This is a genomic window from Bacillota bacterium, assembly GCA_040754315.1.
GTDB lineage: Bacteria > Bacillota > Sulfobacillia > DUSP01 > JBFMCS01 > JBFMCS01.
This window is the reverse complement of record JBFMCS010000018.1, coordinates 1-41184: the sequence shown is the minus strand read 5'-3', so window position 1 is coordinate 41184 and position 41184 is coordinate 1. Positions and strand designations below refer to the sequence as shown.

The window sequence follows — 41184 nt, the reverse complement described above, 5'->3', positions numbered from 1 at the left end:
AGCAGATCAAGGCCCAGGAAGGGGTGGCGCCTTTGGCCTAACACACTCTCTTAATCTCTCGGAACCGGAACAAGAAGGTGGGGATTCTTCTTGGCCGAAAATGGGGAATTTCTAATGGCCATTGACAACGTGGGTTGGAGGTTCGAACGCCAAGTTAAGGACATGACCGGGAACACGTTAACCCAGGGCAGCGAGAGGGCGCCCTGGGCTACGTCTCCCGTCCACGCCTACTGGCAGTGGAAGTGGGTAACTATCAGCGTCGGCGAGCGTGGAAAACGGTATCTCTAAAGCACTCCTGCCCTTTGCAGTATTGCCCTGAGCTCCAACCTGGCTTCCTGGGCCAAGGGCAAGAGGGGCTTCCTGGGGTTACCGCCGTAGAGTCCCAACAGATCCATGGCGGCCTTGAGCCCTGCCACGCCCCACCTGGTCGTGACCGCAGCGTTGGCCTCAAGGATGCGCATCTGCGCCTTGCGGGCCTCCTCATGCTGGCCCTGGGCACAGAGTGCCAGTATGTCATCACACTGGGTAGGAAGCACGTTGGCTACGGCCAGCGTGCCTCCGGTGGCCCCCAGGCAAAGCGATGCGTACAGGAAGCTGCCCGAGCCAGCGAACACAGAGAAACCCGGGGCGGACCCTGATATGAGCTCCGCAATCTGCGAGATATTCCCGGATGAGTCCTTTATTCCTATGATGTTGGGGTGGCTGGAGAGCTCCTTGACCAGCGAGGCAGAAAGGTTTATGCCGGTGTTCCTGGGCATGTTGTAGAGTATGACGGGTACCGGCGAGGCCTCGGCCACATCCGTGTAGAATGCTCTCAGTGCCGAGTCTGTCATGCTCCCCTTGTAGTAGCACGGGTTGACTACCAGGGCTGCGTCGGCTCCAACGTCGGCGCAGCGACGGGTGAGCCGGATGGTGGCTTGGGTTGACTCGCACCCAGTTCCCGCCGCCACCGGTCTCGGGTAGTGCCTGCGTACGAAGCCCACCAGCTCCACCTTCTCGTCCTCCTCCAAGAGGACGAACTCTCCGTTTGAACCCAAGACCACGAGACCAGCTAGCCTGCTGTCTCCCCACGCCGCAAGGTTCTCCTCGAGCGCTGGGTAGTGTATTTTCTCCTCCTTGAAGGGGGTGGGGATGGGTGCGTAGATTCCTTCAAGCCTCACCAGGAACACCTCCCGTCGTTTTTCCCACACTCTCCACTTCGCGCCCCCCTGCCCAGCATCCTTCAGGTGGTGCCTCCCTGATTACGAGAAGCCCCCGGCCAGGCGGGCGGGGGGCCGGTCGACCGGGGGCTTCTGTCAGCGATATATCAATCAACGGTCAGGGGGATTAGCACGCTGCTTAGATCCCTTCCATCCTGCGGGCTCTCCCAGAACACCCTAACCTTGGGTTTCGATGGGGCTTGGCCCTCCGGCCAAGGCGCCAGGGCGGCGAAAACCCCCCACCCCATGCCCTCTGTGGCCGTGACAAAGGTGGTATCCAGCTGCGTTTCCCCATCCAGAAGCTGGATGAGTACGTTCCCCTCGAAGGTGCGGGCTGTCCCCATCACCAGAAGGGGTTCTGAGGGATTGAACGAGTTCCCGCTTCTAGGGAAGGCCACGAATATGTCGGGCCCTCCCATCCCTGTGAGGCGAACCATGACGGTGCTGGCCTCAGCCCTGGTAAGATAGCCGTTGGGCCGGAAGGTACCGTCCTCATAGCCCTCCAGCAGCCCAGCCTCAGTGCAGGCAAGCACATAGTCTGTCTCAAGGTCGGTGAGCCCGCCAAGGTCCGGGTACCAGCCGGTACTGCCTTCCGGCGGCTCATCCAGTCCAGCTGCCCTGGCCAGTATCACTGCCATCTCCTTCCGGGGAATGGGATTGCCAGGTTCCAGTGTGGCTCCGTAGTCGGCGGGTCTGATGAGTCCCTGTTGAACACCACGTTCCACGTGGGGGGATGACCAGCGGCTTACGGGCACATCAGTGAAGGAAGGGGTTTTCCTCTGGAGGTCCTCCAGTTCCAGGGAGGCCACCACCAGCTTGATGAATTCCTCGCGAGTAACCTGCCACTGGGGTTTGAAGGTGCCATCGGGGTACCCCTCAATAATCCCCCGCAGCACAAATGCGTTCACCTGGCCCTCAGCCCAGTGGCTCGCCACGTCGGGGAAGCCCTGGTACATCTGGCTCATCGAGCGCTCAAAGGGTCCTTCAGCAGATATGTGGCCACCCAGGCTCTCGACGACTTCACCCTCCACCGTGAACTGCACCCGCTGGATATCGGGGGTTGCTGTAATGGTGTTCACCATGGCGCCTATCATGATGGCCTCTGTTGCGGCGCCTACGGGAGCCTGCAGGATCTCACTACTAAGGTCAACGGTGGCAAGGCGGTCCTTGACAGTGACCCCCAGGACCCTGACATTGGAGGGTACGGGAGAGCCCAAGGGGCCCTGGGGAATCCCCTTAATGAGAGTCTGCAGCGCTGCTTGGGGGTCATTCTTTTCCAGCCAGGCGTGAACGGGCAAGAGGTAGAAGTCCGTGGGAGTCATGAGACTGTACCATAGCATGTGGTTCGAAGGACCAAGCCCGGCGCTGGCCGGGAACGCCACGAAAACGCTAAAGATGGCCAGTAGGATTGATCTTCGCCAGTATCTCATTTCCCTCTCTCCTTACTCTCATGGGTTGGGGGAGCGGGCAAGGGTTTCTGACCCCAGCATCTCTTATGTGTAATGTCTAAGGATACACTTCTCAGGTTGGGCACACTCTAGTCCCCCTTTTCTGATGGACGAGCCACTGGTAGAATGGTTCCTGGGGGGAGGCCCTCCAAGCCCTGCCAGATTCTTACAGGCATCGACGAACCTGAGGGTACCACATAGAATCGCCCTGGAAATGGGGGGAGACGCATGGATGCTGGAAAACTCACTGAGAAGTCCAGGGAGGCCCTGAGCAACGCGGGCGACCTGGCCATTCGCTACAGCCACCAGGCCGTTGAGGTGGAACACCTCCTCGCGGCGCTTGTAGAACAGGAGAAGGGTGTAGTGCCGCGGATCCTGGAGCGCTGCGGCGTATCCCTTGGGGCATTCAAGGCCGCATTGCGGCAGGAACTCGGGGCAATGCCCCGAGTATCTGGGCCTGGGGCTGCCCAGGGAGGCACATACATAACCCAGAGGCTCAGCAGCCTGCTGGTTAGGGCTCAGGACGAGGCCAGCGCCCTCAAGGACCAGTACGTTAGCGTGGAGCATCTCCTCCTGGCAATGCTGGGCGAGCGCCGCGACACGCCGGTGGGCAGGCTCCTGGCCAGCCATAATGTGGATCGATCCCGGGTGCTGGAGTGCCTGGCTGAGGTGAGGGGCCACCAGCGGGTGACCAGCCCGTCCCCAGAGGCCACCTACGAGGCCCTGGAAACCTACGGCATAGACCTGACCAAGCTGGCGGAACAGAACAGGCTGGACCCTGTCATAGGCCGGGACCAGGAGATCCGCAGGACCATCCAGGTCCTGTCCCGGCGAACCAAGAACAACCCGGTTCTCATCGGTGAGCCTGGTGTGGGCAAGACGGCCATTGTAGAGGGGTTGGCCCGGCGCATAGCCGCGGGCGACGTGCCCGACAGCCTGAAGAACAAGCGCATCATATCCCTGGACATGGGGTCTCTGGTAGCCGGGGCCAAGTACAGGGGGGAGTTCGAGGAAAGGCTGAAGGCGGTTCTCAAGGAGGTCACCGCCGCCCAGGGCCAGATCATCCTGTTCCTTGACGAGATCCACACGGTAGTGGGCGCCGGGAAGGCAGAAGGCTCCATGGACGCTGCCAACATGCTCAAGCCCATGCTGGCCCGGGGAGAACTCCACTGCATCGGCGCCACAACCCTGAACGAGTATCGCAAGCATATAGAGAAGGATGCGGCCTTGGAGCGCCGCTTCCAGCCGGTCATGGTGGGGGAACCAAGCGTTGAGGATACCATTTCGATTCTCAGGGGTTTGAGGGAGAGGTACGAGCTCCACCATGGGGTCAAGATCCAGGATGCTGCCCTGGTACAGGCGGCCGTCCTCAGCCACCGCTACATATCCGACCGTTTCCTGCCTGACAAGGCTATAGACCTGGTGGACGAGGCAGCCGCCAAGCTCAAGACCGAGATGGAGAGCATGCCTGAGGAGCTGGAAACCCTGGAGCGCCGGATAGTGCAGTTGGAGGTGGAGGCTGCGGCATTAAGGAGGGAGAGGGACAAGGCCTCCTCGGAACGCCTGGCAGATCTGGAGAGGGAGCTGGCAGGCCTCAGGTCAGAGAGGGACTTGCTGAAGGCAAGCTGGGAGTCGGAGAAAGGAGACCTCAAAGAGATATCCTCTTTGAAGGAACGGATGGACTCCCTGAGGCATGAGATGGAGCAGGCACAGAAGAGGTACGACTATGAAAGGTCAGCAGAGATCCAGTATGGCGCCATGCCTGAGCTGGAGTCCAGGCTCAGGGAGACCGAGGCTCGCCTGGCTGGCAACGGGCAGGGTCGCCTTCTCAGGGAAGAGGTGACCCCCGACGAGATCGCCGAGGTGGTCTCCCGCTGGACCGGGGTGCCCGTTACTAGGCTTGTGGAGGGGGAGAGGGAGAAGCTCTTGAGGCTTGGGGAGACCCTTCAACGCCGGGTGGTAGGGCAGGACGAAGCGGTCAAGAAGGTGGTGGACGCGGTCCTGAGGGCGAGGTCAGGGCTGAAGGATCCCAGGCGCCCTGCAGGGGTCTTCCTTTTCCTGGGCCCCACGGGCGTGGGCAAGACTGAGCTGGCCCGGGCACTGGCGGAGGCCCTTTTTGACACTGAGGATAACATGATACGGGTGGACATGAGCGAGTACATGGAGAAGCATGCCGTGGCCAGGCTCATAGGTGCCCCCCCGGGATATGTGGGCTACGATGAGGGCGGGCAGCTTACGGAGGCGGTCAGGCGCAGGCCCTATTCAGTCATACTCCTGGACGAGGTTGAAAAGGCTCACCCTGAGGTCTTCAACGTGCTCCTCCAGGTGTTCGATGACGGCAGGCTCACCGATGGCCACGGGCGCACCGTGGACTTCCGCAATACCATCCTGATACAGACATCAAACATCGGCAGCCAGCACTTGACAGAGAGCCTCAGCCTCACTGGAGGGGTTCCCGCGTCCGCCTCGGAAGCGGTCATGAGGGAACTCAGGACCCACTTCAGGCCGGAGTTCCTAAACCGCCTGGATGAGGTGGTGCTCTTCAAGCCCCTAACCCTGGAGGAAATAGGCAGGATCGTGGACATCCAGGTAGACCTGGTGCGGCAGCGGTTGAAGGACCGGAGGGTAACCCTGGAAATCACCGGCGATGCCCGGGACTACCTGGCCCGGTCAGGGTTCGACCCTGTATATGGGGCCAGGCCGCTGAAGCGCTTGATACAGAGGGAGATCGAGACTGCCCTGGCGCGAAAACTGGTGGCCGGGGAGCTGGAGGAGAACTCCCGTGTTACTGTGGATTTCGATGGAGAAGACTTGAGCTTTAGGATATCTCCCGTCCCCGGCTAGCCATTGAGGCTATCGGCGGGGGAATCCGCATAATCATTTGGGACAAGTCCCCGTGAGGATAGCGGCCAGGCCACCAGGATACTACAAAACTAGTGGGCTTGCCTTCCCCTCCCATGCACTGTCGAAACCTGGGTGCAAAGGAGCCCCGGCCTTTCTGGGATGCGCTTGAGATCAGCAGGGCCCAGGGTCCCCAAGTAACCCCGGACCTGTGAACGTCTAGTGACCTCACCTGATCAATGAGGGATTACCAAGATATGATGAATATGCGGATATGGGAGCGGGACTTAGTTCGCCTCCCTCTACGGATCTGCTAGAGGGGGCCTGTGCCGGTTCTAGACGCTGTGGGCGCAAGCCCCCTGCTTGACTTTACCGGAAAACCGGCTACAATAAAGCTAACCGTATATATCCGGAGGTCTTGACCGTGTTAAACAAAAGGCTGGAGATCTTAATAAGCAATGATGAGTTTCTGCTTTTAAGGGATAAGGCCCGGGAAGCAAACTGCTCGATTGGGGAGCTGGTCAGGGAATCATTGAGAGAAAAATACTTCGTCAACCGTGAGGAGGAAGTCAAGGAGGCTCTTAGGAGAATAGCCTCCGGAGAGTTTGCCCTTGCGGAAGTGATTGAATGGCAAGACGTGGAAAGATCAATCGAAAAGGTGCTCAATGATGAAGTTGATTGATACGAACATCTTCATTTACGCTTCCGGAAAACCTCATCCCTTTCGAGAAAAATCCCAGCATGTCTTGAAGCAAGTTATGTTGAATCCGATGGGTTTTAATATTAGCTCAGAAATACTCCAGGAAATCCTCCATGTTTATTCCAATAAGAACAGCATGAAGAAGGGAATCAAGTTGGTGGAAACGGTTTTGAAGATATTTCCACAGGTGTTCCCCATTACGACCAAAGAAATTCTAACAACAGGTGAGGTCCTAGAAGCGCATCCTAGATTGAATGCACGGGATGCTCTTCATGTCGCTGTAGTGATAAACTATGAGCTTGAAGGCATCGTGAGTTTTGACAGGCACTTTGACTCTGTCAAAGAGATTCTACGATTCGAACCTTAACGGATCAGAGGAAGCCGGGGCTCAGCCCCGGCTTCTTTATGCCTGGTTCGCTTGTCCTGTCAGCTCCGGTCCTCGATATAGATGTGCAAGCCGTACTCGGGCAGGCGCTCGACGAAAGACCCGGGATCGATCGCCTCCGCCGGGAAGGCCCCACGCAGGGCAATCAACCCGTCGGCGAATAGATCGGCCGTCAGCGCGGCAGGGACCCCGGTCTGGAACGAGGTGCCCTGGGCCTTAGCCACCCTGTACGCTTCCTCGTGTGACTCGAGCGAGTACATGAACCTGGCCACCTTCCTGCCGTCCTTGACCCCGCGGACCAGCGTGCCGACGCAGAGCCAGCCCTTCAATTTGCCGCTTAGCTCAAGCGGTTTGGGGAGCAGGGCGGTGACCACGTCACGTGGCGCTACCTTCACTCCCCTTACTTCGACCGGCTCGGTGCCATCAAGCCCGAGCAGCCTCAACACCTTCAGCACGTTGACCAGCTCACTGTTGAGCGCGTACTTGAAGTTGCAGGTTTTGATCGGCTTGTTCAGGTAACGGGGGATAGTGCCGACCTCTTCGTGCGAGACTGAGTAAACCTTTTGCCGGCCGATCGGGGCGGGGAAGTCAAATTCGTCTTCATCGGAAAGGGCCACCCCCTGGACGAACTCCCCGTTCTCGTAATTGAGGTAAGGCTGCAGGCACTCTTCGATCACCACATCGGGAGAAAAGCTACCCATAGCGAAATCGTAACCCTCTATTTCGCTCAGGTCCGCGTCGCGGACCAGCACCTCTTCCACCTCATCCATCTGGTCGGCCAGGTAGCGGGCGAAGATATTCGAACTGCCCGGGTCGATGCCGCTGCAGAGGAAAGCGGCCCGGTCGTTCGCCTTAAACTTGGCGTCATACTTCTCGATCTGCTCCAGGATGGTAATCCGTCCCGGCAGCCGGATCGGGCCGTGCGAAGCCAGGTCCAGGTAGTGAAGCTTATTGGCCACCGCCGCGTCCATCACGTTGTAATTGAACTGGGGGATGGTGGCATTGATCACCAGGTCGACGCCTCGCGTCGCCTCGGTCAGGTCGGCCATACTGCTCGCGTCAGTCCGGCGGGCGCTAAAGCCAGCGCCCAATTCCGCTGCCAAAGCGTTGATATGCTTTTCGTTAAGATCGGCCAGGACGATCTGTTCAAACCTTTTTGTCTTGGCCAGGGTCCTGGCGATCACCGTGCCCACGCCGCCCAGTCCCAACAGCAGAGCTTTCACAAAGGCCACTCCTTTCCGCAACATTTAACTCTGTCAAAGATTATAAGCGCTGAGTCCTAGATGAAGAGGTATCCCTCCCAACATCCTTTTCTGCCCAGTCGTCACAAGCTGGGAGCGGGGGAGAGCGGTTCCACGCTCCCAGCCTCGAGCTTTTTGAAAGGGCGGGGTGTGTGTGTCTCCCCCGCCCCTTGGTATTTAAACTCTATGCCTGTTTTGACCAGAAAAACTTGGGCATTTTGCTCATATCCTCTCCATCGTAGCTGCGCATCGGCCTGGGGACGTTGGTTTTCTGGGTGGCCAGTGAAACCACGATCAGGGTGAGGATGCTGATTGCCGCCGCCGGGACCAGGGAGATAAAGATGGCGTCGTCCATAGCCCACTGCATATAGACTTGCCCTTCTACCAGGACGTCCATGTTGTTCTCCATGGTATGGGGCAGCACGGACCGGTAGACGATGATCCAGGAGATCAGCCCGGTGAAGAAGGAGCTGATCGCGCCGGCTACGTTGGCCTTCTTCCAGAAGTAGCCCAGGGCGTAGGCGGCAAAAATCGTGGCCAGCTGGATCCCCCCGGAAAGCACTATCAGCTTGTAAACCGTCTCCGCGTAGAGGGCGATGCCCATGGCCAGTAATGTGACGATAGGGATGCAGATGCGGACAATTTTCAGCACTTCGGTATTGGTTGCCTGCGGCTTGATGTGGCGGTAAATGTTATGGCCGATCAGCGTGGAGATAATGAGAGCGTTATCACCGGCGGTGCTGACTATGGCGGCCGCCAGGGAGACGACGAAGAGCACACCTGCCCAGGGCGGCAGGAATGTGTAGGCCGCCCAAGGCAGCACATTCTCCGCTTCGGTGACGGGAATCCCGTCCAACATGCCCGTGGTATAGATGGCTATGCCGATCATCACCGGCATAATCCCGACTACAAGGTAAATCACCCCGCTGGTGATAAAACCCGCCACGGCGGTCTTCTCATTCTTGGCTGCCAGCGCCCGTTGCATCAGCACCTGGCTGGGGACATCCCCCAGGGAGAGTGCCGTCCAGGCGGAGATATAAAGCAGGATCCCCAACAGGCCGGTGTACCACAGGTACCCTTCCTCTCCGGCTACCGGGACCATGGCCCAGGTAGGCAATTCAGCCCAGTTCCCGCCGGTTCTAAGCAGCTCTCCCAGGCCGCCCACTTCACCCATAACTGCGGGGAACATAATCGCTAAGCCGGCCACTATTAGGATAAAACCGATCATATCGACTCGGGAGAGAGCCCAGAGGCCTCCAAAGGTGGTGACGATGATAATAGCCACAGTGGCGATTATTACCGCGACCTCCATGCTGAAGCCTGTAGTCAGATAGACGACAATCCCGAGGGCCACCAGCTGCCCGCCTAACCAGGCCATGGCGGAAAGAATCTGGATAATCGTGTACAGAAAGCCGGTAAACTTGCTGTAGCGATGGTTGAAAAAGTCGGTCAAGGTGGTGTACTTTGCCTTGCGCATGCGGTAGGCGAAGAAGATGCCGTTAATAACCATGCACAGGGCCGGCGCCCAGGGATCGAAGATAACACCCTGCATGCCGAAAAGGAAGGCGTAACCGGCCGCCCCCATCATGGCCCCGGCACAGATCCAGGTGGCGACAATCGACGGCACCATGAAGACAAAGCTCAACTGCCTGCCGGCTACGGTCAGGTCTTCGGAATCATGTACCTTGCGGCTATAAAAAATGCCAAGAAAAATGATAACTAGCATGTAAGCCACTAGAAAGCCGAGGATCCAATCAGCCGTGGAAAACACTTTAAGGATGCTGTCTTCCATAGTAGAACCTCCTCGTGATTTAGCTCCACCAAACCTTACCCCCCGGCAACCTGGGGATATGTGGTATTCTTGCCTCCTCTCACGACGTGATCAAGCAAGTGCTTGCCGCGTCAACGGAGATAAATGATAAGGGGTGCATGACACCCAGCCGGACGGGCTTTTGGCCGCAGATTGCCATTCAATTATCCCCGGTGACTTCCCGTATTCTCCAGCGGTTCCTGCAGATTCTCCCGCACTTTTCCCCTTTTAGGGCTCCGGGTCCTCCCCCCCCCCCCTCACCCAACGTGCTCCCTCCGTAAGCGGGGGTGATGGTGAGACTATCCCGGTAGGATGGCCTTGAAGGCTCTTTCAGCTCACCGGCGTTGAACTGCCGCCCCAGCACCGAGATCAAAATCTCGTCCTTATGCAGGCATTTTATCGCAAGGCCTTTTCGCATGGGGCAATCCCTGACCCACGCTTCATTGAGCGGCTTGCCTTACGCCCTGCAGTGGTAGAGATTACGCGTAAAACTCTCCCAGTGTAGGACACCAGTTCTCACTTCCCCAAAGATAATCCTGACACAGTGGGCGCAATCGGTACAGGCCTCCGCGTCGCAGCAGAGGTGGCCGTTTTTTCTCGGTGATTGCGCCGCAGGGCAAGCTTCAACACAGGCTAGGTCAAGGTTGCATGTCTCTTTGGTGATCTTCAGCCCCTGCCGCGCATAGCGATGGGCTACTTCCAGGCGGGTCAGGTGCGGGTCGAATACCCCTTCATTCTGGCCGTTTTAGGCCAGGCGCCGCAGGTGCAGCCGAGACACTCATCGTTCGGAGAAAGGGTTCTTGTCCAAGCCTCACTCCTTTCGTTGAAAACTGGCAATAGCCATTTTCGCCATAATGGCGGCAATTACCTTCTCAGGACTACGACCAGTCCGGTCCAGCATTGCCCTGGCCGGCAAGATGCCCCAGGTTCTGGTCTTGTACGCCATGTCGCTGAACAGATGCTTGTGATATAGGGCGACGGTGCACCGTGCCTCCCAAATGTCCCTCTCATACCGGTTTCCGTGAGTCTTTGAGCACACAACTCTTCCTATGGAACCACTGAACCTGCATGTACTGTACACCCGTCCCACTATCTGGCACATGCGCTTGGTGCAACACTGTGAGAGGCCTCGGCCCAATGGGTGTGGAGAACTGGCCAACTGGCGACGGGGAAGTCCATTGGGGACTGGAGGCCAAGAGGCCGAGGTCAGTGCTCCTTTGCTTCGTTACGAGGAGATGATAGTTGCTTTGATTGGGGGATTCTCCTGGGGTTGGCTGGCCGGTCCCCGGTACCTAGATTACTCAGACAGCAGTTGCCGTGAGAGGGTCTGGGGGTCGGCGGTCGGCTCAAGGCAGCGCTGGCCCAGGCAGACGTAGGCCATGGCTTTCCCGCCAGTTCCGAGGCCCGGGCGGTCGGGCCGGGTGACCCGCTGTTCTCCCGGGGCAGAGAGGGCCGCGTTAAGCAGTTCCCTGGAGGCGCCGGGGGTAAGGTCGATCACGGTCCACGGTCGGACCAAGTCTGTGCAGAGAAGGGCGAAGGCCGCCGCGTGCGGTCCCAGGCGTTCGTAGAGCTTTATCCCCGGCCCTACCACGGAGAACGCGGCCTCACTATAGTGTGTCTCCTCCGTTACCTGCCCAATCTCTTTGAGCCACCGGCCAGCGATGGCATTGTCATCCAAGGACCAGTGGGGTATCGCCAGGGCGCCCGGGGCCTCCGGGTCTGGCGCGGTATCGTAGAAGCCGCCACCAGGGGCCCTGAGCCTCTCCAGGACGAATGTTGCCAGATTCTTACTGGCATCGAGGTAGGCCTCCCTGCCTGTGGCCTGGTAGGCCTTGCAGAGGGCCCATCCCATCCAGGCAGCGTCTTGAAGCCTGCCCCAGAGCTCGGGGGACCCATCAAGGTAGTGCGCCATCCCACCCGTGGCCAAGTAGGCGTCCTTCAACAGGACATCCAGGGTGTCCAGGGCTAGGGACCCCATATGCTGGTCATCCAGGGCCCAGGAGGCCTCGAGAAGGGCCTTGGCCATCTGGGCGTTCCAGTTCACGTAGATGATGCGATCAATGTAGGGTGCGTTCATGGAGGTACGCTCTTGCAGGCCTCTTGAGTAGTACTCCTCATCGGCGTCTTGGGTTCCAGCCCAACCCGTCCCGGGTGTGTAGAAATTGGCCTCAAGGTAACGGAGGACGTCCCGGGCCCACTTCTCCATGTCCGCGCCCCCCAGTGCCCTGCAGGTCCGGGCCAGGAGGCCTAGAAGCGCCGAGTTGTCGTCCAGCATCTTTTCGAAGTGGGGGATGCTCCAGTCACGGGTGGTCGAGTAACGGAAGAAGCCACCCTCCACATGGTCATACATCCCACCCGACGCCATTGCCCTGAGGGTGTTCACCAGGATCTCCCTGGATTCCTCGCTTCCGTGTGCGAGCCAGTCGTCCAAGCAGAGCTCCAGTGCGAAGACCATGGGGAACTTGGGTTCGCGGCCGAAGCCGTGGTGCTCGCGGTCATAGGAGGCGCGGGTAACGCTGATTACCCTGTCATAGACCTGAGACACCTGGGAAGGTCCGGGCACGTCATCCACCGCCAGGTCTCCATCGCCCGTTGAAATCCGCTGGCCAGGGCCCTTGTACGAGGAGGCTACCTTCCTAAGCCATGGCAGCATTGTCTTGGGTGGCACATAGGTGCCCCCCGCTATTAGATTTCCCTCCCCGTCCAGTACCGCAGTGGTAGGCCACCCCCCTAGGTTGTAGCGTTCGTTTACGTCGGGTCGCATGTCCGTGTCAACCCTCACGGGGACGAAGCGGCTGTTCACCGTGGCAATGATCCCTGGGTCGGAGTAGGAGGTTTCATCCATGACGTGACACCAGTGGCACCACACGCCGCTGATGGCCAGGAGCACTGGCTTGCCCTGGTCCTTGGCTTCCTTGAAAGCAGCATTATCCCAGGGGCGCCAGCCTATCTCGTGGGCCCTGTTGGCTCTGGGAGAGAAACGGAACTCGCTCATACCCACACACCCCCAGACTATTATTCCTGGCCTGCGGGCAACTATCCCCTGCGAAAGAGCGGGGGGCTTTCTTGGCGAAAGCCCCCCGCTGGATTATCTACTTCAGAACCCTGCGGATTACATCCCAGTACTCCGGGGGTTCATACCCGATCCGCCACATGGCCATTCCCCCGAGGCCCCGGTCAACGGCGAGGTTGAGCTTGGCATCCAGGCTCCGGGCGGTGCTGAACCACACAAGGCGTTCCCTGCCCTCGTCGTCTATGTAGCGGAAGTGGTTCTCCATCTCCACAGGGTCCCAGTTGATCTGGACACCCTTCTTGGCCGCCAGTTCCAGGGCTCGCTTTGCCGTAATGGCGGTGGCCGACCCCCCTGCCACGGGCCATGAGTAGCCATAACCGGGTATCCCCATGAGGATCTTCCCTGCAGGCACCAATCCTGTGGCGTAGTCCATCACCGAGTTAATCCACGGCACGGAGCCTATGGGGCCAGCAGGGCCCCCTCGCCAGTGCTGGTCATAGGTCATCAAGGCCAAGTAGTCCACGAACCGGCCCAGGTACTCATAGTCAAAGGCCCCCACCCAGTTGGACTCCAGGTTCTCCCGGGTTTTAGCCGGGGCGGATACGGTCACCAGGTAGCCCATGGGCCTCAGTTCCATGGACAACCGCCTGATGAAGTTGGAGAAGGCCTGGCGGTCTGACCCAGGGACGTACTCGAAGTCCACATTTATCCCGTCATAACCATGGGTCATGAGAACCTTGATGGCCTCAATGGCTTTCTCCTGGATCTCTGGGTTAGACATGATCTTGTGGTTGCCGTCAAGGTCGTGGTTGGCGAACATGACCAGGAGAGGCTTCCGGTTCTCCGCTGCCCACGCCAGGGTGCGGGGGCTGTCATTGCCGTAGAGCTTCCCGTCCAGCCCTATCATGTAAGAGCAGTATATCAGGAGGTCTATGTCTTGACCGTGCTGCAGCAGCGACTCGTATGCCTCATCGGTATTCACGAAGTATCCTGCGACAATGGCACCCTTAAGCGGTTGCTTGACCTCCCTGGGGATCGAGGGTACCAGCTCGTCGCGTTTCTGGGCGAAGCGCTGTATCATTGTGACCGCCTCGGCCCGGGTGGTGGTGTCCCCAGGCGCAAAGCGAACCATGAACCTTCCTGGCCTGCCCAGGATTACCCCGCCCTTCACCGCGGAGGAGGCCTCGTAGGCCCAGTCAGGAACGGCCGCGGCATCCTCGAAGATAGCGAAGTAGCGGGTCTCGGCCTTGACCCCCAGCTTGATTAGGCCCCGGCCGAAGATGACCCCTAGTTCCGCCCGGGTTATGGGCGCGTCGGGGCGGAAGGTACCGTCGGGGTAGCCCCCAATGATACCGCCAGCGTGCGCCGCCGCGATCTTGTCCCGGAATTCCTCAGGTATCTTGTCCTTGTCGGTAAAGGGAAGATCCCCCGGGGATCCCCCTGTCAGTTCCAGTACCCTCGCTACGTAGACGGTGAAGTCCAATCGCGTGATGGGTTTGTTGGGCCGGAACTGGCCGTCAGGAGGGAGCGTGATGATCCCGCTCCTGTACATGCTCAGGATGGTGTACTCAGCCCAGTGACCGCGGGTGTCTCCCAAAAGCACATCCGAGGCGCCAGCGGCGGGACCAATGCACAACACTAGGATCAGGGCTAGGGCCCACCAGGTTCTCCTCAACGGCAATCCCTCCTTAAGTTTCCATAATGCTATACCAGTTTACCACGAGCCTGGATTCCAGCACAATAGACGCTGCCCTTGATGACCGATATGTAACGAACTTGGTAGAGGCCATGGAGGACTCCAGCCCTGTCTGGAGAAGGGTAGAGTTTGGTTTGCTGCACAGGACGGGGGTGGTTACGTGACTGGCGACTACGAGGTTCAGTTCCAGCCCGCGGGGAGAAAGTGCAGGGCGAAGGCAGGAATGACCATCCGCGACGTCGCTATGGAGGGCGGGATAGGCTTCCTCTTGCCTGGTATCACGTCCCCCTGCGGGGGAAGGGGCCTTTGCGGCCGCTGCAGGGTGCGGGTGGTCGAAGGCATCGCGGGCCCTGTGACGGAGGCCGAGAGGAAGGCGCTCTCGCCCGGACAGATCAGCGACGGGTGGCGACTGGCCTGCATGGCCCGGGTTAAGGGCAACCTGGAGGTGGAGGTGCCCCCGGAGTCCCTGGAGGGCAAGCAGAGCCTTCAGGTGGAGGGCCTGGAGGTGGAGATAGTCCTGGAGCCGCCCATCCACCGGTACCGGGTGAAGGTCCCCAGCGCAAGCCTGGAGGATCCCCTCTCTGATGGCCAGCGAGTAGCCCGCGCCATGGGAGGCTACCAGGTCTCGGTAACCGGTGACCTGGAGGCCCTGCGCCGGCTGCCAGGGGACCTTCGCAATGGGAAGTGGGAAGGGGAGGTAAGCGTCCGGGGCGGGGAGATGATAGGCTTCTGGCCGGGGACGGAAACTCCCAGGTGCCTTGGCCTTGCCGTGGACCTTGGGACCACCAAGGTGGCGGGCTACCTGGTGGACCTCGGAACGGGTGACCTCCTGGCAAGCGCTGGACTCATGAACCCGCAGATTCCCTACGGCGAGGACGTAATGTCCCGGCTGACATATGCCTTGGAGGGCCGGGAGAAGGCCGCCAGGATCCACAGGGCCGCCGTGGACGCCATAGGCCAGCTCGGGAGGGATCTCAGTGCCCAGGTTGGCCTGGAACCGGGGAACATCGAGGAGACGGTGGTGGTGGGGAATCCCGCCATGCACCACCTGTTCCTGGACCTTCCCGTAAGGCAGATGGCTCTGAGCCCCTACGTACCGGCTGCCTCGGAGGCAATTGACGTGAAGTCCAGGGAACTGGGGCTTCCCTCTGCGCCTGGGTCCTACGTTCACGTGCTGCCGGTGGTAGCTGGCTTCGTGGGCGGGGATCATGTGGCCATGGTGCTGGCACCCCGGATCCACCAGCGCCAAGGGGTTATCCTAGGTTTCGATATTGGGACCAACACTGAGATAGTGCTGAGCCGGGATGGCCGGATGACCTCGAACTCCTGCGCCTCAGGTCCCGCATTCGAGGGCGCTCACATCCTCCATGGCACACGGGCGCTGTCTGGCGCCATTGACAGTGTTAAAGTGGACGCTAATGGCGTGTGCACCTACACCACCATTGAAGGCGCTCCCGCCATGGGCATCTGCGGGTCGGGGATCCTCGATGCGGTGGCCCAGCTCTATGCGGCGGGGGTTCTGGACTGGAAGGGCACAATGGTGAGGGATCATCCCCTGGTGACAGTGACGGGCAGCGGGGCCGAGTACGTGCTGGTTCCAGAGGACCAGACAGCCGGGGGCAGGCCCATCGTGGTGACTCAGAAGGACGTCAGGGAGATACAGCTGGCCAAGAGTGCCATTGCCTCCGGGATGAAGGCGCTCCTTGAGGCGGAAGGGGTGGGGTACAGCGACATAGACGAGATCATCATAGCCGGTGCCTTCGGCACCCACATAGCCGTGGATAGCGCAGTTGCCATCGGCATGTTCCCGGATATTCCCCGGGAGCGTTTCAGGCAGGTGGGAAACGCCGCGGGGACAGGAGCCAGGATGTGCCTGGCCTCCTTGAGCGAGCGGGAGACTGCCAGGGAGATAGCCCGCTCAATAAGGTATATGGAGCTGATGGCATTTCCTGGATTCAATGACATGTTCGTAAACGAGCTGGGCTTCCCTGTGTCCTAAGGGGCACCGAGTGGGGATAGCCCAGCGGCCCGTCATGTTGAGGCAGGTAGATGTGGATGAGCAGGGCCTGGGCTTTCTCTCCCGGCCTTGCTCATGGGTGGTATGCGATGGTTACGCCTCTACCCGGATGAGCGACCTCAGGGCACTAACGAAGGGCAGTCTCTCAATCTGGCTGCTGGCCCGCCGGATGTTCGCCTCCCTGGCCCGGTGTGTGACAAAGACGATTTCCGCCAGGTGGTCAATGGTCCTCTTCTGGATCACCGACTGCAGGCTTATGGATTCCCCGCCAAACACCCCGGCAACCTGGGCCAGGACACCGGGCCTGTCCTCCACTTCAACCCGCACGTAGTACCGGGTGATGACATCCTCCATGTTCTTGACGGGCCTGCTCCGGTGGCAGGTGCAGCCCACCCCGGTCGAGCCCCTTCTCAGGTTCTGAACAGCTTCAATTACGTCAGCTACCACGGAGCTGGCGGTGGGGAGCCCTCCTGCCCCCTGCCCGTGGAACATCACCTCGCCCGAGGCATCTCCCACCACACATATGGCGTTGTAGGCGCCGTGCACCGCCGAGAGAGGGTGATTCCTGGGAAGGAATGCCGGGTGGACCCGGGCCTCCAGGCTCCCGCCCTCGCACCTGGTGATCCCCAGGAGTCTCAGCGTCCAGCCCAGCTCGTCTCCGTACAACATGTCTTCCTGGGCGACTCCGGTGATCCCCTCGGTGTAGATATGAGAGGGCGTCACCCGGCTGCCGAAGGCTATGGACGCTAGTATGGCCAGCTTCCTGGCGGTATCATGGCCCATGATGTCATCGGAGGGATCGGCCTCGGCGTAACCCATTTCCTGGGCTGCTCTCAGCGCGGCCCCCATCTCGTCACTCTTCTCACGCATGCGGCTAAGGATGTAGTTGCAGGTCCCATTCAGGATGCCCCTGATCTCGGTTATGCGGTTCGCCGCCAGGGACTGCTTCAGCGGGCCGATGATGGGGATGGCCCCTGCCACGCTGGCCTCAAAGTGAACGCCCGTGCCGCCCGCCCTTGCCGCCTCAAACACATCATGACCGGAGGTTGCCATCACTTCCTTGTTTGCGGTCACCACAGGCCTGCCGCTCTCAAGTGCCCTGACAATGTACTCCCTGGCTGGGTTTAACCCCCCCATGAGTTCCAAGACGAGGTCTATGCCGGGGTTGGCAAGGATATCGTCCGGGTCCTGAGTCAAGGTCCCCGGGGGGAGCGACACCCTGCGAGGCTTGGCCAGGTCCCTTACCAGGACCTTTGATATGGCCAGCCGGGCTCCGGCCTTTCTTTCAATGCTCTCCCGGTTCCCAGTGACTACCCTGACCACGGCGGAGCCAACTGTACCCAGCCCCATCATGCCGATGTTAATTCTGTCCTTCAGCATCGAGGCGCCCCTTTCATCTTTAGGTGTTCATCCAGTTCCACCGTTTGCTCTCTTCTTCATCGAACCACTGGGCGGTCAGGGTGAGATAGCGATAGGTGTTGACAAGCGCCTCCAAGTGCTCCCATTCCTCTTCCACCAGGGACTCCAGGAAGGCACGGCCCGCTTGGTCCCCCCCGGTGGCCTCCAGCAATCGCTGGTACATCTTGAGACCCTGGCGCTCCCGCTCCATGGCGGTCTCCAGCCCCTCCACGTTATCCATGTCAAGAGCCCTTTCCGCGGGGTAAAGGCCCAGGAAGCACTCTCTCATGCGTTCTTCCAGCGGGGTCCTGTCACTGGCCTCAAGGGCTTTGGGCTCGCGGCCCCCCTGGATGGCCTTGTAGAGGGTCTCAACCCTCCGGGCATGGTCCAGCTCCTCTTCAGCGAGAACCTCAAAAAGCCTCTTTCCCAGGGCATTCCTGGTGCCGGCCGCAAGAGCCTTGTAGTGACAGTGTCCCTCGCGTTCGAACTCAAGTGCGTTCTCCAGCAGTTCCCGCAAGGTGACAGCCCCCTTTCCCGGTACCTTTGAGGGATTCTACCCGGATAAGCATTATCCTTTCCCCACAGCCTTCCCACCCATCTGGGCATACCTATCCTGAGAGGGTTTTGGGGGTTTGGAGTTGAAGTAATCCGGGGCGACACTGGAGAGAGGGTGACTGCCATGGAGCACGTCAAGAGGGAGCGTTGTGAATGGTGCGGTGAACCCTGCAATGGGATGTGCAAGGTTGTCCACCCGTGGAGAAAATACCACCACTCCGGGCCACTTGCTGAAGAAACCTGGGTCGTGTGTCCCCATTGCGAGGCAGAACTCCGGGAGCACCTGAGAGAGACCATTGAGCATGGCTTTCCTAGCGCCGGCACATACGCGCTGTGGGCTTCACTAGTGGTTTTCGGGCCTGCGGCTACCCTCTACGCCATTCTCCTCTTTATGGGCAGGACATCACTGTACACCACAGTGGGGTTACCCCTGGCCCTGGCCATGACCGGGATACTGTGCTGGAGGCTTCTCAACCGGCATCCCATATGGGTTAACCTTGGCAAGCCCTCAAGGACCCCAATGGGTACCCCCTTGAGGGACTCGGTATTCGTGGCCCGGGGCTTCACCCTGGCGGTGGGTATAGGCCTGCCGCTCCTGGCCTTGGTCCTGCTACTGTTAGGTTACCTGAACTGACCCCTGGCTACCGGGTTCTGCCTAAACTGAGATCGACAATGAAGGAGGCGTTTTAGTATTGGGCCGGTGGATACTGGGGATCGCCGTGACGCTTACCGGTGTGAGTCTTCTCATGAACAACCTGGGCTTCACTGACTTCGAGGTGGGACGGCTCGTGTGGACCTACTGGCCTCTCCTGCTGGTCTACTGGGGCCTGGCCGCCATAGTACGGGCCTTCCGTAGTAGTGCCCTGCCCTACGGGGAGGCACTCCTGGGAGGGGTGATCCTGGTGGCCGGAGTGTTGATCCTCGGGCGTAACCTGGGCTGGTTTGACGCGAGCCTCGCCTTCCTGTGGAGGGTCTTCTGGCCCCTGGTCATCGTGCTCTTAGGCCTCAGCCTTCTGAAGGGCTCCAGTCGCGGCAGTGCCACGCAGTGGGCCTTCATGAGCGGTATCCAGCTGGGAAAGCAGCCGTGGGAACCCAAGAACGGCAGCTACGTGGCGGTCATGGGTGGAGTTGACCTGGACCTGACCAGGGCGACCATACCAGACGGGGACCTGTACCTTGACTTCACAGCCTTCATGGGGGGAGCGGACATCAAGGTGCCGCGCGACCTGTCCCTTACCTGCGAGGGGTGGGTCTTCCTAGGTGGCCTAGGCTTTCTCGGGGAGGAATCCGGTGGCATCCTGGCAAGCAAGCGGGTTGAACAGAGGCCGGAGACCCCTTCCCGCTCTCATGTCCACATTCAGGGCCGGGCCATAATGGGGGGAATCGATGTCAAACGGGTGGGATAGGAAACGACCCGAGGTGAGCAGGTAGTTTTCTGCTGTCAAGGGCGACTCACCCTTTGATCCAACCTTAGCCCTCGCCAGTTGGCCCGTGGATGTGTAATCATGCGTTGCTCAACACCACATTTCCACCAGCCCATGGGCTCCCTAGACCTGAACGGTTTGGCCCGTTCAAGCGGCCGTGCATATACCCCCTATGCTCGTTTGATAGCCAGATCCGTTTCTCCTGGGTGGAGGCCCTTCTGGTGCACGCAGGTACTTTCTTATCGTATTACGCGAGATCCCAAGTTCCCTCGCAATCGCCCGGATTGACATCCCGGCACCACTCAAGTCATCCGTTTTACCTTCCCGCCTCCCAGCACGGGTGTTGACACCCCCCAATTCTTGGCGGAATTCGTGGTGTCTTTCGCTGGGAGGTGGGTTGCTGTCAGTGCCGATTCAACATGACGGTGAATATGGTCAGGAATCCGGTAGACGCTGACGGCTGTAGGATCCCCGGCTAACACGTAGGTTTGAGAGGCGTGAGACCCGTCCTAGAGCAGTTTCTGCCAGCTCCCAGTGTGCTTTAGGATGGGCAATGTGGTCATTGGCCCCTCTAAAAATCCTGGTCAGTGAGTTGTGGTCTAGTATCGCCACATGTTCCGGTGGATTACCGCCAATAGCCCGTTGTTCAGTGTCATATGCCCCGACGCTAGATCGATGTCGAGGGAAGAGGCGAAAGAGTCATAGCACCTGCCCCAGGAGGGTCTTTAGGCCCGCTACCTATCTGAGTCAACAGGGTAGTCAGAGTCAATTGGAGGGTGTAACAGCAGCCAGCACAAAATTGGAAAAGCCGTCATCTATTCGTGGACACTCGCCGTCAAATTAGGCCGGTACCAACAGGTTGCTTCCTTTCTGGCGATCCTGGGGCATTATATATCACCTTATCACCGGTGACTAATTGCCCAAGTTATTTTGTAATACGGCAAATGATAAAGAGGTTTTTTCTATTTCAGGAAGAAACCATGGTGTAAAATAAGGAAACACGTAAAAACGGTTATCAGAAGTGAGGGAGGGGCAAGTATGTATTTTAAACAGATAGATGAGTATGAAGCTAAAATTATAAAACTTCTTCAAGTTGATGGTAGAATTCCCCTTTCCAAGTTAGTTAAAGAAATCGGTTTGGCGGAAGCAACGATACGAAAGAAACTGAGAAGGCTGATAAACGATAATATTATTTTAGTAACAGCTTTAGGGGACGTTTTTGCACTTGGTTTTGGTGCTCCAGCCATGATAGGAATAAAAGCAGATAGGCGAAGAGTAGATGAAGTGGCTCGAAATTTATCCAAGTTCCCGGAGGTTCAATTCGTTGCAATAACAACTGGTCAGTACCATATATACATCAGGGTCAATATCGAGGACATATCGAGACTTTCCGAGTTTCTGCTTGAGAGAATCATGACGGTTGAAGGAATACTTGATACCGATACATTCGTCATCATGAAGATCTATAAAGAAACTGGCCAAATAGGAGTAGGCGCAGAGAGTTAAGACCAAGTCTTTATTTGGAGGGGAGGTGTTGGGAATGCCTGGTTATGTCCTGTTATTGTGGTTGCTGGCAGCTCATTTTGTCATTAGTGTCCTAGCAATCATCTGGTATCTGCGAACTTTAGAGGATGCCTGAGATGAAAGGAGTGCATTGTATTGTCACCATTAATGGTATGGGGGTTCACTTTTTTGGCTGTGTATCTCGTTGGAATGCTCGTGATCGGGTGGTTTGCGTCTAAGAGTGCTAGTAAAGGCATGCTGGAGCATGGTTTGGGTGGTCGTTCGATGCACCCGCTCTTGATTGCGTTTTCTTATATTGCATCTTCAACCAGCGCGTCAATCTACATGGGTGAACCTGCCATGGCATATCACATTGGGTGGCCGGCTTTCTGGGTTACAATAGCGATCATACCAGGAATGGTAATCCCTGCGCTTCTTCTCACTAGTAGACTTAGGAAGTATAGCCTTCGTTTGGATACGATGACCATCCCGAGTTATCTAGGAGAGCGATATGGAAGTGATGCTGTAAGAGTTATCTTGGCTCTCGTGATTGTTATCTTTTACACGTTTCCTTTGATGGCTCAATACAAAGGAGCCTCGATTTTATTTGAGTCAATACTTGGAATTCCTTCAACGGTGGGTTTGGTGCTCTTTACGCTTATCGTAGGGTTTTATGTAGCAGTCGGGGGGTTCCGAGCGGTGGTTTGGACTGATGCCATCCAAGCAATACCTATGTTAATTTTTTCCGCAGTTTTGATTGGGGTTTGTTACGTTTGGGTGGGAGGGCTATCTGGCCTCAACGCTCAGCTTCAACAGATTGACCCCACTTTAATGGGTGTTTTCGACGCGGAAGTGTTCACTCCGGCTGGAGTAATTGGTAGCTATATATTTTGGTTCATCGTATTCATTTCCAACCCTTATCTGAGCATTAGGTTTATGGCAATAAGAGATACCGGCAAGAGGAGTATGGGTACTTTTCTTATAGCCACACTGCTCATGGCCACATTGATAAATTCCAACTATTTCATCGGTCTTGTGGGAAGAGTCGCATTGCCTGGATTGGCGGATGCTGATTATGCCACTATCCAAATGGCCATCAATTTCCTGCCAGCCTTTATAGCTGCCTTCATGATGATTGGCATAGTATCGGCGATGATGTCAACTATCGACTCTATTTTGCTTGTAGTGGGTACTGCGGTGTCAGAAGATATATATCGTAGAACAATCAATAAAGCTGCGCCCGATAAGCTGGTATTGTTAATAACAAGACTAACAATTATCGCCGTCACCCTCGTAGTTTTCGGTCTATCTATTGCTAAACCTCCAGAGTTTCTTTTCATCATAATGAATATCGGTCTTTCGGGTGTGGGTATTGCAGTAGCTTCTCCACTTCTCGTGGGATTGTTTTGGGATAAGGCAAGCAAAGCAGGGGCACTGGCTTCAATTGTTGTAGGCGTTTGTTTATACTCATACTTGATCTTGTTTACGCCAACGAACTTTTGGGTTACCGTTGGTATTGGTGCTGTAACAGGATTGGTGGTTATGATAGCAGTCAGCGCCGTAACTGCACCTCCTTCAGATGAGATCTTGGATAAGCTGAAGTCATAATCAAATGACCATAATGAGAGAAAGGAAGGTGCGCTTTTTGCAGAGACTAAATCTGCCGTTTACGGGAATTCCATCATTCTGTCGTTTGCCGGTGGTGACGGATTTTGAAGAACTCGACGTTGATGTGGCAATAGTGGGTATTCCCTATGACCTGGGTTGCCAGTATCGTTCAGGTGCACGCATGGGACCACGTGCAGTGCGAAATGCCTCAACTTTGTACTCCCTTGTGGATGTAGGTTACTATGATCACGAACTGGACGAGTATCTCTTGAAAGGCGTCAGAATGGTTGACTGTGGAGATAGCGATATTATTCATGGTGATCCCAGACAGTGTCTTGACAATGCGGAGACTATGATCAGGAAGATTTTGGCCAAGGGAGCTATGCCCGTGGTGATCGGCGGTGACCATGCCATTACGATACCCGTCCTTAGAGCATATGAAGGGCAGGACCCTTTTGTATTGGTCCAGTTAGACGCCCATCTCGATTTTGTTGATATTAGGCACGGAGTAACTGAGGGTCATGGCAGCCCGATCCGTCGTGCCAGCGAAATGAAGCATATAAGTGGGATCGCACAGTTGGGGATTAGGGGGCCAGGTTCCAGTCGACATGAAGACTTCGATTCAGCTCGAGATCACGGTTGTATACTGTTTGGTGTTCGGCAGTTCCGTGAACAGGGACTGGAAAATGTTCTTGCCCAAATACCCAAGTCTGAAAGGTACTATGTGACTATGGACTGTGATGCACTTGATCCTTCACTGGCTCCAGGAACAGGAACACCCTCACCTGGCGGTTTTGATTACTATGAAGTGGTCGACATACTTCGCGGTATTGCGCGAATGGGTGATGTTGTAGGTTTTGACTTCGTGGAAGTAGCTCCTCAGTATGATCCGACTGAGGTTACTCCGCAAGTTGCGTCCAGAATAATATTGGATTTCTTGGGTGCAATCTTTTTGGAGAAACAACGACGTGAGTGTTAGTTGTATCTTTTCACCCCATCTACAATAGTCAAGTCTTCGAGGAGTGGCGGAGAGATCCTTGCCATCACCTGGGACAGCATGGCTACACCTGTCCTTGCGCTGACCAAGGCCGACCGGTGCCCCGACATCGATACCAGGGTCACAGAGGTGGAGTCGGTGGCTCCAGGGGTAGATGTGATCGTTGCCTCAAGCCTCAGTGACGAGGGCTTGGCCCCGTGTGCCGGTACCTGAAAAGGGGGCAAACCGTGGGGTTCACCGGGTCCTCAGGTGTGGGCAAGTCTACCCTGATAAACAAGCTCATGAATAGGGAAGTGCTGGCAACAGGGGAGATGAGGGCTGGAGGGAAGGGCAGGCACACTACAACTCACAGGCAGATGCTGGTGCTGCCCGGAGGCGCGATGGTCATCGATACCCCCGGCACGAGGGAGATCCAGGTGGCCGGCGCCGACCTGTCTATGTCCTTCCAGGACATTGAGGAGCTGGCGAGGAGTGTCACTTCCGGGATTGCCGGCATGAGTCCGAACCCAAGTGCGCTGTCAAGGAGGCCGTGAGACAAGGCACATTGCCTCCAGGGCGCCTCGAGAACTACTGGAAGCTCCAGCGTGAGTCGCTCTTTGGTGAGCCGGAGATCAGTCTAGGTCCACGGCCAGTGCCGGCGATTGACGCCAGCCAAGGCCGGTGTTAGAATAGGGGCAATCCAGGAAAAAGCCGTGAGGGGGACGAGTAGCCTCAAAGCGCAGAGAGCCCGGACCAGGCTGGAAGCCGGGCGGCGAGGCGAAAACCACCCCGGAGCCGCAGACCGAAGGGCACTTGCCTTGTAGGCTCTGCCGGTGCTCCCCGTTAAGGAGAGGGCGTGCGTAACGCCGGTAAGCAGGGCCCTTTGCAGGGCCAACCAGGGTGGAACCGCGAGAGAGCCTCGTCCCTAACGGGGCTCTTTGTTTATAGATAGGGGGGAGAACCATGGGAGTGTGGAGAGGGGTCATAGCCGAGCACCGGGAGGGCTTGCCCGTGACGGGTAAGACCCCGTTACTTGGAATGGCGGAAGGGGGCACGCCTCTCCTAGAGGCGCCGAGGCTTAGGGAGTACCTGGGGCAAGCCCCCAGGGTCTACCTCAAACTGGAGGGCATGAACCCCACCGGGTCCTTCAAGGACAGGGGGATGGTAGTAGCCGTGGCCAAGGCGCTGGAGGAGGGTTCACGCATGATCATGTGCGCCTCCACAGGGAACACGTCAGCCTCAGCGGCGGCCTATGCCGCCAGGGCGGGCATCAAGTGCGCCGTGCTGGTGCCCGGAGGCCACATTGCCCTGGGGAAACTGGCCCAGGCCCTGTCCTACGGCGCCAAGGTCCTCTCCATCCAGGGGAGTTTCGACGATGCGCTCGCCATTGTGCGGGACCTGTGCGCCAACTACCCTGTTACCCTGGTGAACTCCGTGAACCCCTACCGCATAGAGGGACAGAAGACTGCGGCTTTTGAGATATGTGATGCCCTGGGAGACGCCCCGGACGCCCTCCTCCTGCCGGTGGGGAATGCCGGGAACATAACCGCCTACTGGAGGGGCTTTTGCGAGTACCGGGGCGCCGGCAAGGCCCAATCCCTCCCGCAAATGCTGGGTTTCCAGGCCGCCGGGGCCTCCCCCCTGGTACTGGGACGGCCGGTGCCCAACCCCGAGACCATAGCCACGGCCATACGCATAGGCAACCCTGCCAGCTGGGAGGGCGCCATAAGGGCCAGGGATGAATCCGGCGGCCTGGTAGAGGCCGTGACCGACCAGGAGATCCTGGAAGCCTACAGGCTCCTGGCCTCCTTGGAGGGCATATTTGCCGAGCCGGCCTCGGCAGCCTCCGTGGCGGGACTTGTGAAACTGAACAGGACTGGCCGCCTGGCCCATTACTCCAGGGTAGTGTGCGTTCTGACTGGGCACGGCCTGAAGGATCCGGGTATCGCCATGGAGATGGCCGTCCGGCCCGAAGAGGTCCCTGCTGCCCTGGGAGCTGTCGCGAAGGCGTTAGGACTTGATCGGGGGGGAGCCTCATGAGGGTAAGGGTGAAGGTGCCTGCCACAACAGCCAACCTGGGGCCGGGTTTCGATGTCCTGGGCATGGCCCTGGAACTCTATAACTACCTGGAGGTAGAGAAGGCGCCTGCGGGACTGGAGATTGCCATTGAGGGAGAGGGGGCTGGCACGCTCCCCCGGGATTCCTCTAACCTTGTGGTCCGCGCAATGGATACTGTGTTTGAGAGAGTAGGCAAGAGGCCCCGCGGCATGAGGATATGGTTAAAGAATCACATCCCCCTGGCCAGGGGCCTCGGAAGCAGTGCCGCTGCTGTTGTTGCAGGGCTGGTAGGAGCCAACCTGCTCTTGGGGGAGCCACTGGACAAGGGAGATCTCTTGGACATGGCCGTGTCCATTGAGGGTCACCCGGATAACGTTACCCCCGCCCTCTTCGGGGGGCTCGTGGTGTGTCTCCCGGATTCCAAGAGTCTGCGGTACGTGAGGATCCCAGTGCCCGCCGCCGTAAGGGTTCTGGTGGCAGTACCCGACATGACCCTTCCCACCCGGGAGGCCCGCGGGGTGCTTCCTGCCCAGGTCAGCATGGCCGACGCTGTGTTCAACGTGGGGCGGGCGGCGTGCCTGGTGGGGGCCATCCTCACCCGCAACCGTTCCATGCTCGGGGTGGCAATGCAGGACCGCCTCCACCAGCCCTACAGGCGGGCGCTGGTCCCAGGAATGGCAGATGCCATGGAGGGTGCCCTCAGGGCCGGGGCTCTAGGGGTAGCCTTGAGCGGGGCCGGGCCGTCCCTCTTGGCCTTTGTGCAGGAAGGGGATGAGGCCCATGGGGTAGTACGGGCAATGGAGGCTGCCTTCCGGGACAATGATGTGAATGCCAGGGTGTTCCACGTGGCTCCCGACCTCTTTGGCGCCCGGGGCTCCACCCGGGAGGCTTTATGGCCGTACAGGCTGGTGGTCCATAAGTACGGCGGCACCTCCGTGGCTGACGCCGGCAGGATCCGGGCTGTGGCCAGGAGGGTCGCCCGGGAGAGGGACCAGGGCAATGATGTGGTGGTAGTGGTGTCCGCCATGGGTGACAGCACTGACCGCCTTCTGGACCTGGCGGCCCAGGTGTCATCGGGGCGGACCGAGAGGGAGATGGACATGCTGCTGTCCACGGGAGAGCAGGTTTCCATCGCTCTGCTATCCATGGCAATACAGGACCTGGGCCACGCCGCCGTGTCTCTCACTGGGGCGCAGGTGGGGATCTACACAGACCCAAGGTACACGAGGGCAAAGATCCTTGGTGTTGACCGGCAGCACGTCATGGCACACCTGGACGAGGGAAAGGTCGTAGTGGTGGCTGGGTTCCAGGGGGTATCCGAGTCCGGCGACATAACTACGCTGGGGCGTGGGGGGTCGGACACTACCGCGGTAGCCCTGGCAGGGGCGCTGGGAGCCTCCCTCTGCGAGATCTACACGGACGTTGACGGAGTCTACACCGCCGACCCGAACCTGGTCCCCAGCGCCCGGAAGATAGAGGAACTCTCCTATGACGAGATGTCAGAGATGGCCACCCTGGGAGCCAGGGTGTTGCAGCCCAGGGCCGTGGAGTTCGCCCGGAAGTACGGGATGACCCTGCATGTAAGGTCCAGCTTTGTGGAGGACCAGGGGACCATGGTGAGGGGGATGGAGCAGATGATGGAGAAGGTGCTGATCAGGGCGGTCACTCACAGTACGGACGAGGTGAAGGTAGTGGTGGAGGGGGTTCCTGACAGGCCTGGCGTTGCCGCCAAACTCTTCTCCGCCCTGGCCGACAAGTCTGTGAGGGTGGACATGATCCTGCAGAGCATGAGGCGGGACGGGAGAAACGATATCGCCTTCACAGTGGCCAGGGAGGATTCCGGTACGGCCTTGGCCGCCGCGGAGGGGGTTGCCCTGGAGCTGGGAGCCTGGGGGGCCCATTCTGAGGACAACATCGCCAAGGTGTCTGTGGTGGGCGCCGGCATATCCAGGGACGTCCAGGTAGCCGCGGACATGTTCGACGCCCTGGCCAAAGAGGGCATCAACATTGACATGATTAGCACTTCCGGCATAAGGATATCCTGCATCATCCCGAGGAACCGGGTGCACGATGCGGTGAGGGCGCTTCATGCCAGGTTCCGCCTGGACGAGGAGTAACCCGCAGGGGGGCCGGGTTGTACGCCCCCTGTGCGGCATGGGTGGCATCAGCGCTGCCCTTGCCCCTGGGGAGGGCCGGACCTGAATGACAAGGGAAGGGGCGGCGGGATGAGGATAACGGTGGTTAACAACGAGAGGAACCGGGACGATTACAGCTGGCTCCGGCGGGTTAGAGAAGCGCTCGTTGAAATAGCCCCCGTCATGACCAAAGTGGTTTTCTGGAGTGATGTCTCCCTTGCCGGGATAGACCAGGGCTCGGATGGGATAATCCTCGCCGGCAGGGTGAGCCATGATTGGGACATGGAGGAGATGAAGACCTACCAGGCTGAACTCGAACTGATCCGGGGTACCCGCAGGCCTCTTTTGGGGATATGTGCTGGGCACCAGCTCATTGCCCTGGCCTATGGCGGCGAGATTGGCCCCGTGAAGGTTATCAACGGGCAACGATCCCAGGTAAAGGGCTACCTTCCGTGCAGGGTGGTAAAGGGTGACCCTCTCTTCCAGGGCCTCGGGGGAGAGATCACCGCCCTTGAGTTCCACAGTGACGAGGTAAAGTCGGTGCCCCCTGACCTGGAGGTCCTGGCTAGCGGCGAGGCCTGCAGGGTTCAGGTGATAAGGCACAGGACCAGGCCAGTCTACGGGGTGCAGTTCCACCCGGAGTGGCATAACCCTGCATATCCCGATGGGCGGGTCCTCCTGGCCAACTTCCTCGAGATGGTGAAGGGGTAGCTCCCTGGGTGTTCGCCCTGCGGGGTACTCATGGCTTCCCAGCTCAGAACCCTCCTGGCAATCCTTTCAGGGGGGCCACCCTGTCCCCAGTCGCTCGGCTTCAATCCATTCGCGCCCGCCAAGGTCTTCACCCGGGGCATTCTTCCTTTCCATGCAGGTACCTTTCTCATGTCCCTCCTGCGACACCGGATCCCGCGCGTCCTGCCAGCGTCAAGGGGAGGAGTCTTGAGGGATCACAGGGAAATACGGTCAAGGGCCCCTTGATCGCGGCAGTCCCGGAGAGAGTCTCCCTTAGGCCCTGTGCCCTGGAGCCCCCCGGGATTGGCGAAAAGGTTCCCGGCGCCCTCCCCGAAACCAGGGCTCAAGGTCCCGGTACCAGGCATGAAGGGGTGACGGCAGTGGTCCAGCCAGAGCACGGTGCAGGTCATCAAGAGGGCCAAAGCCATTTGGATGGCGACCTGGAGGAGCAAAGGCAGTACCTCTTCAACATGTTGTACCACCTGACCTCCGACAGGGAACTGGCGGCCGACCTGACCCAGGAGGTCTTGCTCAGGGCTTGGCGAAGCTACAGCACCTTTCGCGGTGAGGCCAGCCTGAAGACATGGCTGGCCCGGATTGCCCTGAACGTATACAGCACAGAAAGACACCGCCAGCAGAGACGTCCCCACGCCACCCAGGTACTGGAGACACTCCAGGTGCCGGATTCGTCTTCGGATCCGGTCCGGGTGGTCTTAAGGCGGGAGTTTCGCTGGTGCATCTCGCATGTCCTAGAACACCATGTCAGCGAGGCACAGCGAGTCGTCCTGGTGCTCCGGGACCTCCAGGGTTTGACCTACCAGGAGATCGCCGGAGCCCTGGGGACCTCGGTGGGGGCAGTGAAGTCCAGGCTACACCGGGCACGACTGGCCGTTCGAGACCACCTGCAGCGCTCGGGCTGCGAAGCCTTGGTTCGAGACTATGCCTGTACCTGTGACGGGGTGAAGGAACTGTGAACTGCCAAGAGGCCATTTCACCCATGTCTCTGGGCGTTGACGGCTAACCCGAAGGGAACACCCGGGAGAAACTCGCGGCTCACCTCGCCATGTGCTCCCGGTGCTCGGCGAGGATGCGAGGACTGTCCAAGACGGTATCCCTGCCTTGCCTTTATGGGAGGGTGTGCAGCGAGCCTGACCGCGATGAGTGACCCGCTACAGTGCACTCCTTTGGCTTAGCCCTGGGCTGGCCTACCACCAGGCCTCACACTCTGCCGTATGAGCCATGCACGAAGGGCTCAGGCACGGTACCTTCGCGAAACCTTCCCGTAGATTCCTGGTCAATAAGAGTGAGACACATGAGTGGAAAACTACCAGGGGAGGGAAGAACGTGATTACCAGGGGAAAGGGTTTGCCCGCGGTGGAAATGGCTGCGGGAGTCGTCCGGGAGACGCTGGGCGAGTGTGACAGAATGCTCATGGCGAGGTTCTCTTTGAAGTCCGGTTCCAGGGTTCCCCTGCACCAGCACCCTCATGAACAGGTCGGTTACGCAGTGTCTGGAAGGTTGAGGCTCACGATCGACAAGGAGTCACATGTGATTGAGGCTGGTGACTCCTACTTCATTCCTGCCGGCGTCCCTCACGCCGCTGAGGCTATCACTGACTGCATCGCGGTGGACGTCTTCAGCCCACCTCGAGAAGACTACAGGAATACCTCCCAGGGCCACGCAGCTACATCTTGCCAAGGATCCAGCGACCAGGTGTCCGGGTGAAGGCCTCAGGGCAAAGCGGCGGGCGGGCCTTGAGACCCCGCCTGCGTTCTCACCCTTTTTCACCGGGAGGGGATGAACTTGATTGACCTGTTCGATGCGTTCGCGGAACTAACCGGTTGTCCCATGGAATTCCGGCCGGTCCTGCGAAGAATAGTACCCTACGAGGCCCTTCCCTTGCTGGTGGCAGCGTCCCGTTCCTGGGTCGACCTGGAGGGGCTGGCCTGCAGGCTGGCCATGGGCGGCACCGAAGCGAAGGCCCTGGCGGGCAGGTTCTTTGATGAGGGCTTCCTTCACATGAGGGGCGGGGAGGTCCGGGCAAGGGACCCCTATGACCTCCTGGGTACGCTGCTGAGCGAGGGGAGATTGGATGACCTGCAGCCAGGTGAGAAGGCCATGGCCAAGGACTATTACCTCCGCCTCCGGATGGAGACCTGGGATGGCCACATCCGCGAAGGGCTCATCGCCGGTTCGTCCGAGGTAGTGGCCCTCAAGGAGTCGCTGGCCAGGTTTCACCGCCACCCTCACCAGGGGGCCTCTGTGGTTTCCATTCCAGACAAGGCCCTGAGCATTCTGCAAGACGCCAAGTTGCGGGTGCTTGCGCCCTGCAGCTGTCGTCTCACCTTCGCCAGGTGCTCTGGCCCGCTTCTCACCTGTATCCTCCTGGGGCCTGGGGCTGAGGAGGCGCTGTCCAGGGGACTGGGGCGCAGCATCAGTATGGACGAGGCTGAGGGTGTGTTGTCCGTTGCCCACGAGGCCTCCCTGGTCCACCTGGTGCTATACGCGCCCGGGGGCCCCTACGGTGTATGCTCGTGCTGCGCTTGTTGCTGCCATGACCTCCAGGCATTCCGGCTGCACGGGCGCGGGGACTGGATAATCCCCTCTCCCTACGTTGCCGTTTCGCCATCACACGACTGTGATGGATGCGGGGTGTGCGCGGAGGTATGTGCCTTTGGTGCCAGGAGATTGGTGGACGGTGAACTAATCTGTAAAGAGGACGAGTGCTACGGTTGCGGGGTGTGCGTGAACTCCTGTCCCCTGGAGGCCATCAGCTTGACAGAAAGACCTTGAGAATCCAAGGATGCTAGCATAGAGAGGGGATAGAACTGGCGGGTTCCAGGCCCTCCCGCAGGACACACCTGGGTAACCCAGGTGCCGGCGAGGCGCCAGGGAATGTGGCAGCCCTGGAGTGGCTCGCACATGCCCTGCGTTCCGGTGAGCTGGGAGCTCCCTTGTGCAAATCTGCCCCAGGGCCTGTGGCCCCACGGACCTACCGCTTCCAGGTACTCAAGGGGGTATGGGATTGTCCAACGATGCTCGCAGGGCGCCAGTACGGGTCGAGCCATCTGGAGTCACGAGACCGGCCCTCCTCTGAAGACCCTTCCATGAAGGCCAAGGCGTGGGGGCAGCGCTGGGGGTCAGGAACGATGCCGGGCGATTGAATCTGGTGCTGGTGCACAGGCCCGGTACCGAGCTCGCTGTCTTGGAGGGCGGGGAGTGGTGACTGGCACCCGGAGCTGGCACCGCCCCCGCCGCCTTCCAGAGGGGGCACAGGGGCTGAGTAGAGACACCCCCCGGGGCATGGGGATGGCAGTACCCCGTGGGTTCACCCGGAGAGGGCTACAGGGTCTCGCATGGCAGGCCAGAAATCAATGGGAAAGGCTTGACAGGACGTTTCCCCAAGTGTACTATATGAAATAGTACACATAGTACATTGGGGAGTGTGTCAAGTGCTCTCTATCCAACCCACCAGCAATACCCCCATATACCAGCAGATTGTCGACCAAGTCAAGGAGGGTGTCCTGAAAGGGACGCTGCCCCCCGGCGACAGGCTCCCCTCAGTGAGGGAGCTGGCTGCCACTGTTACCATCAACCCCAACACGATCCAGAAGGCCTATCAAGAGTTGGAGCGCCAGGGGATCATTGAGACAGTGCGGGGGAGAGGCACATTCGTCGTCCAGGGCTACCAGGGAAGCCAGGATGAAGGGAAGGTGCAAGCCCTGAAGGAGCACTTGAAGAAGGGGCTTGTGCAAGCCCACTACTTGGGGCTGTCCCCTCCAGAGATCCTACATATCGTTAGTGAACTGCTGTCGGACTTGAAGGCATCGGGGAGGGAAGGGAATTGTTGAGCATCGAGAACCTCAGCAAGCGGTATGGGTGGAACCTGGCGCTGGACAGCGTCAACCTGAGCATGGAGAACGGTTCCATGCTGGGCCTCATCGGTCCTAACGGCGCTGGCAAGACCACGCTGCTGAAGACCGTGGTTGGCATCATCTTACCGGATGAGGGAAAGGTATGCCTGGACGGGGAGGACCTTTACCGGAAACCCAGCCTCAAGCAGCGCCTGGGTTATGTGGGGGAATACCCGGACTACTACCCGAGCTACCGGGTCATAGATATGGTGAACTTCTACAGGATGACCTACAGCAGCTGGAGCCAAGAGCGTTACGAGGAATTGAGCGCCCAGTTCATCCTGCCCGAGGGGCAAAGGATCAAGGCGCTTTCCAGGGGCATGAAGACTCAACTAGCCCTCCTCCTCAACATGTCTATCATGCCGAGGCTCCTTCTCCTTGACGAGCCCACCTCGGGCCTGGATCCCATTGTGAAAAAGAGGGTGCTGAACGCCATCGTCGACCACGTGGCGGCCTATGACACCAAGGTGCTAATGGCCACGCACAACCTTGCCCAGATAGAAAGGGTGTGCGATCACGTTGCCATTATCGAAGGCGGGAGGATCCTCTTTTGCGAACAGGTTCACGAGTTGAAGCAGCGTGTAAAGAAACTGCAGGTGATCTTCGCCAATGGCTTCCCGGAGGAGCTGAGGAGTCACCCCGACCTCTTGAGCCTGGAGCAACTGGGAAGGGTTTATACCCTGGTTACCAGGAGTGGCGGGCTGGTGGCCAAGCTGAGACAGTGTAACCCAGTGGTCCTGGATGACCTGGACATAAGCCTGGAAGAGGTCTTCATCCATGAGGTAGGAGGGCAAAGCGCATGAACCTGCATACCATATTGCCCTTGAACGGGGCGTTGCTCTGGAAGGATTGGAGGAACTCCATGGCCATGATCTTCACGTACCTGGGTTTTATCACTGTCACCCACCCCGTGGCCTTGCTCCAGGCATTGAACAGGGCGAACAGGAACCCGGATGCGGGCATCCACATCTATATATCGCACTTGATTGACCGCCTCCAGTTCATGGGTGACTTCTACTTCAATGTCACAATGGTCATGGCCGTTGTCTTGCTCGGGTCGATCCTGGTAGGTGAGGAAAGAAGGCGAAACACCTATAGCCTTCTCCTGGCCATGCCCTTCAGCAGGAGGCAGGTGATGCTGAGCAAGTACGTCTTGGGTGTAGCCTCCATTTTCGGGGTCTACCTAATCAATGGGTTGTTCCTGGCAGCCATAGTGGCATCCAGCGCTGAGCTCGGCGGGATTGTGAGCTTCCAGGCCATCTTCAGGTGGATGCTCCTGCAGGTGGTGGTCATGGTGGCCATCCTGTCTTTCACCTTCGTGTTTGCTTCACTTACTGGGACAACAGCGGCCAGTGCTGTGCTGACGGCGATCTTTCTCGTGTTCCCGGCAGGGTTCGTGGAAATGGTGGCCATCAATCTCAGCCACAGGATCGGTTATGAGGCCTATTCAGTCTTGGCTCCGGTCAGGGAGTTCAGCCTGGTCATCTCGCTGTTCCAGTATTCGAGCGACATGAACATGGCCTTGGAGGCATGGCCATGGCTGGTGGCTGCCAGCGTCTTGATGCTCCTGCTTACCCTGAGGGTATTCGAGGCTAACCCCATGGAGAAAAACGGCGAGGTCCTGGTCATTGAAGCCGTGAAGCCCCTGTTCAGGATAGGTGTCCCTCTCTGCTTCACCCTCTTTTTCGGTGGCTTTGGCCACAATGCCCTTGAGATAGCCACGGCTTACGTGGTGGGGGCAATAGTGGGCGGGTTGATAACCCACTACACCATTGGCTTGAGAAGAGCGATGCCGTAGGGTAGGGTCGACTGGGTGTGACCCCGTCGTCTGAGCCTAGAGGAGGAGACAGGCAGTGTCATTCTCACCTCAAGCGTAATAACAGTTCCCGGAGCCGTTCCGCAACTTCTCCTGCGAGTACTTTTCGGCGGTACTTGGGGCACCAGATGAGTGATAGCCGGTGTTGTACACGGTTGTTGCTGATCGTCTCCATCGGTTCCGTTCATGGTTTTTATTATTAGATATCTGATAGGGTTATATGCCGCCTTTCATCCCACCCTTCATCCGCTCAACTTCCTCTAACGCCGCCAGTGTTTCCGCATTCGGAGTATCAAGCGCAACATCAAACGGAATTCTCTGCTGACGCACGGCCTGACGCAGGAAAATATTAAAGGCCGTCGTCATATTCATACCGAGCTCATTAAAAAGCCGTTCAGCCTGTTTTTTAAGCTCAACATCCATGCGGATGCTTATATTCGTTGTACCGGGCACAGCAATCAACTCCTTATGCTTTAGTATACCTACTGTAACACAAGGCCTGTGCACCGTAAATATATTGCACGAACATCATCGATAAAACACGGAGATTAGATTTTCAGACCTTGGGGCATTCAAGGAATCCCAGCCCTTCATAGAGAACTGGTGATCCGTACCAGTGAGGCGGGATGACTTGAGGCGTAACCTGACCTTTATCATACTGGCAGGGGCATACCTTCTCCTTAACTTCCACCGGGTGTCCATGGGTATCCTCGCCCTCGATGTGGCCGGGGACCTGGGCCTCACCCCCGTGATGCTAGGCTCGCTGGGGGCTGCCTTCATGTACCCCTACGGCCTAATCCAGGTACCCTCAGGGCTCCTCTCCGATGTCCTGGACCCAAGTCTCCTGGTGAAGGCATCGTGCCTCCTGATGGCTTTGGGCTCCTGGGCCACGGCGGCCTCCCGTAACTACAGCCACCTTGTGATGGCCAGGGCACTGCTGGGTTTTGGCTCAGGCTTGCTCTACCTCCCCGCCATCAAGATACTCTCCCGGTGTTACAGGGCTAGTAACCTCGGGGTCATCCTGGGTCTCCTCACCACGGCTGGCAACCTGGGCGCCGTGGTCTCCACGGCACCTCTAGCCATAGCAATGGGCGCCTTCGGCTGGAGGACCTCCCTAAACGTTATGGGCCTTACCTGTGCCGGCCTCTTCCTGTGCGCCCTGGCCGAGATCCGAGGGGAGGGGGCGCCGGGCTTGGCACGGCATCCAGGAGGGCTCCCGGTCCTTGTACGGGACAGGGCAGTCTGGGTGCTCTCAGCATGGATGCTCGTCTTGTGTGCCACGAAACTGGGCTGGCAGAGCCTCTGGGCTGGAGGCTACCTCACGGAGGTGCAAGGCTTGGATATGGTATCCGCGGGAACCGTGCTCCTTGCCATGACCCTTGGAGGCGCGGTGGGTGGCCCCATAGCGGGGGGGCTTTCAGACCGTCTTGGCTCCCGCCGGAAGGTCCTTCTTGGTGTGAGCCTTGCGTGCAGTGCCTGGTGGCTGGCGCCTGCCTTCCACGGCATGCTGCCTCACCTTTTCCACGCCCTTCTCTATGGCTTCTTAGGCCTTGCAAGCGCCGGTTTCGTGGTGGCCTTCGCCTGGGTCCAGGAGCACGTGGGCAGGGAACACTCAGGGCTGGCCATGGGCATCCTGAACTCCTCGGGTTTTCTAGGGACAGCATTTTCGGGCCAGGTGGTGGGAAGGGTGCTCCAGATCCACGAGGGTCTCCCCCCTGAGCAGGGCTTCCGCTCTGTCTTCCTGTGGTCCGCTATCCTCATGGCTGGGGTAACGCTGGCCCTTGCCTGCGTGAGAGAGAAGAAGACCAGCCCTGTCGAGCCTGGTCTCCCGGCAAACTAGTACGCCGGGCTCAAGGTCCCCTGCCCTTCATGGCATTCATGACCTCCTGGTTCTCCGGTGGGCAGCCCGGCACCAGGATCCCCGAGTTCCGCCCTTCGCAGGCACAGCGCCCCACCCACACAGCCTGGGGGATATCCCCTTGCACCTGCCCCGTCACAAGCGTTAGGTTATCCAGGAGGGCCAGTTTTCCACCCCTTGTCAGTTCCCAGACCACCGAGAGTACCGTGTTCCGGCAGCCTGAACAGGCGCCATCCCCCATCACCACCCTGCCGGGGGGCACACCCTCCACGGCGGCCTCCGATGCCCGCTTGAAGCGTCTCGCCACCGAGGCCACGGGCTCTCCTACCACAACAGGTGTGGTGGTGCCGAGGCCCCGAGCCGAGGCCCTGGCGGTGATGGGCACATCCTGGGGTTCGTATCCCATTATGCGGCCTGCCACGGAGTCCAGTGCCACGGGGTCAGGGCTGGAGAGGATCAGGTTCATGTGGACCGCGTCTCCGTGGACAGGTCCCATGCCTTCCTGCCCGGTGATGGCGTCCATCACACCGAACACTGGGGGGAGGGCCTCGGCCAGTGCCACCACGGCGTCGAAGACACCATGGTGATGCATGGCCATCTTGCTCCTGTCGGTGATGAGCCCCTTGAGGTTCTTCAGGGAGAGGGTGACCTCGCCCTGGTCATGGGTCTTCATAACGGGAACGCTCACTATGAGGTTAGCCTGGAGGGCCAGGCGGAACACGCGTACCGCCTGCAGCCCTGGAACGCCCCGGATCTTGAGTCGAACCGTGGGGGTGCCCTTGAGGTCTATCACTTGATAACCCTGGCGGGCCAGGTCGTCGTAGCCAGCGAAGGCCATGACACTGGCGGTATCCGAACCGACGCTGGCGGATTCCGCCACCAGTACCCTGGCCCCTGCCTCCGCCACCAAGCCCGCCACGGCCCGGGTGACCTCCACCCTGGTGATGGCCCCGGAATCACGGCAGGGGGGCATCGCCACCAGGTTAGGCTTGACCAGCACCAGGTCTCCAGGCCCGCAGGGAAGCCCTCCAGCCAGGCTGGCGGACCGCCTCACCGCAGCCTCTATCTCTCCGGGCCCCGGGGAGGGGGGCGTTCTGACGATGGACACAATGCTCATGACAGCAAGACCTCCTGCCAACAAGATGTTCAGTCAAGGTGCCCCGAATCCTCCCGGGAGGGAATTCCCAGGGGCCCGGCGAAGTCCAGCACCAGTGGCCAGGGCACGCCGGGAGGTATCACGGGGGCCCGGAGGTGGAGAGACCCTGCGCCCTGAAGGAGGAGTACCATGGGACAGTACCAGGCGCTCCTGTTCGACCTCGATGGCACCCTGCTAGAGATCGATGCCACAGGGTTCTATCACGCCTACCTTGGCATGATTGCCGTATCATTCCCCCAGGTGAGGCCGGACAGGTTCGTGAACCAGCTAGTTATCTCTACCCGGGAGATGCTGGCCAACAACGGCAGCAAGACCAACCGTGAGGTCTTTGCCGCTAGTTTCTACCCAAGCCTGGGCCTTGACCCGGGTGAGTGCGAGCCGGTGCTCGAGCGCTTCTACAGCCGGGAGTTCCCCAGGCTGGAGCGATACGGAAGGCCCAAGGCTGGCGCCCGGAGGGTCCTGGAGTATGTGGTATCCCAGGGAATGGGCATCGTGGTGGCCACCAACCCGGTCTTTCCCCGAGCCGCCGTGATGGAGAGACTCCGCTGGGCCCGCCTGGAGGACATCCCCTTCGACCTTGTGACCACCTACGAGATAATGCACTTCTGCAAGCCCTCCCTGGGATACTACAGGGAGATCCTGGATATCACGGGGTATGAGGCCCCCCGGTGCGTGATGGTGGGGAACGATGTGTCCGAGGACATGAATGCCCAGGAGGTTGGCATGGATGCCTTCCTTGTGACTGACCAGGTAATCCCCAGGGGGGACGGGGTTCAATGGAACGGGCCCCAGGGCAGCCTGGACGAGTTCCTGGCTAAGCTGACTGATGGGAGGAAAGGCCGGTGAAGGTTTTTGTCAAGGCCTACGGTGGGCTAAACCAGTACATGCCTGACCAGCTTGAGGAAATGGATGTGGTGGTGGAGGAAGGGACTACCGCGAATGCCCTCATGGAGCGGTTGGGCATACCACGGATGGAGATCTGGATGATTAGCGTCAACAAGGAACTGGTGAAGGGCGACGCCCTCCTGAAGGAGGGAGACCAGGTACTGGTGTTTGCCCCCGTCGCGGGGGGCTGAAAGGAAGGAGGTAACCGAGACGCCTCTGATAGATGGCAAGACACTGAAGCGGGTGTTCCAGGCGCTCTGCCCCTTCGATGCCGGGGGCCGGCTGAGGGAGGAGCCCCTTCGCTCCACGCTCCTGGCGGCCAACGCCAACATCCCCCTGGAAGTACAGGCCAGGGCCTTCGCCATGGCGGCTGCGGACGGGCAAGGCTCCCCTATGATAATCCAGGTGAGTCACACGGCCATGCGGATCGCGGGAGGCCACCCAGAGGACTTCCCCACGCTTGGCGCCGTGCGGCACCAGAGGGCCGGCATGGCCGGACCCAGGGGCATCGCCCTGGCCCGGCACATGATAGAGCGCTATGTCGATGACTACGGGGCCCGCCTGGTGGCCATGTCGCTGGACCACTTCAAGGTCCCGCCCCTGGCGGGGGCGCCCCCGGGAGCGGACCCCCTCGGGCGCCGGCTGGCCCAGGCCCGGCTGGAGGATGCCCTGGACGCGATGGCGCCGGTCTTCGGCGAGGATGCGCGCCCATCCCCCAAGGCCCTCGAAGGATATGTGGACTACATGACAAGCCCTCCTTACAGCGACTTCCGCCGGGAGTTCCTGGCCGCCGTGGGGGCTGCCAGGCCGGCGTGGGGCATGATCGACACCGAGCACCTCCCGCCAGCCCTGGTTTTCGCCGTAACCCGTGACATAACTGACGCCATCCGCCAGGAGCTGGGAAACGACGACATCCTCATAGAGGCCGAGTTCGGTGCCACGGGCCAGAGCGGCGCCGGCGAAGGCTACAGGGCCCTCAGGGGGCAGGAGCTGGAGGTGTTCGCCAGCCAGATCAGCGCCTTCCTGACCTACACCGGGGCGGACGGCATCGCCTACCCCATAGGGATGCAGCACGCGGCCCCGTCTGGCGAAACCCACCCGCCAGACGTGGAGCGCCTTGAGACGGTCCACAGGACGGTAATCCAGAAAACCGGGCGGTACGTGCCTTTTGCCCAGCATGGAGGCACAGGAGCCGCCTTCATCGCCAGGGGGCTTGTGGGAAAGCACAACGTTAACACGGCCTTCCTGGTGGCCATGGCGTCAAGCCTGGCCGAGCATGTGGAGGCTAACAGGGAGGGCATCAGGAAGGGGAAGAAGTCGGCGGCGGGGACAGGCATGTACCTCAAGGCCGTCGAGGCTGTGCAGCAAAAGGCCATTGATCAGCTTGAAGAGACAGGGACCTACGGGATGGCATCCCGGCTGGAGGAGGAGATAAGGGGTGGCTAAGAAGCCTATGAACCCTGGCACGGTACTAGGCCCCGTGCCAGCTGTCCTGGTGAGCTCGGGCAAGGTAGAGGGCCCAAGGAGCATCATAACCCTGGCCTGGGCGGGCACAGTGAATTCCGAACCCCCCATGGTGGCCCTGGGTGTCAGGAAGTCCCGCCAGTCATACCAGCTCATAAAGGAAAGCCAGGAGCTGGTGGGAACCTTGCCCGCCACGACCAGGCCCACATACTTGACTACTGCGGTCACGCCTCGGGAAAGAGGGTCGACAAGTTCGAGAGACTGGGCCTCACGCCCCTGCCCGGTGAGGTGGTCAAGGCCCCCCTTGTGGCGGAGTGTCCCGTGAACATAGAGTGCCTTGTACGCCAGGAGCTCAACCTTCCCAGCCACCAGGTTTTCGTGTGCGAGGTCGTGAAGGTGTGGGCTGACGAAGGGGTGCTGGCTGAGGGCGGCGGGATCTCCCCCACCCTCTCCTCCCCTGTGTGTTACTACGGTGGCCACTACTGGAGCCTGGGGCAGGATCTGGGCAAGATGGGCGCGCTATTCAAGAAGGCATGAGGCTTCCCCAACACTGGAGGCTGTCTTCTGCTCGCGGCTGAGCCGGTTCGCTGTGGACGCGGCCATCGAGGGCAAGGGTGCTGTCGCCCGCCTGCCCAACTCAGGGCGCCTTGAGGAGCTCCTCTCCCCTGGAGTGCGATGCCTACCCCCTGGGCCCCCGTACCAGCTGCCGGGTAGTGCTGGCCCGCCCGGAGCCTTGGACCTCGGTGGACGCCAAGAACGTCCCCCGGCCTTGGGAGGAGGCGGTCCAGGCTGGCCTGCTCCCCTCGAGGGGTATCGCCTGGGGAAGCGAGAGCCTCGGGTAGGGCCGGGCAGGCGGACCTCCTCTTCACACCGGGTCCCCGCCGCCTGTACGTGGAAGCCAAGTGCGTGAAGCTGGTAAAGGAGGGCACGGGCCTCTTTTCCGGTGCCGCTACCACCAGGGGAGCCAGGCACATCCCGGAGACCCAGGACCTGGTGGGCCAGGCGCAGGGCCATGGCGGTGTTCGTGATACAAATGCCCGGCACGGCCCGTTTCCGGGCGAGTGCCCGCCGGGACCTCGCCTTCGTGGAGGCGCTGTCCCAGGCGGCGGGAGCTGGCGTTAAGGTATTCGCAACAGGGTGCGAGGTAGGCCCCAGGGCGTGTTTCCGCGTTTCCCTGGTGGCCTGGACCGGCAAGGGGGACTGGACTAGAAGGGGAATTCAAGGAGGAGAAACAGTTACCGGATAACTGACTTTTCCTCTAGAAACCTGCCCGAAGCATTTGACAGGGAAGTAAAAATGATGTATACTATAAACGAGATTGGTGAGGATTTCGTGGTGGTCAACGGTGAACGGAT

General features: G+C 59.4%; 41 protein-coding genes and 3 pseudogenes. 31 read left to right on the top strand and 13 right to left on the bottom strand.

What is annotated here, in order from left to right; translation table 11 throughout:
- Positions 1-284: 284 nt before the first annotated feature.
- On the bottom strand, positions 285-1160 hold the full coding sequence (locus AB1576_04035; protein MEW6080942.1) for a dihydrodipicolinate synthase family protein: 876 nt from the start codon (positions 1158-1160) through the stop codon (positions 285-287).
- 146 nt (positions 1161-1306) lie between these two features.
- Positions 1307-2629 carry an S-layer homology domain-containing protein gene (locus AB1576_04030; protein MEW6080941.1) on the bottom strand — a complete coding sequence of 441 codons (1323 nt, stop codon included), beginning with the start codon at positions 2627-2629 and terminating at the stop codon, positions 1307-1309.
- A 246-nt stretch (positions 2630-2875) separates the two neighbouring features.
- Here AB1576_04030 and clpB point away from each other — a divergent pair, with 246 nt between their 5' ends.
- The 3 genes from clpB to AB1576_04015 all read left to right on the top strand — a co-directional run bounded on the left by clpB (position 2876) and on the right by AB1576_04015 (position 6555).
- Entirely contained in the window at positions 2876-5491 is a 2616-nt protein-coding gene (gene clpB / locus AB1576_04025; protein MEW6080940.1) for an ATP-dependent chaperone ClpB, read from the top strand.
- A gap of 421 nt (positions 5492-5912) precedes the next feature.
- Complete coding sequence (locus AB1576_04020) at positions 5913-6170, top strand: hypothetical protein (GenBank protein ID MEW6080939.1); 258 nt, start codon at positions 5913-5915, stop codon at positions 6168-6170.
- Complete coding sequence (locus tag AB1576_04015) at positions 6157-6555, top strand: type II toxin-antitoxin system VapC family toxin (GenBank protein ID MEW6080938.1); 399 nt, start codon at positions 6157-6159, stop codon at positions 6553-6555. Before AB1576_04020 ends, AB1576_04015 begins: the two co-directional genes overlap by 14 nt.
- A gap of 59 nt (positions 6556-6614) precedes the next feature.
- Here the strand turns inward: AB1576_04015 and AB1576_04010 are convergent, their stop codons facing one another.
- From AB1576_04010 to AB1576_03995, 4 genes are all read right to left on the bottom strand, one after another.
- The gene (locus AB1576_04010; GenBank protein ID MEW6080937.1) at positions 6615-7796 is read right to left on the bottom strand and encodes a saccharopine dehydrogenase C-terminal domain-containing protein; all 1182 of its coding nucleotides are present in this window, start codon (positions 7794-7796) and stop codon (positions 6615-6617) included.
- A 202-nt stretch (positions 7797-7998) separates the two neighbouring features.
- On the bottom strand, positions 7999-9606 hold the full coding sequence (locus AB1576_04005) for a hypothetical protein (GenBank protein ID MEW6080936.1): 1608 nt from the start codon (positions 9604-9606) through the stop codon (positions 7999-8001).
- A 1315-nt stretch (positions 9607-10921) separates the two neighbouring features.
- Complete coding sequence (locus tag AB1576_04000) at positions 10922-12619, bottom strand: DUF255 domain-containing protein (GenBank protein MEW6080935.1); 1698 nt, start codon at positions 12617-12619, stop codon at positions 10922-10924.
- Positions 12620-12716: 97 nt separating this feature from the next.
- Positions 12717-14312: an S-layer homology domain-containing protein gene (locus AB1576_03995; protein MEW6080934.1), complete on the bottom strand. Its 1596-nt coding sequence runs from the start codon at positions 14310-14312 to the stop codon at positions 12717-12719.
- 181 nt (positions 14313-14493) lie between these two features.
- Between AB1576_03995 and AB1576_03990 the strand changes: the two genes are divergently transcribed.
- A complete protein-coding gene (locus AB1576_03990) occupies positions 14494-16332 on the top strand; it encodes an ASKHA domain-containing protein (GenBank protein ID MEW6080933.1) in 1839 nt (612 codons plus the stop codon).
- A gap of 111 nt (positions 16333-16443) precedes the next feature.
- Here AB1576_03990 and AB1576_03985 read toward each other — a convergent pair whose 3' ends face one another.
- Positions 16444-17730 carry a homoserine dehydrogenase gene (locus AB1576_03985; protein MEW6080932.1) on the bottom strand — a complete coding sequence of 429 codons (1287 nt, stop codon included), beginning with the start codon at positions 17728-17730 and terminating at the stop codon, positions 16444-16446.
- Positions 17731-17749: 19 nt separating this feature from the next.
- Positions 17750-18265 carry a ferritin family protein gene (locus AB1576_03980; protein ID MEW6080931.1) on the bottom strand — a complete coding sequence of 172 codons (516 nt, stop codon included), beginning with the start codon at positions 18263-18265 and terminating at the stop codon, positions 17750-17752.
- Between the two features lie 162 nt (positions 18266-18427).
- On the opposite strand from AB1576_03980, the gene AB1576_03975 reads away from it, so the two are divergent.
- Positions 18428-18937, top strand: coding sequence for a hypothetical protein (locus AB1576_03975; GenBank protein MEW6080930.1), 510 nt, complete (start codon positions 18428-18430; stop codon positions 18935-18937).
- Between the two features lie 58 nt (positions 18938-18995).
- Positions 18996-19709: a cell wall-active antibiotics response protein gene (locus AB1576_03970; protein MEW6080929.1), complete on the top strand. Its 714-nt coding sequence runs from the start codon at positions 18996-18998 to the stop codon at positions 19707-19709.
- Between the two features lie 240 nt (positions 19710-19949).
- Here the strand turns inward: AB1576_03970 and AB1576_03965 are convergent.
- A pseudogene (locus AB1576_03965) lies at positions 19950-20018 on the bottom strand (NUMOD1 domain-containing DNA-binding protein).
- Between the two features lie 747 nt (positions 20019-20765).
- Here AB1576_03965 and AB1576_03960 point away from each other — a divergent pair.
- From AB1576_03960 to AB1576_03920, 9 genes are all read left to right on the top strand, one after another.
- Complete coding sequence (locus tag AB1576_03960; GenBank protein ID MEW6080928.1) at positions 20766-21233, top strand: Lrp/AsnC family transcriptional regulator; 468 nt, start codon at positions 20766-20768, stop codon at positions 21231-21233.
- Positions 21234-21425: 192 nt separating this feature from the next.
- Positions 21426-22838: a sodium/solute symporter gene (locus AB1576_03955; protein MEW6080927.1), complete on the top strand. Its 1413-nt coding sequence runs from the start codon at positions 21426-21428 to the stop codon at positions 22836-22838.
- Positions 22839-22842: 4 nt separating this feature from the next.
- Positions 22843-23817 carry an agmatinase gene (speB, locus tag AB1576_03950; GenBank protein MEW6080926.1) on the top strand — a complete coding sequence of 325 codons (975 nt, stop codon included), beginning with the start codon at positions 22843-22845 and terminating at the stop codon, positions 23815-23817.
- The gene (locus AB1576_03945; GenBank protein MEW6080925.1) at positions 23818-24048 is read left to right on the top strand and encodes a hypothetical protein; all 231 of its coding nucleotides are present in this window, start codon (positions 23818-23820) and stop codon (positions 24046-24048) included. It begins immediately after the preceding gene.
- A gap of 14 nt (positions 24049-24062) precedes the next feature.
- Positions 24063-24368, top strand: coding sequence for a GTPase RsgA (rsgA, locus tag AB1576_03940; protein MEW6080924.1), 306 nt, complete (start codon positions 24063-24065; stop codon positions 24366-24368).
- The gene (locus AB1576_03935; GenBank protein ID MEW6080923.1) at positions 24365-24502 is read left to right on the top strand and encodes a hypothetical protein; all 138 of its coding nucleotides are present in this window, start codon (positions 24365-24367) and stop codon (positions 24500-24502) included. The genes rsgA and AB1576_03935 overlap by 4 nt, the downstream gene beginning before the upstream one ends.
- 275 nt (positions 24503-24777) lie before the next feature.
- On the top strand, positions 24778-25854 hold the full coding sequence (thrC, locus tag AB1576_03930; GenBank protein MEW6080922.1) for a threonine synthase: 1077 nt from the start codon (positions 24778-24780) through the stop codon (positions 25852-25854).
- On the top strand, positions 25851-27989 hold the full coding sequence (locus tag AB1576_03925) for an aspartate kinase (GenBank protein ID MEW6080921.1): 2139 nt from the start codon (positions 25851-25853) through the stop codon (positions 27987-27989). The genes thrC and AB1576_03925 overlap by 4 nt, the downstream gene beginning before the upstream one ends.
- Before the next feature lie 108 nt (positions 27990-28097).
- Complete coding sequence (locus AB1576_03920; protein MEW6080920.1) at positions 28098-28718, top strand: gamma-glutamyl-gamma-aminobutyrate hydrolase family protein; 621 nt, start codon at positions 28098-28100, stop codon at positions 28716-28718.
- A 233-nt stretch (positions 28719-28951) separates the two neighbouring features.
- Here AB1576_03920 and AB1576_03915 read toward each other — a convergent pair whose 3' ends face one another.
- Positions 28952-29188: a hypothetical protein gene (locus tag AB1576_03915; protein MEW6080919.1), complete on the bottom strand. Its 237-nt coding sequence runs from the start codon at positions 29186-29188 to the stop codon at positions 28952-28954.
- Here AB1576_03915 and AB1576_03910 point away from each other — a divergent pair.
- From AB1576_03910 to AB1576_03885, 6 genes are all read left to right on the top strand, one after another.
- The gene (locus AB1576_03910) at positions 29165-29710 is read left to right on the top strand and encodes a sigma-70 family RNA polymerase sigma factor (GenBank protein ID MEW6080918.1); all 546 of its coding nucleotides are present in this window, start codon (positions 29165-29167) and stop codon (positions 29708-29710) included. The genes AB1576_03915 and AB1576_03910 overlap by 24 nt on opposite strands.
- Before the next feature lie 370 nt (positions 29711-30080).
- Positions 30081-30461, top strand: a complete 381-nt coding sequence (locus AB1576_03905; GenBank protein MEW6080917.1) for a cupin domain-containing protein — start codon at positions 30081-30083, stop codon at positions 30459-30461.
- Between the two features lie 78 nt (positions 30462-30539).
- Positions 30540-31529, top strand: a complete 990-nt coding sequence (locus AB1576_03900) for a 4Fe-4S binding protein (protein ID MEW6080916.1) — start codon at positions 30540-30542, stop codon at positions 31527-31529.
- Between the two features lie 659 nt (positions 31530-32188).
- Complete coding sequence (locus AB1576_03895) at positions 32189-32587, top strand: GntR family transcriptional regulator (GenBank protein ID MEW6080915.1); 399 nt, start codon at positions 32189-32191, stop codon at positions 32585-32587.
- A complete protein-coding gene (locus AB1576_03890; protein ID MEW6080914.1) occupies positions 32581-33453 on the top strand; it encodes an ABC transporter ATP-binding protein in 873 nt (290 codons plus the stop codon). The genes AB1576_03895 and AB1576_03890 overlap by 7 nt, the downstream gene beginning before the upstream one ends.
- The gene (locus tag AB1576_03885) at positions 33450-34448 is read left to right on the top strand and encodes an ABC transporter permease (GenBank protein MEW6080913.1); all 999 of its coding nucleotides are present in this window, start codon (positions 33450-33452) and stop codon (positions 34446-34448) included. The genes AB1576_03890 and AB1576_03885 overlap by 4 nt, the downstream gene beginning before the upstream one ends.
- 64 nt (positions 34449-34512) lie before the next feature.
- Here the strand turns inward: AB1576_03885 and AB1576_03880 are convergent, their stop codons facing one another.
- Together AB1576_03880 and AB1576_03875 are read right to left on the bottom strand one after the other, a co-directional pair.
- Positions 34513-34641 (bottom strand): transposase, encoded by a 129-nt coding sequence (locus AB1576_03880; protein MEW6080912.1) that lies wholly within the window; start codon positions 34639-34641, stop codon positions 34513-34515.
- A 41-nt stretch (positions 34642-34682) separates the two neighbouring features.
- Positions 34683-34889, bottom strand: a complete 207-nt coding sequence (locus tag AB1576_03875; protein ID MEW6080911.1) for a type II toxin-antitoxin system RelB/DinJ family antitoxin — start codon at positions 34887-34889, stop codon at positions 34683-34685.
- 208 nt (positions 34890-35097) lie between these two features.
- Here AB1576_03875 and AB1576_03870 point away from each other — a divergent pair, with 208 nt between their 5' ends.
- Entirely contained in the window at positions 35098-36306 is a 1209-nt protein-coding gene (locus AB1576_03870) for an MFS transporter (protein MEW6080910.1), read from the top strand.
- A 10-nt stretch (positions 36307-36316) separates the two neighbouring features.
- Here the strand turns inward: AB1576_03870 and AB1576_03865 are convergent, their stop codons facing one another.
- Complete coding sequence (locus tag AB1576_03865) at positions 36317-37441, bottom strand: DUF362 domain-containing protein (GenBank protein ID MEW6080909.1); 1125 nt, start codon at positions 37439-37441, stop codon at positions 36317-36319.
- A 168-nt stretch (positions 37442-37609) separates the two neighbouring features.
- Here AB1576_03865 and AB1576_03860 point away from each other — a divergent pair, with 168 nt between their 5' ends.
- The 9 genes and pseudogenes from AB1576_03860 to AB1576_03820 all read left to right on the top strand — a co-directional run bounded on the left by AB1576_03860 (position 37610) and on the right by AB1576_03820 (position 41075).
- Positions 37610-38326, top strand: a complete 717-nt coding sequence (locus AB1576_03860) for an HAD hydrolase-like protein (protein ID MEW6080908.1) — start codon at positions 37610-37612, stop codon at positions 38324-38326.
- Positions 38323-38556, top strand: a complete 234-nt coding sequence (locus tag AB1576_03855; protein MEW6080907.1) for a MoaD/ThiS family protein — start codon at positions 38323-38325, stop codon at positions 38554-38556. The genes AB1576_03860 and AB1576_03855 overlap by 4 nt, the downstream gene beginning before the upstream one ends.
- Positions 38534-39811: a class II fructose-bisphosphate aldolase gene (locus AB1576_03850; GenBank protein ID MEW6080906.1), complete on the top strand. Its 1278-nt coding sequence runs from the start codon at positions 38534-38536 to the stop codon at positions 39809-39811. Before AB1576_03855 ends, AB1576_03850 begins: the two co-directional genes overlap by 23 nt.
- Positions 39804-40154: a flavin reductase gene (locus tag AB1576_03845; protein MEW6080905.1), complete on the top strand. Its 351-nt coding sequence runs from the start codon at positions 39804-39806 to the stop codon at positions 40152-40154. Before AB1576_03850 ends, AB1576_03845 begins: the two co-directional genes overlap by 8 nt.
- The gene (locus AB1576_03840) at positions 40037-40366 is read left to right on the top strand and encodes a flavin reductase family protein (protein MEW6080904.1); all 330 of its coding nucleotides are present in this window, start codon (positions 40037-40039) and stop codon (positions 40364-40366) included. The genes AB1576_03845 and AB1576_03840 overlap by 118 nt, the downstream gene beginning before the upstream one ends.
- Positions 40302-40463: pseudogene (locus AB1576_03835) on the top strand (hypothetical protein). The gene AB1576_03840 and the pseudogene AB1576_03835 overlap by 65 nt, the downstream one beginning before the upstream one ends.
- A gap of 13 nt (positions 40464-40476) precedes the next feature.
- Positions 40477-40671, top strand: a complete 195-nt coding sequence (locus AB1576_03830; protein MEW6080903.1) for a hypothetical protein — start codon at positions 40477-40479, stop codon at positions 40669-40671.
- Between the two features lie 49 nt (positions 40672-40720).
- Positions 40721-40771 (top strand): annotated as a pseudogene (locus AB1576_03825) (hypothetical protein).
- A 1-nt stretch (position 40772) separates the two neighbouring features.
- On the top strand, positions 40773-41075 hold the full coding sequence (locus tag AB1576_03820) for a DNA/RNA nuclease SfsA (protein ID MEW6080902.1): 303 nt from the start codon (positions 40773-40775) through the stop codon (positions 41073-41075).
- The last annotated feature ends 109 nt before the right edge of the window (positions 41076-41184 follow it).

Bases quoted from the DNA above. Each gene is read 5' to 3' on its own strand.
- AB1576_04030 (MEW6080941.1), bottom strand. From the start codon at position 2,629: ATGAGATACTGGCGAAGATCAATCCTACTGGCCATCTTTAGCGTTTTC.
- AB1576_03985 (MEW6080932.1), bottom strand. From the start codon at position 17,730: ATGCTGAAGGACAGAATTAACATCGGCATGATGGGGCTGGGTACAGTT.
- AB1576_03960 (MEW6080928.1), top strand. From the start codon at position 20,766: ATGTATTTTAAACAGATAGATGAGTATGAAGCTAAAATTATAAAACTT.
- AB1576_03925 (MEW6080921.1), top strand. From the start codon at position 25,851: ATGAGGGTAAGGGTGAAGGTGCCTGCCACAACAGCCAACCTGGGGCCG.
- AB1576_03885 (MEW6080913.1), top strand. From the start codon at position 33,450: ATGAACCTGCATACCATATTGCCCTTGAACGGGGCGTTGCTCTGGAAG.
- thrC (MEW6080922.1), top strand. From the start codon at position 24,778: ATGGGAGTGTGGAGAGGGGTCATAGCCGAGCACCGGGAGGGCTTGCCC.
- speB (MEW6080926.1), top strand. From the start codon at position 22,843: ATGACCATAATGAGAGAAAGGAAGGTGCGCTTTTTGCAGAGACTAAAT.
- AB1576_04000 (MEW6080935.1), bottom strand. From the start codon at position 12,619: ATGAGCGAGTTCCGTTTCTCTCCCAGAGCCAACAGGGCCCACGAGATA.
- AB1576_04005 (MEW6080936.1), bottom strand. From the start codon at position 9,606: ATGGAAGACAGCATCCTTAAAGTGTTTTCCACGGCTGATTGGATCCTC.
- AB1576_03875 (MEW6080911.1), bottom strand. From the start codon at position 34,889: ATGGATGTTGAGCTTAAAAAACAGGCTGAACGGCTTTTTAATGAGCTC.
- AB1576_04015 (MEW6080938.1), top strand. From the start codon at position 6,157: ATGAAGTTGATTGATACGAACATCTTCATTTACGCTTCCGGAAAACCT.
- AB1576_03865 (MEW6080909.1), bottom strand. From the start codon at position 37,441: ATGAGCATTGTGTCCATCGTCAGAACGCCCCCCTCCCCGGGGCCCGGA.
- clpB (MEW6080940.1), top strand. From the start codon at position 2,876: ATGGATGCTGGAAAACTCACTGAGAAGTCCAGGGAGGCCCTGAGCAAC.
- AB1576_03860 (MEW6080908.1), top strand. From the start codon at position 37,610: ATGGGACAGTACCAGGCGCTCCTGTTCGACCTCGATGGCACCCTGCTA.
- AB1576_03880 (MEW6080912.1), bottom strand. From the start codon at position 34,641: ATGGAGACGATCAGCAACAACCGTGTACAACACCGGCTATCACTCATC.
- AB1576_03975 (MEW6080930.1), top strand. From the start codon at position 18,428: ATGGAGCACGTCAAGAGGGAGCGTTGTGAATGGTGCGGTGAACCCTGC.
- AB1576_03920 (MEW6080920.1), top strand. From the start codon at position 28,098: ATGAGGATAACGGTGGTTAACAACGAGAGGAACCGGGACGATTACAGC.